A 57,671-nucleotide genomic window follows, 5' to 3' on the forward strand; every position below is an offset into this window, starting at 1 on the left:
CACAGTCGATCAGTCGATTTAAGTTTCAGAAGCGCTACTTCAGGATCGCCAAAGGCCTGGCTGGACATCACGTTGCACTACGTCCGAACACTGAAAGTGACGGGCTGTTTGATGTCTATTTCTGCCATCACTTTTTGCGAACGATCGACGTGAAGCAGCCTGATTACGGTTCATAATGTGTCAACCATGTCCCCGTACATGTGTCCACCATGTGTCCGGTCCGTACAGGCTTTTCCAAAGTGGCCCGCTGTAAGAGCGGAACCATACGAGGCCGTTACCTAAATAACGGATATGCCCCCTCCAAAAGCCTAAACCGAAAACCTAGCCACCATGGTGTTGAGATCCACCGCCAACCGCGACAACTCCTGACTCGCCGCACTGGTCTGATTCGCCCCCGCCGACGTCTGTTGCGCCAGATCACGGATATTCATCAAATTGCGATCCACCTCCCGCGCCACCGCCGCCTGCTCTTCCGAGGCGCTGGCAATCACCAGGTTGCGCTCATTGATCAAGGTAAACGCCGAAGCAATCTCCTCCAGCGCCGTACCCGCCGACTTGGCAATATCCAGCGTCGAACGCGCCCGCGTGTTGCTCTGCTGCATGGAACTCACAGCCTGATCAGTCCCCTGCTGAATCCCGCTGATCATCTGCTCGATCTCCTGGGTCGACTGCTGCGTACGATGCGCCAACGCCCGCACCTCATCCGCCACCACCGCAAACCCACGCCCCGCATCCCCGGCCCGCGCCGCTTCAATGGCAGCATTCAGCGCCAGCAAATTGGTCTGCTCGGCAATCGAGCGAATCACATCCAGCACCTTGCTGATGCCATACACCTTCTGCGCCAAATCCTCCACCTGCGTCGCGTTGGCCGTCACATCATCGGCCAGGGACTCAATCGACAACACCGTCTGATGCACCTGCTCACGACCATGCTGGGCGATCCGGTCAGACTCACGCGACGCCTGGGACGTGGCCACCGCATTGCTCGCCACCTCCTCCACCGCCGCCGTCATCTGATTCACCGCAGTGGCCGCCTGTTCGATTTCCTGACTCTGCTGATGCAGCCCACGGGTCGCGTCTTCCGTCACGCAACTAAGTTCTTCGGAAGCCGACGCCAATTGGCTGGACGAATCGGAAATACGCCGGATGGTTTCCCGCAGGCTCTCCTGCATGCTTTTCAGCGCCTGCTGCAAACGCGCCGGCTCGTCCTTGCCGCTGACCGTAATCACGCCGGTCAGGTCGCCGCTGGCCACGCCCTGTGCGACTTTCAGCGACTGGGATAACGGCAGCACGATGCTGCGGGTCAGCAGCAACGCCAGGCCAATGGTGATCAACGCCGTCACGGCAATCATGCCGACTACCCAGCTGCGCGATTGGGCGAACACGCTTTGGGCCTGACTCGCCGCCTGATTGGCACTGACTTTGTTCAGCGTCACCAGCTCCCGCAAGGTGCCAGCCAACTCGTCGGCCAACTGGTTCATCTCACCGTTAACCACCTTGATCGCGTCTTCCAGCTGATTGGCCCGGGAAAACCCCATGACCTGCTCCTGGCGTTGCAGGTAGCGAGCTTCCTCGGCTTTGAAGCGATCGAACAGCACCCGTTCTTCAGGCAGCACAATCAAGCCTTCATAGAGAGACTGAGCCTTGTGCAGGCCGCTTTTCAGCTCGGTGATTTTCTGTTCATTCTGCGTGATCGCCTGCGGGTCGCGGTTGAGCAACAAGCGTAAGGTCAGGGCCCGCACCCGCAGCAGGTCCTGATTCATTTCACCGACCGCCATCACGCTGGGCAGCCAGTTGTTTTCCACCTGGTCCGACTGCTGGCGCATATTGCCCATCTGCAACAGGGCAAACCCGCCCAGGGCAAACACCATCAGCGCCAGCAAACCAAACCCCAGGCCGGCGCGAGGGGCAATATTCAGACTTCTGATATTCATGTTCGGAATCCTTCCAAAAGCGCTGCATCCACCTGCAGCGGGCTCTTGAAAGGTATCGGCGAGGAACGGGGTTTGCGTAAGACGAAAACGCGATATCAAAACGCCTTATGATCGCCCCGCCCCGGCTGTAGCGATTCAGCGTACGGTAAAGCTCTTTTGCGTCAGCAGGCGGTCGCCCTGGAACACCATGAAACGCCACTCCCCAGGCACGACCTCGTGATGCTCGGTGAACTCGAACGCCATCACCTCCTGCGGCGCACCGGGAACCAGCTTCTGAGTCACTTCGAGTTTGTCATGACGCACACCGTCCGGCGTGCGAATACCCGGAGTGAAGTAGAGCAAGGTCAGCGGCGTGTCTTCGACAGCTTTGCCAAGCAATTGATAGCGCAGCCCGAACTTGGTGCCCAGCTTCGCCGGCACCACGGTGGTGGCCTGGATCTGTTCGTTGCTGCGGCGCAGCACGCGCTCCCCGGCTTGCAGATCGGCTTTCGGGCCATCAAACACGCCGAACTCCACTGGGCCTTCGATACGCACTTCGGCACTGGCCAGGCTGCTGATCATCATCAGCGCCGCCAGGGCGCCTGAACGGGTGAATTGCATGCTGCACTCCTTGTTTGAGAAGGCCGCAGCTTATGACGCAGGGATGACGACAGGATGACAAACCCCTCACTTGGGCTTGGGCAAAATCGCCAGGAAATTGTCCCGGGCGACCTTTCTGGCCACGTCTTCAGGCAGCGCATCGAGGAACGGGTCGAAGCTGCGCATTTCCTTACCGAGCTTGTTGAAGCGCCCTACCACGTCTGAACCGAGCATGAAGCGGTCCGGGAAGCGCGCCACCAGTTTTACCCACTCAGGACGTGGCGTTCCCGCCTCATCCAGCAAGTAAGGCGTGAGCACGCTCCAGGACAGGTCGACGTACAGGTTCGGGTAAGCCTCCAGCAGGCGCGCCAGGGTGGGCAGCAAGAAATCCATCTGCGTCTGGTGCCGGTGGATTTCCATGCTGCTGCCCGCATGGGCCCAGATAAACCGGGTGTGCGGGTGGTTGCGCAGCGGCTCTTCCATTTCCGCCAGATACAACGGATTTTTCTCACGCTTGGAGGTGATGTTGGAGTGCACCATCACCGGCAAATCGTTCTCCGCTGCCAGGTGATAGATGCGGGTCATCGCCTCGTTATTGGCCCTTGGCGTGTCGCCGGAGGTCAGTGCGGTCAGGTCATCGTGACGGGTGAAGACTTCGCCGATGCCTTGCCACAGCCCCGGATTGAGGTCGAGCATGCGCTGGATGTGGGACGCCGCGTTTTTGTCGTTGGGGTTGAAACCGCTGAGGAACGGATGAAAGCGCTGACGTTGCTCCGGACTCAGTTTATTGACCGCGTCGGCGACGAACACGTCGGTGGCGCTGTACCAATAGGCGTCGGCGTCATCCCCGGCGTAATAGCGCGGGCGCTTGGGTTCGTCTTCGTGCCACTTCTTGGCCACGGGAATCCCGGAAATCATCACATGCTCGATGCGATTATCGGCCATGGCCTTGAGCAACTTGTCCATGCCCGCCGACTCCTGGAAGAAGTCGACGTAATGCAGGTGCGCATCGCTGTAGGCATAGTCGCGGGCCTGTACCGCAAGGCTCGCGGCAGCCAGCAACAGGGCAATACTCAGGCGGGTCCGGCGCACAGGGGCATCTCAAACAAGGGCTAATGAAGGTAGACCTCAAGCCGCGCCTGCGGGTTCAGCGGTAAACAACAGGGAACACCAAGGTGCCAGCATGCTCTATAACTGCATGACCTTCTTCCTGCCACCCTGTGAGGTTTGCCATGCCTGTTACCGTGAATACGCTGAACGCCGAAAACTTCCGCCACAGCGTCAATATCAATAACCACGAGCTGTTTACCGACCTGCCCAAGAGCCTGGGCGGCGACGACTCGGCGCCCTCTCCCCACGATTACTTCGATGCCGCGCTGGCATCGTGCAAGGCACTGACCGTCAAGCTCTATGCCCAGAAAAAAGATATTCCGCTCACCGGTGTCACCGTGGAAGTCACCCATGACAGCACCGAAGAGCAAAAGGGCAAATACACGCTCAACGTCAAACTCACCCTCAAGGGCGTACTCACCGACGAGCAGCGTGATGAGCTGCACCGTGTGGCGGATCGCTGCCCGGTGCACAAGCTGATGACCACGGCCGAAGTCACCATCGAGACCAAGCTCTCGGAAGGCGCCTTCAGCCAGTAGCGGCAACCTCCCGTCGAGCGGGTTATGCTCAGAGGCATCTAACCCGCTCAGATTGGGACGCACCATGACCACAGTGACCGTGATCCGCCCCCGCGCCGAAGACGTTGAAGGGCAACCGATCCTGCGCCCGTTGCCCTCCCGGCAATGCCGCAGCGTCGGGCCGTTCGTGTTTTTCGACCATATGCTGCACACCCGCTATACCCCGGGTACCGGCATGAATATTCGCCAGCACCCGCATATCGGCCTCTCCACCCTGACCTACCTGTTTGAAGGCGAACTCCTGCACAAGGACAGCCTGGGTTCCGACCAGGTGGTAAAGGCCGGGGATGTCAGCTGGATGACCGCCGGCAGCGCCATTGCCCACGTTGAGCGCAGCCCCGAAGCACTCAAGGCCAGTGGTTTTGGCCTGCACGGGCTGCAAGTGTGGCTGGCCTCGCCCAAGGAACATGAGCAAGGGCCCGGGCATTACAGCCATCACCCCGCCGCCAGCTTGCCGGTGAGTGACAACCTCGGCGTGCAGATTCGCCTGATTGCCGGCAGCGGCTTTTGCCTGGAATCGCCGGTGCCAGTGCTGTCGCCCACCCTGTATGCCGAGGTTCGAATGCAGACGGCCACCACGCTGCTGATCCCGGATGAGCATGCGGAACGGGCGGTGTATGTGCTGGAGGGTGAGGCGCAGCTGGAGGGCGAGGTGCTGGAGGTCCACAGCCTGGTGGTGTTACCGGCGGGCGAAAGCCTGGCGCTGTTTGCCGAGACGGATTGCCATCTGGTGGTGTTCGGCGGCGCGGCGCTGGACGGGCCACGGCGGATCAACTGGAATTTTGTCGCGAGTGACCCGGTGTTGATCGAGCAGGCTCGCCAGCGTTGGGCGGCCGGGGATTGGCCGACGGTGCCGGGGGAAAGTGAGCGGATCGAGTTGCCTGGAGGCAAGGCTTAAGCGCTTTATTGCCCATTAGATAGCCTTCGCGAGCAAGCCCGCTCCCACATTCGACCGCGTTCCTTCAATGGGAATGCGCTCGAATGTGGGAGCGGGCTTGCTCGCGAAGGGGCCAGCTCAGGGAACCGCGCTATCAGCCCTTGAACACTTCATCCAGCAAGTTATGCATCGACTGGAAGGCCCGTGCGGCGGTCTTCGCGTCATACATCATCTTGCCCGGCACGTTCGCGTGCGGGTCGGTAAACGAGTGCACTGCACCGCCGTAGCTCAGCAATTGCCAATCCACACCGGCGGCGTTCATTTCGTCTTCAAACGCCGGCAGTTGCTCTTTCGGCACCAGCGGGTCGGAAGCGCCGTGCAACACCAGCACTGAACCCTTGATGTTTTTCGCATCGGCCGGGTTCGGTGTGTCGAGGCTGCCGTGGAACGAAACGGCGGCTTTCAACGGCGCACCGGTACGCGCCAGCTCCAGGGAACAGCAGCCGCCGAAGCAGAAACCGAAGGTTGCCAGCTTCGAGGTATCCACCGCCGCTTCGGTCTGGGTTTTCAGGTGATCAAGCGCGACTTGCATGCGCTTGTTCAGCAGCGGCCGGTCATTCTTCAACGGCATCATCGCCGCACCGGCTTCATCGCCATTCGAAGGGCGAACAGTTTGCCCGTAAAGGTCGGCAAGCAGCACCACGTAGCCCTTGCTGGCCACGCTCTTGGCGATCTCTTCAGCGCCGGCACTGACACCCATCCAGTTCGGCGCCATCAACAACCCTGGCAGCGGGCCCTTATGACTGGCATCAAATGCCAGGCGGCTTTCATAAGACTGGCCATCAATCTGATAGACCACGGAACGCACGGTGATTTGGCTCATCATTTACTCCAGGTGAAAGGCTCTAGAACGAAAAAACCCGCCGAAGCGGGTTTTTCTACAACGGTGTTAAACCGACAGTTCAACCAACAGCTTGTTCAGTCGGCGCACATAAGCGGCCGGGTCTTTCAGGCTGTCGCCGGCAGCCAGGGCTGCCTGGTCGAAGAGGATGTGCGACAGGTCGCCAAAGCGCTCTTCGCTCTGCTCGCCGTCGAGTTTCTCGATCAGCGGGTGAGCCGGGTTGAATTCGAAGATCGGCTTGGAATCCGGAACCTTCTGACCGCTGGCTTCCAGGATCTGACGCATCTGCATGCCCAGGTCCTGCTCGCCGATGGCCAGAATCGCCGGGGAATCGGTCAGACGGTGGGAAACCCGCACTTCGCTGACGGCATCGCCCAAGGCGGTCTTGATGCGCTCAACCAGGCCTTCTTTGGACTTGGCCACTTCTTCAGCGGCTTTCTTGTCTTCTTCGGAATCCAGGTTGCCCAGGTCCAGGTCGCCACGGGCGACGTCAACAAAGCTCTTGCCGTCGAAGTCGCTGAGGTAGCTCATCAGCCACTCGTCGATGCGGTCGGTCAGCAGCAGCACTTCGATGCCTTTCTTGCGGAAGACTTCCAGGTGCGGGCTGTTCTTGACCTGAGCGTAGGTTTCGCCGGTCAGGTAGTAGATCTTGTCCTGACCTTCCTTGGCGCGCGCCAGGTATTCGGCCAGCGAAACGTTCTGCTCGCCGTCGTCACCGTGGGTCGAGGCGAAACGCAGCAGACCGGCAATTTTTTCCTTGTTGGCGAAATCTTCTGCCGGGCCTTCTTTCATGACCTGGCCGAAGTTTTTCCAGAAGCCCTTGTATTGCTCAGGCTCGTTCTTCGCCAGTTTTTCCAGCATGTCGAGGACACGCTTGGTCAGCGCCGACTTCATCGAGTCGATGATCGGATCTTTCTGCAGGATTTCCCGCGATACGTTCAGCGACAGGTCGTTGGAGTCGACCACGCCCTTGATAAAGCGCAGGTACAACGGGAGGAACGATTCCGCCTGGTCCATCACGAACACACGCTGCACGTACAGCTTCAGGCCTTTCGGCGCTTCACGCTGGTACAGGTCGAACGGAGCACGGGCCGGTACGTAGAGCAGCGAGCTGTATTCCAGCTTGCCTTCGACCTTGTTGTGGCTCCAGCTCAGCGGGTTTTCGTAGTCGTGAGCGATGTGCTTGTAGAACTCCTGGTATTCCTCGTCCTTGACTTCGGTACGAGGGCGGGTCCACAGGGCGCTGGCGCGGTTGACGGTTTCCCATTCCAGCGCAGGCTTTTCTTCGCCTTCCGCAGCGGCTTGTTCTTTCGGCAACTCGATCGGCAACGCGATGTGGTCGGAGTACTTCTTGATGATATTGCGCAGGCGCCAGCCATCGGCGAATTCGTCTTCACCGGACTTCAGGTGCAGGACAATGCGCGTACCGCGGTCAGCCTTGTCGATAGTGGCGATTTCAAACTCGCCCTCGCCCTTGGAAGACCAGTGCACACCTTCGCTGGCGGCAAGGCCGGCGCGGCGGCTGAAGACTTCAACCTTGTCGGCAACGATAAAGGCCGAGTAGAAGCCCACGCCGAATTGGCCGATCAGGTGCGAATCTTTCTTCTGGTCGCCCGACAGGTTCTTCATGAAATCAGCAGTGCCGGATTTGGCGATGGTCCCCAGGTGGGTGATCGCATCGTCACGGCTCATGCCGATACCGTTGTCTTCGAGGGTGACGGTTTTCGCGTCTTTGTCGAAGCTCACACGGATTTTCAGTTCCGCGCCGCCTTCCAGCAATTCAGGCTTGGACAGGGCTTCGAAACGTAATTTGTCGACAGCGTCAGAGGCGTTCGAGATCAATTCGCGAAGGAAAATTTCCTTGTTGGAATACAGCGAATGGATCATGAGGTGCAGCAGTTGCTTCACCTCGGTCTGGAAGCCCAGGGTTTCCTTTTGAGTTTCCACACTCATGGTCATCAAACTCCAATTGGATGGCAGTGGCCGCGCCCTTGAGGGTTGGCGGCGGGTTGTCATCAAAGTTGGGGGCTAAGACCAGGATTTCAAGGGCGAGCCGGTTCCTCAATCTTGAAATGCGCACGGGCGGTGGCAATCGGTTCAGCCTGGGTGCTTTGCCACGCCGTAATCGCCACATTGGCCACCCGCCGCCCCTGGCGCCACACCTGGCATTTGGCGTAGGTGTCGCGAAACTGGCCGGCGCGCAGGTAATCCAGGGAGAAATCGATGATTTTCGGCACGCCCGGCGCACCGGTGAACACCAGCAGATGCAAGGCGGCGGACAGCTCCATGAAGCCTGCAATCACCCCGCCGTGGATCGCCGGCAATATCGGGTTACCAATGTTGTCCTTGTTGGCCGGCATGCGGAACAGCAATTCATCCCCCAGGCGCGTGCATTCGATGCCGATCAGCTTGGCGTAGGGAATCAGGTTGAGCAGCGCGTCGTAGTTGCCGCGCTCGTGGGCCTGCTGCAGTCGGGTCTTGAACTGATGCTTCATGGCTGCTGCTCTCCCTTGATCGTATTACCCAGGCCCTGGCTGCCCTTGAGGCGCTTGCCCATGCGCATGAACGTGCCCACCACATGGGCAATCGGCTGCTGCGGGTCATCCTGGTAGGCAAAGCCACGGGTGAAGATCACGTCGGTGGTGACCCGGTAGCACTGGGCGAAACCGAACACCGGCCTGTGGGGTTCGGCCGGGTGCATGTAGTCGACACGCAGGTCCAGGGTCGGGCAGACCTCGAACTCCGGCAATACACACAGGGTGGCCATGCCGCAGGCGGTGTCCATCAAGGACGTCAGCGCGCCGCCGTGGATCACCCCGGTCTGCGGATCTCCGACGATATGCGGACCATAGGGCAATACCAGCGTCATACCGTCTTCACTGGCGGCATGCACCTGGATACCCAGTACCTGGCAGTGACGCAAGGCCGAAACAAAACGCGTGGCACGGGATAAAAGAGGATTTTCGGTCATTCGTTAAAGACTCTTATTAGTGTGAATCCGGCGGTGTAGACAACCTTGGTGAAAGTTCCCTTGGGAAACGCCTTATATATCTGTGAGATTTAAGGAACTAAGCGTTGGGCATAGGCTCGAAAGGCCAGTAGATATCTTCAATAAGGAGAAACACCCCATGCGCAAGACTTTAGCTATTTCCTTGATGTTGGCCGCTGCCCTCGGCCTCGCTGCCTGCGATAAAAAATCCGAGGACAAAGCTCAGGACGCCAACCAACATGCTGAACAAGCTCAAGAAAAAATGAGTGAAGCTCAGGATAAAGTGAACGACGCTGCAAAAGAAAACGCTGAAGCTGCCAAAGCCCAGCAGGAATCGAACAACGCAGCCGCAAAAGAAGCAGCACCTGCAACCGGTTCTTGAGTCTGACGACTTGAACACCGTGGCTTGAAAAGTCATGTTGCAAAAGAAAGCCCGCCAAGTGCGGGCTTTACTTTGTCCGCTGCTTTTATCAGGGGAGCAAAGTGCGAAAAGTCGGACTAAGCCCCGCTCCTGACGCTGAATAACAGCCATAAAAAATGCCCCGAATCGTTTGATACGGGGCATTTTCGATTACAACGTTTGGCCAGAAGCTTTAAGCAATCGCTTCGCTGCGCTTGCCCAGCAGCCGGTCAATAACCACGGCGACCACCAGGGTCATCACCGAAGGCACCAACCACGCCAGGCCCTGCTCGCTCAACGGCAGGTGAGCCAGTTGCGATGGCATCCAGTCCGCCAGGCCTGCGCCCTTCAGCGCATCAATGCAGCCGAAGATGAACGACACCAGCATCACCGGGCCCACGATACGGCCCTGCTCCTGCCAGAAGTCCTTACAGAAGCTCAGGGCCACCAGCACGATGCACGGCGGATAGATCGCGGTGAGTACCGGGATCGAGAACGCAATCAGCTTGGTCAGGCCCAGGTTGGACACAAACAGCGAGAACACCGCCAGGATCACCACCAGGGTCTTGTAGGACAGCGGCAACACACGGCTGAAGTACTCGGCGCAGGCGCAGGTCAGGCCCACCGCCGTCACCAGGCACGCCAGGGAAATCAGCACGGCGAGGAAGCCGCTGCCCAGGGAGCCGAAGGTGTGCTGGACGTAAGCGTGCAGCACGGCGGCGCCGTTGGCAGCACCGGCGGCCACTTCATGGCTGCCCGAGCCGAGGCGGAACAGGCTGATGTACACCAGCGCCAGGCCCACGCCGGCAATCAGCCCGGCAATGATCGCGTACCGGGTGATCAGCTTCGGCGACTCGACGCCACGGGAGCGGATCGCATTGACGATCACGATGCCGAACACCAGGGCACCGAGGGTATCCATGGTCAGGTAACCATTGATAAAACCCTGGGAGAACGGAGCAGCCACGTACTCAGGGGTGGCGACACCCACATCACCGGCTGGCAGGGCGAAGGCAGCGATGCCCAGCACGGCCAGGGCGATGATCTTCAACGGCGCCAGGAAGCGACCGACGGTATCCAGCAGACGGCCCGGGTACAGGGAGATGAAGAACACCAACAGGAAATACACCGAGCTGTAGAGGAACAGCGCCAGCGGGCTTTCACCGGTCAGCGGCGCCAGGCCCACTTCAAAGGAAACGGTGGCGGTTCGCGGGGTGGCGAACAACGGGCCGACTGCGAGGTAAGCAGCCGCTGCCAGCAAGCCACCGGCGATCTTGCCGATCGGGCTGCTCAACGCGTCCATGCCACCACCGACCTTGGCCAGGGCGACGACAGTGATCACCGGCAAACCGACCGCGGTGATCAGGAAGCCCAGCGCCGCCATCCAGACATGAGGCCCGGACTGCAAACCGACGATAGGCGGGAAGATGATGTTGCCGGCGCCCACGAACAGGGCAAAAGTCATAAAGCCCAACGCCAGGATGTCCTGGCTTTTCAACACTTTCATTTGAGGAAATACCACACTACTGAATCGGAATTTAGAGAGGGCTTCCCTATGGATGAGGGAAATACTGCCGGTCCTGATGGGGACTGACGGGTCTAGCGCGGGGCTTCCTTTTGGGATGCGCACGCATAAAGAGGCGGCTAGCCTAACGAATTTGCGGGTCAAACGCACTGTTGCGGGGCGAACTGTCCGATAAGCGACATTTTTATGTCGCGTTTTCATATCTAAATTTTGAAATACGATCAAATGTGCGAGCAAGCCCGCTCCCACATTTTAATCTCCACCAACCTTCAGAATGCACAAAGGCCACCCGAAGGTGGCCTTTGTGGGGTGAAGCGTCAGTTAAGCGCGAGGCTTACTTGACAGCCCAACCGGTCAGCTCGGACAAAGCCTTGCCGATGTCTGCCAGCGAACGCACGGTTTTAACGCCTGCGTCTTCCAGGGCAGCAAACTTCTCGTCTGCAGTGCCCTTGCCGCCAGAGATGATTGCGCCAGCATGGCCCATGCGCTTGCCAGCAGGGGCAGTCACACCAGCGATGTAGGAAACAACCGGCTTGGTCACGTGTGCCTTGATGTAGGCAGCCGCTTCTTCTTCAGCCGAACCGCCGATCTCACCGATCATCACGATCGCTTCGGTCTTCGGGTCTTCCTGGAACAGTTTCAGGATGTCGATGAAGTTCGAGCCTGGGATCGGGTCACCGCCGATGCCGACGCAAGTCGACTGACCGAAACCGGCGTCAGTAGTCTGCTTGACAGCTTCGTAGGTCAGGGTGCCGGAACGGGAAACGATACCGACTTTGCCTGGCAAGTGAATGTGACCTGGCATGATGCCGATCTTGCATTCGCCTGGAGTGATCACGCCTGGGCAGTTAGGGCCGATCAGGGTAACACCCAGCTCGTCGCACTTAACTTTAGCGTCCAGCATGTCCAGGGTAGGAATGCCTTCGGTGATGCAAACGATCAGCTTGATGCCGCCGAATGCTGCTTCCAGGATGGAGTCCTTGCAGAAAGGAGCTGGAACGTAGATCACGCTGGCGGTGGCGCCAGTGGCAGCTACAGCATCTTTCACGGTGTTGAACACTGGGAGCCCCAGGTGCTCGGTGCCGCCTTTGCCCGGAGTAACGCCACCGACCATCTTGGTGCCGTATTCGATGGCTTGCTGGGTGTGGAAACTACCTTGCGAACCGGTAATACCCTGGCAAATAACCTTGGTGTCTTTATTGATCAGGACGCTCATTATTTGCCCTCCGCAGCTTTGACAACTTGTTGAGCAGCGTCGGTCAGGCTGGTAGCAGCGATGATGTTCAAACCGCTTTCTGCCAGTACTTTAGCGCCCAGTTCAGCGTTGTTACCTTCAAGGCGAACAACCACCGGGATTTTAACGCCGACTTCTTTCACTGCACCGATGATGCCTTCGGCAATCATGTCGCAACGAACGATGCCGCCGAAGATGTTGACCAGTACTGCTGCGACGTTGGAGTCGGACAGGATGATCTTGAACGCTTCGGTAACGCGTTCTTTGGTGGCACCGCCGCCTACGTCGAGGAAGTTGGCTGGTTTGCCGCCATGCAGGTTGACGATGTCCATGGTACCCATGGCCAGGCCAGCACCGTTGACCATGCAACCGATGTTACCTTCCAGGGCTACGTAGTTCAGTTCGAACTTGGCAGCGTGCGCTTCGCGCGGATCGTCTTGCGACGGATCGTGGAAAGTCTTCAGCTTAGGCTGACGGTACATGGCGTTGGCGTCGATGTTGATCTTGGCGTCGAGGCAATGCAGATCGCCGTCAGCCTTGATCACCAGCGGGTTCACTTCCAGCAGGGCCAGATCGTGATCCTGGAACAGTTTGGCCAGACCTACGAAGATCTTGGCGAACTGGGCAACTTGCTTGCCTTCCAGACCCAGCTGGAAAGCCAGCTCGCGACCCTGGAATGGCTGAGCGCCAACCAGTGGATCGATAGTGGCTTTCAGAATTTTTTCTGGGGTTTCTTCGGCGATCTTCTCAATGTCCACGCCACCTTCGGTGGAGGCCATGAACACGATGCGACGGCTCGAACGGTCAACGACAGCGCCCAGGTACAGCTCTTTAGCGATATCAGTGCACGATTCAACCAGGATCTTGGTGACTGGCTGGCCATTGGCATCAGTCTGGTAAGTCACCAGACGCTTGCCCAGCCACTGCTGAGCGAAGGCTTTGGCGTCTTCTTTGCTGCGAACCAGCTTGACGCCGCCCGCTTTACCGCGACCACCAGCGTGAACCTGGGCTTTGACAACCCACTCGGTGCCGCCGATTTTGTCGCAAGCTTCTGCTGCTGCTTCCGGGGTGTCTACTGCGTAACCCTTGGATACTGGCAGGCCGTATTCAGCGAACAGCTGCTTACCCTGATACTCGTGAAGATTCATGCTTATTACCGTCTTCGTTAGGTACTGCGCATTCGGCGCTGCGCTCTTTATTGAGTGCCGCGCCACCTGTGACTGCTGCTTGCACAGTCAAACCACCAAAGGCCTGAACCCTGGGTGGTGAAACTGCGCAAGACTGCGTCCAGCGGATATTCCGCGGTGAGTCTTGCGCACAAGGCTCACGACGGGCAACCGCCGTGGTTTCTTATTATCTCGCTTAGCGCTTCTTCTTGTTGGCGATGTGGATGGCATGGCCATTCACTGCCAACGCGGCTTCGTGCAGCGCTTCGGACAGGGTCGGATGGGAGAAAACCATCATGCCGATGTCTTCGGCGCTGGTGCCGAATTCCATACCGATTGCGCCTTGCTGAACCAGTTCTGCTGCGCCTGGGCCAATCACGTGGACGCCCAATACGCGGTCAGTCTTGGCATCAGCGATGACTTTGACAAAACCACCGGTGTCGTTGGCTGCCATGGCACGGCCAGAAGCGGCAAACGGGAAGGTGCCGACGTTAACTTCAACGCCTTCAGCTTTCAACTGCTGTTCGTTCTTGCCGACCCATGCAATTTCCGGGTGGGTGTAGATAACAGACGGGATCAGGTCATAGTTCATCTGGGTTTTGTGACCCTTGATGCGTTCGACAACCATGATGCCTTCTTCGGAAGCCTTGTGCGCCAGCATCATGCCGCGAACCACGTCGCCAATGGCGTAGACGCCCGGCACGGTGGTAGCGCAGTGATCGTCAACGTGGATGAAACCACGCTCGTCGATGTTCACGCCGCTGTCGGAAGCCAACAGATCAGTGGTCACTGGACGGCGCCCAACGGCTACGATCAGCTTGTCGAAAGTGATGGTCTGTTCGCCATCCTTGTCGGTGTAGGTCACGACTACTTCGTCGCCGTTAACCTTGGAACCGGTAACGCGAGCGCCCAGCTTGATGTCCAGACCTTGTTTGGTCAGGGTTTTCAGCGCTTCTTTGGACACTGCGGTGTCGGCAGCCAACAGGAACGTGTCCAGGGCTTCCAGCACGGTGACTTCGGAACCCAGACGGGACCAGACCGAACCCAGTTCCAGGCCGATCACGCCAGCGCCGATCACGCCCAGACGTTTTGGAACCGATTGGAATTCCAGGGCGCCGGTCGAATCAACGATTACGTTCTGGTCAACGGGAGCCGGTGGAATGTCGATTGGACGCGAACCTGGAGCCAGGATCACGTTCTCGGCTTCGATGACTTCTACCGAACCGTCAGGCTTGGTGATTTCAACTTTCTTGCCGGCCAGCAGTTTGCCGTGGCCTTGCAGGGAAGTAACGCCGTTGGCCTTGAACAGGGTAGCAACGCCGGAAGTCAGGCCTTTAACGATGTTGGCCTTGCGGCCGACCATTGCTGGCACGTCCATGGTCACGCCAGCGTGGTTGATGCCGTGGATGGCAAAACCGTCTTGCGCTTCGTGGAATTTCCAGGAGCTGTCCAGCAGCGCCTTGGAAGGAATGCAGCCAACGTTCAGGCAAGTACCGCCCAACGCCAGTTTGCCTTCCTTGTCGGTGTATTTTTCGATGCAAGCAGTCGAGAGGCCCAGTTGTGCGGCCTTGATGGCGGCAACGTAGCCGCCAGGGCCCGCACCAATCACTACAACGTCAAATTTCTGCGACATGAAAAAAAATCCTCTTTAGCTAAAAGCTTCAAGCCGTGAGCCGCACTCCGGCCTGCCTTGCGACAGGGTGGGTAGTGCGGCTCACCGCCGCTTTATCAGATATCCAGCAGCAGACGAGCCGGGTCTTCCAGCAGGTTCTTGATGGTCACCAGGAAAGTCACGGCTTCTTTACCATCGATCAGGCGGTGATCGTACGACAGCGCCAGGTACATCATCGGGCGGATAACCACTTGGCCGTTGATCGCCATAGGACGCTGCAGAATGTTGTGCATGCCCAGGATCGCAGCTTGTGGCGGGTTGACGATCGGGGTCGACATCATCGAACCGAAAGTACCACCGTTAGTGATGGTGAAGGTACCACCGGTCATCTCGTCGATGGTCAGTTTGCCGTCACGGGCTTTCTTGCCGAAGTTGGCGATGCCGCCTTCGATTTCAGCCAGGCTCATCAGTTCGGCGTTACGCAGAACCGGTACTACCAGGCCACGGTCGCTGGATACGGCAACGCCGACGTCAGCGTAGCCGTGGTAAACGATGTCGCCGCCGTCGATGGAAGCGTTGACTGCCGGGAAGCGTTTCAGCGCTTCGGTGGCCGCTTTCACGAAGAACGACATGAAGCCCAAACGTACGCCGTTGTGGCTCTTTTCGAAGAGATCCTTGTACTTCGAACGCAGGGCCATGACTTCGGTCATGTCGACTTCGTTGAAAGTGGTCAGCATCGCCATGTTCGACTGTGCTTCAACCAGGCGCTTGGCCACGGTGGCACGTACGCGGGTCATCGGTACGCGCTTCTCGGTGCGGTCGCCAGCGGCGAACACAGGCGCAGCGGCAGCCGGGGCAGCAGCCTTGGCAGGTGCGGCAGCCGGAGCGTTTTTCTTGGCTTCAACCGCGGCAACCACGTCTTCCTTGGTCACGCGGCCGTCTTTGCCGGTGCCTTTGATGGAAGCCAGGTTGATGCCGTTTTCGTCAGCCAGCTGACGCGCAGCCGGGGCAGCGATTGGATCTTCAGCGCCCGCAGCCGGTGCAGCAGCTGGAGCTGCGGCAGCAGCCGGTGCAGCAGCGGCAGGAGCAGGAGCAGCGGCAGCAGCACCGCCCTCTTCGATCGAGCCCAGTACCTGGTTCGACAGAACGGTAGCGCCTTCTTCGGCAACGATTGCGCCCAGCACACCGTCAGCTTCAGCCAACACTTCCAGAACGACTTTGTCGGTCTCGATGTCGACGATCAGGTCGTCACGCTTGACGGCCTCGCCTGGTTTCTTGTGCCAGGTGGCAACGGTGCCATCGGCAACCGATTCCGGGAATGACGGGGCTTTGATTTCGATAGCCATTATCTGTGGGTCCTTAAAATTCGGTTTCAGTCAGCGCGAAGGCGTTAAACAGTGAAAGCATCTTGCAGCAGTTTTTCCTGCTGCTCGGCGTGCATCGATGCATAACCACAAGCAGGTGCAGCAGAAGCATCACGACCGGCATACTCCAGGCCCAGTGCCTGTTTGTGGTTGCCGATGCTGCGACGCAGGTGATGCTGGCTGCTGTACCAAGCGCCCTGGTTCATCGGTTCTTCCTGACACCACACCACGTTGGTGAGGTTGGTGTAAGGCGCGATGGCCTCCATCAGGTCGTCTTCCGGGAACGGGTAAAGCTGCTCGATCCGCACGATGGCGATGTCTTCGCGGCCTTCGGCACGGCGTTTTTCCAGCAAGTCGTAATAGACCTTGCCGCTGCACAGGATCAGGCGAGTGACCTTGGCGGCGTCGAGGGTGTCGATTTCTGGAATAACGGTCTGGAACGAACCATCAGCCAGATCTTCCAGGGTCGAGATGGCCAATTTATGACGCAACAGCGATTTCGGCGTCAGCACTACCAGCGGCTTGCGCAGCGGGCGGATCACCTGGCGACGCAGCAAGTGGTAGATCTGGGCCGGGGTAGTCGGCACGCACACCTGGATGTTGTGCTCGGCGCACAATTGCAGGTAACGCTCCAGACGGGCCGAGGAGTGCTCCGGACCCTGACCTTCATAACCGTGTGGCAGCAGCATGGTCAGACCGCACAGACGGCCCCACTTGTGCTCGCCGCTGGTGATGAACTGGTCGATAACCACCTGGGCACCGTTGGCAAAGTCGCCGAACTGGGCTTCCCAGATCACCAATGCCTGAGGCGTGGTGGTCGAGTAGCCGTATTCGAACGCCAGTACGGCCTCTTCGGACAGGAACGAATCGTACAGGTCGAAACGTGGCTGGCCTTCGTACAGGTTCTGCAACGGGATGTAGGTGCCCGCGTCTTTCTGGTTGTGCAGCACAGCGTGACGGTGCGAGAACGTACCACGGCCGATGTCCTGGCCGGTCATGCGGATCGGGTGACCTTCGAACGCCAGGGTCGCGTACGCCATGGTTTCGGCGTAACCCCAGTTGATCGGCAGGCCGCCGGCTTGCATCTTCTGACGGTCTTCGTAGATCTTCGCAACCTGGCGCTGTACGACGAAGCCGTCTGGAATTTCCAGCAGCTTGGCAGACAGTTCCTGCAGGGTTTTCAGATCGAACGAGGTGTCGTGACGCGCCGTCCAGGCGTGGCCCAGGTACGGACGCCAGTCAACGAACAACTCTTTGTTCGGCTCTTTGACCAGGCTTTTTACCACGTGCAGACCATTGTCCAGCGCGTTGCGGTATTCATCGATCTTCGCCTGAACACGTGCATCGTCCACTACGCCGGCCTTGATCAGGCTGTCGGCGTACAGCTCACGGGTGGTGCGCTGCTTGGTGATTTGCTGGTACATCAACGGTTGGGTGCCGCTAGGCTCATCCGCTTCGTTGTGACCGCGACGGCGGTAGCAGACCAGGTCGATGACCACGTCACGCTTGAACTGCATGCGGTAATCAATGGCCAGTTGGGTCACGAACAACACGGCTTCCGGATCATCGCCATTCACATGGAGGATCGGCGCCTGGATCATCTTGGCCACGTCGGTCGCGTACTCGGTAGAGCGTGCGTCCAGCGGGTTGCTGATGGTGAAGCCCACCTGGTTGTTGATGACGATGTGAACGGTACCGCCAGTCTTGAAGCCGCGGGTCTGCGACATCTGGAACGTTTCCAGGACCACGCCTTGACCTGCGAATGCCGCGTCACCGTGGATGGAAATCGGCAGGACCTTCTCACCGGTGGAGTCGTTACGACGATCCTGGCGAGCACGTACAGACCCCTCGACCACTGGAGAAACGATTTCCAGGTGGGATGGGTTGAACGCCATGGCCAGGTGAACTTCACCGCCGGTGGTCATTACGTTGGACGAGAAGCCCTGGTGGTATTTAACGTCACCGGAACCCAGCTCAACCTTTTTCTTGCCTTCGAACTCGTCGAACAGCTCGCGCGGGTTCTTGCCGAAGGTGTTGACCAGCACGTTCAAACGGCCACGGTGGGCCATGCCGATCACGATTTCCTTGGTGCCGTAGGAGCCGGAACGCTGGATCAGCTCGTCGAGCATCGGAATCAGGCTTTCGCCGCCTTCCAGGCCGAAACGCTTGGTGCCCGGGTATTTGGTACCCAGGTATTTTTCCAGGCCTTCCGCTGCGGTGACGCGCTCGAGCAAGTGGCTCTTGACGTCCGCGGACAGCACTGGACGGCCACGCACGCCTTCAAGACGGTGCTGGAACCAGTGGCGCTGCTCGGAATCAGTGATGTGCGTAAATTCGGCACCGATGGTGCGGCAATATGTCTGCTGCAACGCTTCGTGAATTTCGCGTAGGCTCGCTTCCTCTTTGCCGATGAACAGGTCGCCGGCACGGAAGGTCGTATCAAGATCGGCATTGGTCAAGCCGTAATGATTGATCGACAGGTCTGCAGGTGCAGGACGCTGCCACAGCCCCAGCGGGTCAAGCTGGGCTGCCTGGTGGCCACGCATACGGTAGGCCTGGATCAGTCGCAGTACTTCAACTTGCTTCTTCTCGTGCTCACTGCTCACGCTTCCGGCGGAAACCGGCTGGGCGCGGCGCTGGTTCTTTGCCAGCAGCACGAACTGATCGCGAATTGTTGCATGCGATACATCGGTGGCAGCGTTGCCGTCTGAAGACAACGTCTGAAATTTGGTGCGCCATTCTTCTGGCACAGCGTTAGGGTCGTGCAGGTAGAGCTCATAAAGCTCTTCCACATAGGCAGCGTTACCACCTGAAAGATAGCCGCTGTTCCACATGCGCTGCATCACGCTTTCTTGCATGCTTGGTCACCCTCGATTTGGGGACACCACCGGCGAAAACACCGAGTTTGCTTGCAAAAGGCCAAGTGCAGCGACCAAAACAAGCCACTTAGGATCACGCTGATAGTTCGGGTACCAACCCGAATGCCCCTGCTTGTCTCATTTCTTCAAAATAAGAGCCGCGGCTTTGTAAGTCGCTGCTCAAGTTAAAACTACGGCGCCGGTTGAAGCCTGCGCCGTAGCATCTACGGGCACAACGGTCCTGCTTTTACTACAACGTCGGTTACACGCCGCTTTGCAGCAGCATGCTACGTACGTGACCAATGGCCTTAGTCGGGTTCAGGCCTTTGGGACATACGTTGACGCAGTTCATGATCCCGCGGCAGCGGAATACGCTGAACGGGTCATCCAGCGAAGCCAGACGCTCGGCAGTCTTGGTGTCACGGCTGTCTGCCAGGAAGCGGTACGCTTGCAGCAGGGCAGCCGGGCCCAGGAACTTGTCCGGGTTCCACCAGAAGGACGGGCAGGAAGTCGAGCAGCAAGCGCACAGGATGCACTCGTACAGACCGTCCAGCTTCTCGCGCTCTTCCGGGGTCTGCAGACGTTCGATGGCCGGAGCCGGCGTGTCGTTCTGCAGGAATGGCTTAACCTTTTCGTATTGCTTGTAGAAGATGCTCATATCGACGACCAGGTCACGGATAACCGGCAAACCTGGCAGTGGACGAACGATCAGCTTGTTGCCTTTAACCACGGCAGACAGCGGCGTGATGCACGCCAGGCCGTTTTTGCCGTTGATGTTCATGCCGTCGGAACCGCAGACACCTTCACGGCAAGAGCGACGATAGGAGAAACCTTCGTCCTGCTCTTTAACCAGGGCCAGTACGTCCAGCACCATCAGGTCTTTACCACCGGTATCGACCTGGAATTCCTGCATGAACGGCGCGGCGTCCTGATCAGGGTTGTAGCGATAAACACTGACTTTCAACATGGCAGCCACCCTTAGTAAGTCCGAATCTTCGGTTCAAACGTCGGAACCGTCTTCGGCGAGAAGTTCACGGCACGCTTGGTTACGCGCTTGTCACCCGGGAAGTACAGGGTGTGGCACAACCAGTTTTCGTCGTCGCGGTCTTCATAGTCTTCACGAGCGTGAGCACCACGGGATTCTTTACGAACCTCGGCAGCAATCGCGGTCGCTTCAGCCACTTCCAGCAGGTTTTGCAGCTCAAGGGCTTCGATGCGAGCGGTGTTGAACGCCTGGCTCTTGTCGTTGATCTTGACGTTGGCGATGCGCTTGCGCAGGTCGGCCAGCTGGGCAATACCCTTCTGCATGTATTCGCCGGTACGGAACACACCGAAGTAGTTCTGCATGCAGCTTTGCAGCTCTTTACGCAGGGAAGCGACGTCTTCGCCTTCGGTACGCGAGTTCAGGCCATCCAGACGTGCCAGGGCAGCGTCGATGTCGGACTGGCGTGGACGAGCGTAATCAACGCCTTCCTTCAGGGTCTGCTCCAGGAACAGGCCGGCAGCGCGACCGAATACCACCAGGTCGAGCAGCGAGTTACCGCCCAGGCGGTTGGCACCGTGAACCGATACGCAGGCCACTTCACCGACCGCGAACAGACCAGGGATGATCTGGTCAACGCCGTCGGCGTCCTGGGTGATCGCCTGGCCATGAATGTTGGTGGCAACGCCGCCCATCATATAGTGGCAAGTTGGAACAACCGGGATCGGCGCAACAGCCGGGTCAACGTGAGCAAAGGTCTTGGACAGCTCCATGATGCCTGGCAGACGGCTATGCAGAACTTCTTCACCGAGGTGATCGAGCTTCAGCATTACGTGGTCGCCATCAGGGCCACAGCCGTTACCGGCGATGATCTCTTTAACCATGGAACGGGCTACAACGTCACGACCGGCAAGGTCTTTGGCGTTCGGAGCATAACGCTCCATGAAACGCTCGCCGTTCTTGTTGATCAGGTAACCACCTTCACCACGGCAACCTTCTGTAACCAGTACACCGGCGCCGGCGATGCCGGTCGGGTGGAACTGCCACATTTCGATGTCCTGTACCGGGACGCCTGCACGCAGGGCCATGCCGATACCGTCACCGGTGTTGATCAGGGCGTTGGTAGTAGAAGAGTAGATACGGCCTGCACCGCCGGTCGCCAATACGGTGGCGTTAGCCCGCACGTAAGAGGTTTCGCCGGTTTCGATACAGATAACGATCATGCCTACAAAGGCACCGTCTTCGTTCTTCACCAGGTCGACGCCGTAGTATTCGTTGAGGAATACGGTGCCGGCCTTCAGGTTGGCCTGGTACAGGGTGTGCAACAGCGCGTGACCGGTACGGTCGGCTGCGGCGCAGGTACGGGCGGCCTGGCCACCTTTACCGAAGTCTTTCGACTGACCGCCGAACGGACGCTGGTAGATGCGGCCCTGTTCGGTACGGGAGAACGGCAGACCCATGTGTTCCAGCTCGAAGACCGCTTCCGGGCCGACGGAGCACATGTATTCGATAGCGTCCTGGTCACCGATATAGTCGGAACCCTTGACGGTATCGTACATGTGCCAGCGCCAGTCATCGTTTGGATCGGCAGAGGCGATGGCGCACGTGATGCCACCCTGGGCCGAAACGGTGTGGGAGCGGGTCGGGAACACCTTGGTGATTACGGCAGTCTTGTGACCGCCCTGGGCCAGCTGCAGCGCAGCGCGCATGCCGGCACCGCCGCCGCCAATGATAATGGCGTCGAATGAAAGCGTATTAACTGTGTTAGCCATGAATCAGATACCCCAAAGAATCTGCACACCCCAGACGAAGTAAGCGAACATCGCGACGCCGCATACTGCCTGGAAGAGAAACCGTACTGCTGTCGCGGACTTGCCCAGCGCCATTGGCGTCAGGTAGTCGGTCGCGATGGTCCACATGCCAACCCAGGCGTGAGCGCCCAGGGCTACAAGGGCCAGCAGACTGAAGATGCGCATCCCGTTGTGAGCGAACAGGCCGTGCCATTGGGCGTAGCCAATGCCAGGGTTCGCCGCGAGGTACCCGATCAGGAAAATGAAATAAGCCGCGAGAACAACCGCAGACACACGTTGCGCCATCCAGTCATAGAGGCCCGAACGCGACAGGTTCGTAACGCTGGTTACCATATCCAAACTCCCGCCAGAACGATCAGCACCACGGAAATGGCGATGACGATTTTCGAGCCCAGCTTGCCGCCTTCCAGCGTCTCACCGATACCCATGTCCATGATCAAGTGGCGAATACCGGCCACAAGGTGATAAAGCAGAGCGGACAGGAGGCCCCAGGCGACGAATTTGGCCAGCGGACTGGTCAAGCATGCCTTCACCTCGGCGTACCCTTCTTCCGAACCCAGGGATTTGCTCAATGCATAAAGCATGATGCCCAGGCCAAGAAACAGGATGATGCCGGATACACGGTGCAGGAACGACGTTACGCCGGTGATGGGGAGTTTGATGGTCCTTAGGTCTAGGTTTACAGGTCGTTGGCTATTCACGGCTTTTTTTCACACTGAAGAGCCCCTAACAATCAGGGCAAAGTTGTTGGGGAGTGCACTGGTCAGGTAACCACCACCCAGGGAGTGCGACCCCCATCAAAACGGGCCCAAAAGCCCCTGGCGGTCGGAGGCCGAGTATAGACAGTTAGGCAACTAATGACAACGCGCACTCCTCACCCTAATAGCGCATTGCGCTGGCGGCATAAAAGGCGTAAATGGCAGGTAATTTCGAGGAAAAAGTACGGTTAAAGCCTTCTGGCGCAAGACTTTAGGCAAATTGACATCTGGATTTATATCAATATAGTGGTGCGGGCCCTGCGTGGGGGGTCTGTCTGATGATTTGAAGCATAAATAGGAGGCCACATGGCTGACAAAAAAGCGCAGTTGATCATCGAGGGCGCAGCCCCCGTCGAGCTGCCCATTTTAACCGGCACCGTTGGTCCCGATGTTATCGACGTACGGGGCCTGACGGCCACGGGCCGTTTTACATTCGACCCAGGCTTCATGTCGACCGCCTCATGCGAGTCGAAGATCACCTATATCGACGGTGATAACGGTATCTTGCTGCACCGCGGCTACCCGATCGAACAGCTTGCTGAACAGTCGGACTACCTGGAAACCTGCTACCTGCTGCTTAATGGCGAACTGCCAACAGCTGAGCAAAAGGCCCAGTTTGTCAGCACCGTGAAGAACCACACCATGGTTCACGAGCAGTTGAAGACCTTCTTCAACGGCTTCCGTCGCGACGCCCACCCGATGGCCGTCATGTGCGGTGTAGTCGGCGCCCTGTCGGCCTTCTATCACGACTCCCTGGACATCAATAACCCGCAGCATCGCGAAATTTCCGCGATCCGCCTGGTTGCCAAGATGCCGACCCTGGCCGCAATGGTTTACAAGTACTCCATGGGTCAACCCATGATGTACCCGCGCAACGACCTGACGTACGCGGAAAACTTCCTGCACATGATGTTCAACACCCCGTGCGAGATCAAACCGATCAGCCCGGTGCTGGCCGCCGCGATGGACAAGATCTTCATCCTCCACGCCGACCACGAACAGAACGCCTCGACGTCCACCGTGCGCCTGGCAGGTTCCTCGGGTGCCAACCCGTTCGCCTGTATCGCCGCCGGTATCGCCGCACTGTGGGGCCCTGCCCACGGCGGTGCGAACGAAGCCGTATTGACCATGCTTGATGAAATCGGCGATGTCTCGAACATCGACAAGTTCATCGCCAAGGCCAAGGACAAGAACGATCCGTTCAAGCTGATGGGCTTCGGTCACCGGGTCTACAAGAACCGCGACCCGCGTGCCACCGTGATGAAGAAGACCTGCGACGAAGTACTGAAGGAACTGGGGATCAAGAACGATCCGCAACTCGAACTGGCCATGCGCCTGGAAGAGATCGCCCTGACCGACCCGTACTTCATCGAACGCTCGCTGTACCCGAACGTCGACTTCTACTCGGGGATCATCCTCAAGGCGATCGGCATTCCAACCAGCATGTTCACCGTGATCTTCGCCCTGGCGCGCACCGTAGGCTGGATCTCCCACTGGAAAGAAATGCTCTCCAGCCCGTACAAGATTGGCCGCCCGCGCCAGCTGTACACCGGCTACGAGTCGCGTGACATCACCAAGCTGGAAGACCGCAAGTAAGCTAACCGCTACTTGGCAACACCGAAAACGGCCTCCTTTGATAGGGAGGCCGTTTTTATTTGTGCCGGATTTGAGAAACAGTTTTGTCGTATCCGTTACCAATAAAGGCAAAAAAAAGCCCCGATCTCACGACCGGGGCTTTTTTTGTAACGGTTACAGCTTAATGGCTAACCGCCCCACTCGCCCCCAGGCCCGTCTGCGAACGGACAAACTGCGGGAAGTACAGCGCACGTTCCTTCTCTGCCGCCGCCGACTTGTCGGTGATGGAGAAGAACCAGATACCGATGAACGCAATGATCATCGAGAACAGCGCCGGGTACTCGTAAGGGAAGATCGCCTTCTCATGGTGCAGGATCGAGACCCAGATGGTTGGGCCGAGGATCATCAGGCCAACGGCACTGATCAAGCCCAGCCAGCCACCAATCATTGCACCGCGGGTGGTGAGGTTTTTCCAGTACATGGAAAGCAGCAGCACCGGGAAGTTACAGCTGGCGGCAATGGAGAACGCCAGGCCCACCATGAACGCGATGTTCTGGCTTTCAAACAGGATACCCAGACCAATGGCCAGCACTGCCAGGGCGATGGTGGTGATCTTCGATACACGAATCTCATCCTTCTCGTTGGCCTTGCCTTTCTTGATCACGCTGGCGTACAGGTCATGGGACACCGCCGAAGCACCCGCCAGGGTCAAACCGGCAACCACTGCCAGGATGGTGGCAAACGCCACGGCCGAGATGAAGCCCAGGAAGATACTGCCGCCCACCGCGTTGGCCAGGTGCACCGCCGCCATGTTGTTACCGCCGAGCAAGGCACCTGCAGCATCCTTGAACGCCGGGTTGGTGCTGACCAGCAGGATCGCGCCAAAGCCGATGATGAAGGTCAGGATATAGAAGTAGCCGATGAAGCCAGTGGCATACAGCACGCTCTTGCGAGCTTCCTTCGCGTCACTCACGGTGAAGAAGCGCATCAGGATGTGTGGCAGGCCGGCGGTACCGAACATCAGTGCCAGGCCAAGGGAGAACGCCGAAATCGGGTCTTTCACCAGGCCGCCCGGGCTCATGATCGCTTCACCTTTAGGGTGAACCTTGATCGCCTCGGCAAACAGCATGTTGAAGTCGAAGTTGACGTGTTTCATCACCATCAGCGCCATGAACGAGGCACCGGACAACAGCAGCACTGCCTTGATGATCTGCACCCAGGTGGTCGCCAGCATGCCGCCGAACAACACATAGAGGCACATGAGGATGCCCACCAGGATCACCGCTACATGGTAATCAAGGCCGAACAGCAGCTGGATCAGCTTGCCCGCGCCAACCATCTGCGCGATCAGGTAGAACGCTACCACCACCAGGGAGCCACAGGCCGACAGGCTGCGGATCTGGGTTTGCCCGAGGCGGTAGGACGCCACGTCGGCAAACGTGTATTTACCCAGGTTACGCAAGCGCTCGGCGATCAGGAACAGAATGATCGGCCAGCCCACCAGGAAGCCGATCGAGTAGATCAGGCCGTCGTAGCCGGAGGTGAACACCAGCGCGGAAATCCCCAGGAAGGACGCTGCCGACATATAGTCACCGGCAATCGCCAAACCGTTCTGGAACCCGGTGATCTTGCCGCCGGCCGCATAGTAGTCGGCCGCCGACTTGTTGCGCTTGGACGCCCAGTAGGTGATGCACAAGGTCGCGCCGACGAAGGCCACGAACATCAGGATCGCTGCGATATTCAGCGGTTGTTTATGCACTTCGCCGGTCAACGCATCTGCCGCCCAAACGGCAGGTGCAAAGGCCGAGGCGCCGAGTACAGCCAATAGACGACGGATCATTGCGCAGCCTCCTTGAGAATCGCATTGTTCAGGTCGTCGAATTCGCCGTTGGCGCGTCGTACATAGATGCCGGTGAGGATGAAGGCCGACACAATCAGCCCGACCCCGATCGGGATCCCCCACGTGATGGACGAACCGGGGCTGATCTTGGCCCCCAGTATTTGCGGCCCATAGGCAATCAGAAGAATGAAAGCGGAGTACAGCCCAAGCATGATTGCCGAGAGAATCCAGGCGAATCTTTCCCTTTTTCTTACCAGCTCCTTGAAGCGCGGGCTGTTTTGAATCGAGAGGTAAATGCTGTCGTTCATTGTTTTTATCCTCGCAGCACAGCTTTTTATTATTGGAACATATCCACTGTATGCGGCTGAGGAACAGGTTCCAGACGACCTTAGTAGTAGAAGGAGATGGGCGATCACGCCAGCTTTGCACTGATTAAAGTGACAGCCTTTGGCCCAGAAACGACAAAGCCCGCCTGACGAAAACGCCAGGCGGGCTTGCAAGGTACGACCTAGAGGCTTCGAGACTTATTTAGCGGTCCATTCGGCAACACGCTCAGGGTGCTTGGCCACCCAATCCTTGGCCGCGGCTTCAGGCTTGGCGCCCTCTTGAATGGCCAACATGACTTCGCCGATTTCATCCTTGGAGGCCCACTGGAATTTCTTCAGGAACGCCACGACTTCCGGGGCTTTCTTTTCCAGGCCTTTGCTGCCGATGCTGTTGACGGTTTCAGCAGCACCATAAATTCCTTTTGGGTCGTCCAGGAAACGCAGTTTCCACTTGGCGAACATCCAGTGTGGCACCCAACCGGTGACCGCAATGGATTCCTGTTTGTCTTCGGCGCGGGTCAGCTCGGCGATCATCGCCGCGCCCGAACTGGCTTGCAGCTTGTAGTCCAGGCCGTAGGCCTTGATCGCTTCGTCGGTCTTGAGCATTACGCCTGAACCGGCGTCGATGCCGACGATTTTGTTCTTGAAGGTGGTGTCGGTCTTGAGGTCTTCGATGGATTTGGCTTTCACGTACTCAGGCACGATCAGGCCAATCTTGGCGTCCTTGAAGTTGGGGCCGTAGTCGACCACCTTGTCCTTGTTCTTGGCCCAGTATTCACCGTGGGTCACGGGAAGCCAGGCGGAGAGCATGGCGTCGAGTTTGCCGGTGGCCACGCCTTGCCACATGATCCCGGTGGCGACCGCTTGCAGTTTCACGTCATAACCGAGCTTCTGCTTGATCACTTCTGCCGCCACGTGGGTGGTGGCGACACTGTCCGACCAGCCATCCACATAGCCGATGCTCAGGGTTTTGCTGTCGGCGCTGGCCAGTGTGGAGCTCATCGCAACTACCAGAGTGGCAGCTGCGCCCAAGAGTCGTCGCATCTTCATAGTGCTTCCCCGAAAGTGCTGCGCCCGGCGGATGCCGAGCGACGTCAACCTGTTGTTATGTGGTGCACCGCGCCCCCTTCACGCGCATCGATCACGTGGGTGCCTCATCAGTGGAGGGCTGACACTTCGATCATCAACCTGCTGCCACAACCGACCTGCTCTGACTGCGACCTCAGGTAAGCAAGAAACGACATCACATCGCCAGCAGGACGATTTGTAGGACATTCACCGACGATCCCGCCCGAACTTTGCATGTCAAAATTATGCTGCCCCACTGGGACGGCACAAATCCGGGTAAGATGCGCGCCTTTGCCCCCAGACGGCCTGATCATGCCCGCGACTGCACGCTTCCCGCTCCTGCCCTATTTATTTGCCCTGATCCTCGGTGTGCTGGCCCTCGGCGGCTACTGGTATGGCCTTGGCCAACCGGTGGTGCTGCCGGACGTGGCGAGTGCCAGCCACAAGCTGCAATGTGCGTCCTACACGCCCTTCGACAAAGACCAATCCCCATTCGACCAGCCGTTCACACTGCGCCCCGAGCGCATGGACGCCGACCTGGCGTTGCTGGCCACCCGCTTTGAGTGCATCCGCACCTACTCCCAGACCGGCCTTGAAGCCTTGCCGGAACTGGCGCGCAAACATGGCCTGAAGCTGATGAGCGGCGCGTGGGTCAGCAGTGATCCGGTGGCCACCGCCAAGGAAGTCGAGGCACTGATCGCCTCGGCCAACGCCAACCCCGACGTCATCACGTCAGTGATCGTGGGTAACGAAACCCTGCTGCGCAAGGAAGTCACCGCCAAGCAGTTGGTGACGCTGATCCATCACGTCAAAAGCCATATCAAGCAGCCGGTCACCTATGCCGATGTGTGGGAGTTCTGGCTGCAACACCCGGAAATCGCCCCGGCGGTGGATTTCCTGACCATCCACCTGTTGCCTTACTGGGAAGATGACCCGTCGGGCATCGACCAGGCGCTCAAGCATGTGGGCGATGTGCGCCAGACCTTCGGCAACAAGTTCGCGCCCAAGGACGTGATGATCGGCGAGACCGGCTGGCCGAGCGAAGGCCGGCAGCGGGAAACCGCGGTGCCGAGCCGGGTCAACGAAGCGAAATTCATGCGCGGGTTCGTGGCCATGGCTGAAGCCAACGGCTGGCATTACAACCTGATCGAAGCCTTTGACCAGCCGTGGAAACGCGCCAGCGAAGGTGCCGTAGGCGGTTACTGGGGTTTGTTTGATGCCGACCGCCAGGACAAGGGCGTGCTGGCCGGTCCGGTGACCAACGTGCCGTACTGGCCGCTGTGGCTGGGGGTTGGCGGGATTATCCTGCTGGGCACGCTGCTGCTGGGCGGTCGCGTGCGCACCACCCGTGCAGCCTTGTTGTTGCCGTTGCTGGGCTCGGTGGCGGCCTGCTCGATTGGTACCTGGGCCGAATTGAACCGGGTAACGGCGCGCTTCACGGATGAGTGGGTGTGGGCGGGATTGCTGGTGGCCTTGAACCTTGCCGTTCTGGCCCACGCGGCCCTGGCCTTGAGTGCACGTGAAGGTTGGCGCGAGCGCGCGTTCAACTGGATCGAGCAGCGCGCCAGCTGGCTGGTGGCAATCGCCGGGTTTGCCGGGGCTGTCATGATGCTGGCCCTGGTGTTCGACCCGCGTTATCGCAGCTTCCCGAGCGCCGCGCTGGTGCTGCCGGCGCTGGTGTACCTGGTGCGCCCGGTGAGCGGGCTGCGTCGGGAGATCGCGTTGCTGGCGTTCATCATCGGTGCCGGCATTGCGCCGCAGCTGTACCGCGAAGGATTGATGAACCAGCAGGCGTGGGGTTGGGCGGTGGTGAGCCTGCTCATGGTTGCAGCCTTGTGGCGTTGCTTGCGGGTGCGCAAGGCTTAAGACCGCTTTCGCGAGCAAGCCCGCTCCCACATTTGGATCTGTGAACACGGTCAAATGTGGGAGCTGGCTTGCCTGCGATGAGTCCCCCTCAGGCTGCCCGAGGCGCCCTGACCAACCGCAACCCCGCAATCACCACCGCAAACACCGCAAACGTCGTGTTGTACAACGCCAACGCCGGAAACCCGAACACCAGCGCCAACACCGCCAACCCCCACCCTGCCCGGCCCGGCACAAAAAACGCCAGCACTGCAGTGACCAACGCCGCCCAGCCCATCACCTTGAAGTGAATCATCAACCCCAGGCTGGAACGCACCTGGCATTCCCAGCGGCTGGCTTCGTCAGCACAAATGCCCACCCAACGGCCATCCTCCATGAATCCGTAACGCGCGCCATAACTGGCGGCCAGCCAAAGTGGCAGGGCAATAAGCAGCAGGATCAGCGGAAAACGGCGGGACATGGGGCACTCCGATAGGCGAAAACGGCGCCCAGCTTAATCCCCCGGCAGCCGTTGGCAAGGCTTGTAAACAGATAAGTGTTCGTCAATGCGTGCCAAAGTGTATCGTCTGGCTACTATTACCCCGATTCCCACGTTTTTTTCCGACTTTTCGTGCCGAAGGCTGGCACTTCGGAAGCAACGCGGTGGTCATAGCCTGCGAACTCCAACCCAGCACGTTTTCCTCTTAGGGATTTAGTCATGCTCCGTTCCTTGCGCTGTGCGGCCCTGTTGGGCAGCCTTTTTCTGAGTGCGTCAGCACTGGCGGTCGATATTGACCAGGCCAGCTATGGCTACCCTTTGACCAACCCGTTTGAAGCAACCATCGCGACCACCCCGCCCAACCTGCGGCCGGAGTTGCCGTCCGACGATGAAATCAATCAGTCCGACTACACCCTGACGATGCGCCCCGAGCGTGAGTTCAGCCTGCCCGACAACTTCTGGGCGGTGAAGAAACTCACCTACCGCATCGCCAAGCAAGACCGCGCCGCACCGCTGATCTTCCTGATCGCCGGCACCGGTGCACGCTTTGACAGCACCATCAACGAATACCTGAAAAAGCTCTACTACAAGGCCGGTTACCACGTCGTCCAACTGTCGTCCCCGACCAGCTTCGACTTCATCGCCGCCGCCTCGCGCTTCGCCACCCCCGGCATCAGCCAGGAAGACGCCGAAGACATGTACCGCGTGATGCAGGCCGTACGCGCGCAAAACCCGACGCTGCCGGTGACCGACTTCTACCTCACCGGCTACAGCCTGGGCGCCCTCGACGCAGCCTTCGTCAGCAAGCTGGACGAAACCCGTCGCAGCTTCAACTTCAAGAAAGTCCTGCTGCTGAACCCGCCGGTCAACCTCTACACCTCGATCACCAACCTCGACAAGCTGGTGCAAACCGAGGTCAAGGGCATCAACAACAGCACCACCTTCTATGAACTGGTGTTGAACAAACTGACCCGCTACTTCCAGCAAAAGGGCTACATCGACCTGAACGACGCCCTGCTCTACGACTTCCAGAACTCCAAGGAACACCTGACCAACGAACAGATGGCGATGCTGATCGGCACCTCGTTCCGCTTCTCGGCGGCCGACATTGCCTTCACCTCGGACCTGATCAACCGCCGCGGCCTGATCATCCCGCCCAAGTACCCGATCAGCGAAGGCACAAGCCTCACGCCATTCCTCAAGCGTGCGCTGCAGTGTGACTTCGACTGCTACCTCACCGAACAGGTGATCCCGATGTGGCGCGCCCGTTCCGACGGCGGCAGCCTGTTGCAACTGGTTGACCAGGTCAGCCTGTATGCGCTCAAGGACTACCTGCACGACAGCCCGAAAATCGCCGTCATGCACAACGCCGACGACGTGATCCTGGGCCCTGGCGACCTTGGCTTCCTGCGTAAAACCTTCGGCGATCGCTTGACCGTCTACCCCCTGGGCGGCCATTGCGGCAACCTCAACTACCGCGTCAACGCCGACGCCATGCTGGAGTTCTTCCGTGGCTAAATATCTTCTGCTGCTCGCCGCCCTGATGTGCGCGGGCGTGGCCAATGCCGACAACAGCAAGGCCCACACGCCGACCGTAGTGGACTCCGACGGTTTCAAGGAGCCCCTGAGCCATCTCAAATTCAACCCTGGCCTGGACCAGCGTGAGTTCGAGCGTTCGTCGGTCAACGCCCTGAATGTCTACGACCCGCTGGAGTCGTGGAACCGTCGGGTCTACCACTTCAACTACCGCTTCGACCAGTGGGTGTTCCTGCCGGTGGTGGACGGTTACCGCTACGTCACCCCAAGCTTCCTGCGTACCGGCGTCAGCAACTTCTTCAACAACCTGGGGGATGTGCCCAACCTGTTGAACAGCCTGCTGCAGCTCAAGGGCCATCGTTCCCTGGAAACGACCGGGCGCCTGCTGCTCAACACCACCATCGGCATCGCCGGCCTGTGGGACCCGGCCACCGCCATGGGCCTGCCGCGCCAGAGCGAAGACTTCGGCCAGACCCTGGGCTTCTACGGTGTACCGGGCGGTGCCTACCTGGTGCTGCCGCTGTTTGGTCCGTCGAACCTGCGGGACACCACCGGCCTGCTGGTGGACTACGGCGCCGAGACCGAGATCAACTTCCTGAACGTGTCCAAGGTCAGCGAAAACCACCCGGAAATCTGGGCCCTGCGCGCCGTCGACAAGCGCTACCAGACCAGCTTCCGCTACGGCCAGATGAATTCGCCGTTCGAGTACGAAAAGGTGCGCTACGTGTACACCGAGGCGCGCAAGTTGCAGATCGCCGAGTAACGTCCCGTGTAGGCGCTGGCTTGCCAGCGCCTACACCGCGGCCCCCCGCCTGCACCACCTGCGCCACGTAAACTGCAATTGCAGCACCGCCGCCCTGGCCATTTCCCGATCCTGCTCCGCCAATCCCGAAGGCTGCTCCAGCACTTCCAGCAATAGCGCACCCGGTGCATCCAGCAGCGACTCATTCGTCACGCTCGGGCCGCCCTCTTCCAGCGCCGCCTCCAACGCCCGCAAATAGCGATCCCGCTCACTCGCCAACGCACCCCGGCTGCCCGCCAGGCACGCGCGCAGCTCCAGCAACTCGTCCCCCAGATCCAGCCCGAGCAATCCGTTGTCCCAGTGGGCACGCCGATCAGCAGGCAAGGTTTCGCTGTAGCGCGACAGGCGAATCAGCCGGTCCGCCATGCGCCCGCCAAACCAGCTTTCGGCCTGCTCCAAAGGGCGGGAGGTCAGTTGCGCCAGGTCGAATAACGACGCCTTGAACATCCGCCGATAGTGATGCTCGCCAGGATTCAGCTGAATCAGCCGAAACACCACCACGGCAATGCCCACGCCCACCAGCGTCGCGATAGCCTTGTTGAGAAACGCGGCGAAGTCGTAGGTCATTACATTGCTGGGCCCGACGTTATTGACGAAAAAGATGCAGAACGCCGACGCCGTGGCCGCCAGTGTGGGGCGACTCATGCACAGCGACGCCACGAACAGCGGCACACCCAGCGCCAGGCATAACAGCGCAAAACCCTCGAACCCCGGCAGCAACGCAAAGCGCACAACCCCGGCCACGGGGATCGACAGCGCAATGCCCTTGAGGAAATTCAGGCTGGCGGCGGACGGGTTTTCCCGCGCCGCAAACAGGCTCAACACCACGCCACAAATAGACACCGCGCCCAGCCCCGAAGGCCATGCGGTAAAAATCCAGAACGCCGCAACCGCCAGAAATGCCAGTGCACTGCGCAACCCGCCGAGCACGCCTTGCTCGATGTCCCGGTGCCAGGACATCGCCCCCGGCGCGCCGGGCGGCACCCTGCCCTCTTCGACCGCGACCAGCGTCAATGCACTCAGGTCAATCAAGCGCAGCACCTGCGCCAGTTGCATCAGGCAAAAGTGCGCTTCCTGGCCAAGACGCGGATCCTGCAACGCCAGGCCAAGCCGCTGCGACAGTTCGGGCAGGTCTTCGAGGCGCTCTTGCTGCAACGCGCCCGCCACCGCTTCAATCAATGGCACCACGGCGGCCGTCTCATCAAGCATCATCCGCTGGCGCGCCACGCCCCGCGCTGCCCGCAGCAGGCCAAGCAGGTCACGGCTGAGCACCCGCAAGGCCTGGGAGCGGCGCCGGCCCTTGGGCCCTTCAAACCAGGCGTGGTCACGCTGGCTGTCCACGGCTACGAGGCGGCTCAACGCCTCGAGCAGGCCTTTACGCTGATCGTTACCCAACAGCTCCGACGCGGCGGCACGTATCCCGGCCTGCCACGCGGCGCGTGCCTGGACCGCCAGCACCTGCTCGACCCGGCGCGGCCACAAGATCGTGCTGGCGATAGAGGCGCAGAGGATCCCCAGGCTGATCTCCTGGCAGCGCGCCACCGCCTCATCGAACACCCCCAAAGGTGCGGCCGTAGCGGGCAACGCAATAATCGCGGTGGTGTAACCCGCCAGCACAAAACCATAGGACGCGTGATTACGCAGCAAGGATGCGCCCGTGGTGCAAAACGCCAGCCACAGCGCCATGCACAGCAGGAACAACAGCGGTGCCTGGCCCAACACGCCGATCATCGCGATAGAGACCATGGCCCCGACAAACGTGCCCACCAGCCGATAGGCGCCTTTGGCCAGGACCATGCCACTGGTGGACTGGCCCACGATAAACACCGTGGTCAACGCCCATTGTGGTTGCTGCAGGTCGAAACAAAAGGCCAGGTACAACGCGACCCCGCCGGCGATCATGTTGCGCAGGGCAAACAGCAGATCGTTGCGGGACGGGGTCAGCGTCGCTTGCCAGAGATCAGGGAGCTGAAAGGTGGAGGATTTCATGAAACCCGCATATAGATAGCAAGCTAATGATTAGCATCGTATCTATATTTGCCGGGAATGCCAATCTCCCGGCTATTTGACCAACCGCTTTTCCTTGGACGGCCTGTAGCCAAAGTACGCGCTGTAGCACTTGCTGAAATGGCTTGGCGAGACAAATCCGCAGGCCACCAGCACGTCCACCTGGGACAGCTCGGTGTGTTGCAGCAGCCGGCGGGCCTCGGTGATGCGCAGTTCCAGGTAGTAACGCTGAGGCGTGGTGCCCAGTTGCTCCTTGAACAAGCGCTCCAACTGGCGCCGGGAACGGCCCGCGTATACCGCCAATTGCTCAAGCTCCAGGGGCTCTTCAAGGTTGGCGTCCATCAGCTTCACCACCTCACGCAGCGGTGCGCTCAAGCAGATGTTTTCCGTCGGTTTCACCCGCCGGTAACGCGACTCCTCAAACGCCAGGATGTCCTCGATGCCTTCGACCAAGGCTTTGCCGTACAGACCCTTGATCCAGTCCAGCGCCATATGAAACGCGCCGGACGGACTGGAAGCCGTCAGCCGGTCGCGATCAATCACATACGGCTCGCTGCTGACCTGCGTCGCCTTGCAGAACTCGGCCAGGGCCGGGCGATGTTCCGGGTGCACGGCGCACCGGTAGCCGCCAAGCAAACCCGCACGCCCCAGGAACCACGCACCGTTCCACAACCCGGCCAGGCTCACGCCCTGCTCCGAGGCGCTTTTCAGCAGGTGGATGAATTCGTCCGTGGCCTTCAGTTCGGTACGGTAGCCACCGCAGATCACCAGCAGGTCCAGCGCTTTAAGCACTGAATGCTCAAGCCGCGCATCAGGCCGGATCACCAACCCCAGGTCGCTGATCACCTCGCCTTCCTGCAAGCCAAACGTTAACGTGGCAAACGACGCCGGCCGCAGCAGGTTCGCGGTGATCAGCGCATCCAGCGCCTGGGTAAACGCCGGCAGCGAAAAATGTTCGAGCAACACAAACCCCACGCGCACCGTCTGGCGGGCCTCGCCGGGGTTTTCATTCAGATAGCGCAGGTTCTTGCCTTTCATGCCCCCGCTGAATTGCCGTCGCTCGATCAATTGCCTATGCCCTCGCACGCGTCCAGAGCTTGCCCACCACGCTGACAACCGCCAACACCACGGCCCCGGCAATGATCCCCGCCACCGCATTGAGCAACGTCGGCACCAGCCACGCCAGGCCACCGGTGCTTTGGCTCACGGTCTCGATCCAGTGATGCACCACCGGTACGCCATGGGTCAGGATACCGCCGCCCACCATGAACATCGCTGCCGTGCCGATCACCGACAGGCTTTTCATCATGTACGGCGCCGCCCGCAGGATCGCCCCGCCAATGCTGCGCGCCGCCTGACCGGGCTTTTGGGTGAGCCACAGCCCCAGGTCATCGAGCTTGACGATGCCGGCCACCAGGCCGTAGACGCCGATGGTCATGACGATGGCGATGCCCGACAGCACGATCACTTGCTGCATCAGCGGCGCATCCGCCACGGTGCCGAGGGTGATGGCGATGATTTCGGCCGAGAGAATGAAGTCGGTACGGATCGCGCCCTTGATCTTGTCCTTCTCGAACGCCACCAGGTCAGTGGCCGGGTCCGCCACGGCTTCCACCAGGTGCGCCTGTTCTTCGGTGCGCTTGTGCAAGAAGGTATGGGCGAGCTTTTCGAAACCCTCGAAACACAGATACGCGCCGCCCAGCATCAGCAACGGCGTGACCGCCCACGGCGCAAATGCGCTGATCAGCAAGGCCGCGGGCACCAGGATCAGCTTGTTGACGAACGAGCCCTTGGCCACCGCCCACACCACCGGGATTTCCCGCTCGGCGCGCACCCCGGAGACTTGCTGGGCATTCAGCGCCAGATCATCCCCCAGCACGCCCGCGGTTTTCTTCGCGGCCATCTTGGTCATCAAGGCCACATCGTCGAGCACTGCTGCGATGTCGTCGATCAATACCAGCAAACTGCTTCCTGCCATGGCTCGGGCTTCCCGTGATTCAAAGTGCGCCGAGAATAACGCGGCGCACACCGGGTTAGCGAGCCGTTCAGTGCGCAGGGGTTTGCCAGCCGCCGCCCAGGCTCTGTATCAACGCCACACTGCCCTGGCTGAGCTGGCCCTGGGTGTCACGCAGGTTCTGCTCGGCTTGCAGCAACACCAGTTGCTGGGTCAGCACATTCTCCTGGCTGACAGTGCCGGCACGCAATTGCGCCTCCTGGCTGCCGAACAGTTGCCGGTTGCGCTGGTACACCTGCTGGAAGGCATCGGCCTGGGTTTGCAGGTGGTTGATCGCCGACAGGTTGTCTTCGACGTTCTGCAGGGCGCTGAGCACCGTGCCACGGTAGGTCGCGGCGATCTGGTCGTAGCTGGCCTCGGCCTGCCTGACCGCTGCCTCACGGGCGCCGCCGTCGAACAGGGTTTCCGCCAGCGCCGGGCCCAGGGTCCAGATCCGATTGGGCAGCGAGAACAACCCGCCCAGCGCGCTGCCGCGATAACCGGCCTCGGCGGTGAGGTCCAGGGTCGGGAAGAACGCGGCCTCAGCCACGCCGATTTTCGCGTTGGCCGCCGCGGCCGAGCGCTCCGCAGCCACCACGTCGGGACGCCGTTGCAGCAAGGTTGACGGCAAGGTCAGCGGCGGGCGCGGCAACACGAAGGTGTAGTCATCCCGCGCCGCCACGGCGAATTCGCTCGGCGCCACGCCCACCAGCACCGCCAGTGCGTGCTCGTATTGCTCGCGGTCGCGCAGGGAGGTTTGCAGGTCGGCAATCGAGGTGGTGAGCTGGTCCTGGGCCACCAGCAACTGGTCGTTGGTGGCGACGCCCTGGGTGAACTGCACCTGGATCATGTCCAGCAGTTGCTGGTTGATCTTCTGTTGCTGTTGCAGCAGGCGCACGTCGATATCCATCTGCCGCAGGGCGAGGTAGTTGCTCGCCACGCTGGAGCTGATGGACAACCGCACCCCGGCCAGCAACGCGTCGGATTGCTGGGCCGTGGCCTGGCTGGACTCTATCCCGCGCCGTACCAGGCCCCACAGGTCCGGCTCCCAGCTGGCGGTCAAGGTCGCGCTGACGCTGTTCTCGACACCGCCCGAGGTAGTGCTGGATGTACTGCTGCCGCTGCCGCCCACACCCCGCGAACCCGACAGGCCTACGCCGACAGTGGGCCACAACCCGGCCCGGCTGGACGCCACCTGCGCCTGGGCCAGACGGTAGGCCGCCTCCGCCGCGATGATCGACTGGTTGGCCTTGGCCGAGCGCGCCACCAGGTCGTTCAGCACCGGGTCCTGATAGGCCAGCCACCACTGACTGTCCATCGCCCCTTGGGGGTTGGCCGCCGCGCGCTGCCACTGGGCGCCTTCCTTGAAAGTCTGCGGCAGCTCCATGGCGGGCTTCTGGTAATCCGGCCCGACCATGCAGCCGCCGAGCAGCAGGCTGATGCAAAGCACGCTGTATTTCACGTTCATAACCTTGCTTCCTTACGCCGACCCAGGCGCTGTGACGCCCGGTCGAGCCACAGGTAGATCACCGGGGTGGTGTACAGCGTCAGCACCTGGCTGAACAGCAGGCCACCAATAATCGAAATCCCCAACGGCCGGCGCAGTTCCGAGCCGTAGCCGGTGCCCAGCACCAGCGGCAGCGCGCCAAGGATCGCCGCCAGGGTGGTCATCATGATCGGCCGGAAGCGGATCAGGCACGCCCGGCGAATCGCTTCCTTCGCCGTGAGGCCGAACTCCCGCCGCTCGGTGATCGCGAAGTCGATCATCATGATCGCGTTCTTCTTCACGATGCCAATCAACAGAATCACCCCTACCAGCGCAATGATCGACAGCTCGGTGCCGGTCAGCAGCAAAGCAATCAACGCGCCGACACCGGCCGAGGGCAAGGTCGAGAGAATGGTCAGCGGGTGCATCAGGTTTTCGTAGAGGATGCCCAGCACGATATACACCGACAGCAACGCGGCCACGATCAGCAACGGCTCGCTGGCCACCGACGACTGGAACACCTGGGCCGTACCGGCAAACTGGCCCACCACACTGGCGGGCATGCGCAGTTGCTTCACCGCATCGTCCACCAGCGCAGTCGCCTGGCCGATGGACGTGCCGGGCGCCAGGTTGAACGAGACCGTCACCGCCGGGAACGTGCCCTGGTGGCTGATGGAGATCGCCGTGCGCGCCACGGTGTTATCCGCCAGCGCCGACAGCGGCACCAGGGTCTGTTCGGTAGTCAGGCTGGGCGCCGCCGTGGTGCCTTTGGTGGTCGTGGCCTGGGTGCCTGTCGGTACGTAAATGCCCTTGAGCGCCGAAGGGTCGGTCCAGTATTCCGGGGCGATTTCCATCACCACGTGGTACTGGTTGGCCGCGCGATACAGGGTGGCCACCTGGCGCTGGCCAAAGGCGTCGTACAGCGTCTGGTCGACCGCCGAGACACTCACCCCGAGGCGCGCCGCCGTGTCGCGGTTGATCTGCACATTGGCCAGCAGGCTGTTGTCTTGCTGGTCGGTATTTAGGTCGGTGAGTTGCGGCAACTTACGCAGCACCGCCACCACTTTGGGCACCCATTCATCCAGGGATTCCTGGTCATCGGCGGTCAGGGTGTACTGGTACTGCGCGCCACTTTGCCGGCCACCCACGATGATGTCCTGGGCCGACTGCAAATACAGCTTGGTGCCGGGCATGGCGCCGAGGCTGCGGCGAATCTGCCCGATGATGTCGGTGGCATTGTCCTTGCGCTCGCCCAGGGGCTTGAGCAATACAAACATCTGCGCACTGTTGACCGCCCCGCCGCCGCCTCCGCCACCGCCGACAAACCCGGCGACGGTGTCGATATTCGGGTTTTTCATCACCTTGCGGTTGATCTCGGTGAAGTCCTTCTGCATCGCCCCGTAGGAAATGCTCTGGTTGGCCTGGATGCTGCCCTGCAAGCGCCCGGTGTCTTCCTGGGGAAAGAAGCCCTTGGGCACCAGCACGTACAACACACCGGCAAGCACGATCACCAGCACCGTGACGAAGCCCATCAGCACCGTATGGTCGATCACCCAACCCAGGGTGCGATCGTAGAAGCGGTGAAAGCGCGAATCCGGGTGTTCGTTGCCTGCGTGAATTTCTTTCGGCGCGCGCAACAGCACGCTGGCAAGCATCGGCGTGACCGTCAGGGAGATCAGCATCGAGATCACGATGGCCACCGACAGCGATACCGAAAACTCGCGGAACAGCCGCCCGACAATCCCGCCCATCAGCAGCAGCGGAATAAACACCGCCACCAGCGACACGCTGATGGTCAGGACCGTGAAACCCACCTCCTGGGCGCCGGCCAGCGCGGCTTCCACCCGGGTCTTGCCGCGCTCCAGGTGACGCATGATGTTTTCCACCACCACGATCGCATCGTCCACCACAAACCCGGTGGAAATGGTCAGCGCCATGAGGGACAAGTTGTTCAGGCTGTAGCCGAGGAAATACATCGCGCCGAAGGTGCCCAGCAGCGAAAGCGGCACCACGATCGCCGGCACCAGGGTGCTGCGCCAGTCGCGGAAGAAGCCGAACGTCACCAGCGTCACCAACAGGATCGACACCAGCAACGTCACTTCCACGTCGTGCAACGACGCGCGAATGGTGGTGGTGCGGTCCATCAGCAGGTCGAGCTTGATCGTCGCCGGTATCGAGCTTTGCAAAAACGGCAGCGAGGCTTTCACCGCGTCCACCGTTTCGATCACGTTGGCGCCGGGCTGTTTGAACACCACCAGCAACACCGCCGGCTTGCCGTTGGACAGGCCGAAGTTGCGCAGGTCCTGCACATCTTCACGGACGTAGCCGAGGTCGGCGATATGGATCAAGTCGCCGTTGCGCGCCTTGACCACCAGCGGCCCGTAGTCCTTTTCATCGAGCAACTGGTCGTTGGCGGCAATGCCGTAGTTGCGATCGCCGATGGCCACGTTGCCCTTGGGCAGGTTGACGTTGGACGCGTTGATCACCTGGCGCACCTGCTCCAGGCTGACGCCGTACTGGTTGAGCCGGTCGGGGTTCAATTCCACCCGCACCGCCGGCAGCGCGCCGCCACCCACGGTCACGTCACCGACGCCGGTGGTCTGCAACAGCCGCTGCTCCAGCAGGGTCGAAGCCACGTCATACATCTGCCCCGGCGTGGCACTGTCGGAGGTCAGGCTGATGATCAAGATTGGCGAGTCGGCCGGGTTGACCTTGCGGTACGTCGGGTTGCCGGACAGGTCGCTGGGCAGGTTGCTGCGGGCGGCGTTGATCGCGGCCTGAACGTCCCGGGCAGCACCGTCGATGTCGCGGTTCAGGTCGAACTGCAGGATGATCCGCGCCGAGCCAAGGCTGCTGGACGAGGTCATCTGCGTGACCCCGGCAATCTGGCCGAACTGCCGTTCCAACGGCGTGGCCACCGAACTGGCGACGGTGGTCGGGTCGGCGCCGGGCAACGAGGCGCTGACGCTGATGGTCGGGAAATCCACCTCCGGCAGCGGCGCCACCGGCAGCAGCATAAAAGCCAGTGCGCCAAACAACGCGAGGCCGGCTGCCATCAAGGTGGTTGCAATGGGACGGCGAACAAACGGCGCGCTGAGGTTCATCGTCATCAGACCGCTTCAGCCGGGCGGCGGCTGAAACGCTGCCCCAGCCCGTGCATGGCGAGGAAGATCACCGGCGTGGAAAACAGCGTCAGCAACTGGCTGAGCAACAGCCCGCCGATAATCGCGATACCCAGCGGATGGCGCAGCTCCGAGCCGATCCCCGTGCCCAGCGCCAGCGGCACCGCGCCGAACAGCGAGGCCATGCTGGTCATCAGGATCGGCCGGAACCGCAACTCCGCCGCCTGGCGGATCGCCGCCACAGGGCTCAAGCCACCCTCACGCAAGAGTTCCAGGGCGAAGTCGACCATCATGATGCCGTTTTTCATCACGATGCCGATCAGCAGCACAATGCCGATCAGGCCGATAATGTCGAACTGTGTACCAGTCACCAGCAGCGCCAGCAAGGCCCCGAGCGCCGCCGAGAGCAGCGTCGAAAGGATCGTCACCGGGTGCACGAAGCTCTCGTACAGAATCCCCAGCATCAGGTACACCACCACGATCGCCGCCACCACCAGGAACACCTGGTTCGACAGCGACTGCTCGAACGTCGCCGCCGCGCCTTCAAGGTTGGCCTGCACCGACAGCGGCAGACCGACCTTGGCCTCGATGTCCTTGAGCCGCGTGACGGCCGCGCCAAGGGTCTGGCCGGGGGCGAGGTTGAAGGACACGTCGGCATACGGAAACTGACCCAGCCGGTTGATGGTCACGGGGGCACGCACCACCTGCATGGTGGCCATGCTCGACAGCGGCGCGACACCGCCACCGGGAATATCCACGTACAACCCCGTGAGCAAATCCGACAAGTTGCGCGGCGGATGGTCGGTGGCGATCACCACGTGGTACTGGTTGAGCTGGGTATAAATCGTCGAGACCTGGCGCTGGCCGAAGGCGTCGTACAGCACATCGTCGATGGCCTGTGGCGTGATGCCCAGGCGCGAGGCGGTGGCGCGGTCAAACGTCAGCTGGATCTGGTTGCCGAACTGCATCGCCTGGCTTTGCACGTCGGTGAACATCGGGTCTTGCTTGATCGCCGCCAGCAGCCTGGTGGTCCACTGCTCCAGCTCGTCCGGGTCGGTGGCTTGCAGGCCCAGGCGGTAGCTGGTGGTAGACACCGTGGCGTCGAGGGTCAGGTCCTGCACCGAGTGCAGGTACAGGCGGATGCCGGCGTCGTCGGCGTTGGCATCGGAGAGCCGGCGGATCACGTCGGTGGCGCTGTCACGTTCGCCCCGGGGCTTGAGGTTGATCAACAGGTTGCCCTGGTTGATGGTCGGGTTGGTCTGGTCGATCCCGACAAACGACGACAGGCTTTGCACCGCCGGGTCCTTGAGGATCCGGGCGGCGAGGCGCTGTTGTTCGGTCTGCATCTGCTGGAACGAAACCGTCGGCGCCGCCTGGGAAATGCCCTGGATCAGGCCGGTGTCCTGGTCCGGGAAAAAGCCCTTGGGCATGATCACCAGCGTCACCAGGGTCAACGCAGCAGTGAGCACCACCGAAATCAGCGTGAGCGTGCGGTGCGCCAGCACCCAGTCCAGGCCGCGTACGTAGTGGGTGTTGATGCGGTCGAAGAAATCCGCACGGCGTTCTTCATGCTTATTCTTGAGCATCCGCGCGCACATCATCGGCGTCAGGGTCAGGGAGATGAACGCCGAGATCACGATGGTCACGGCCACGGTCATGGCGAATTCGCGGAACAAGCGGCCGACCACATCGCCCATGAACAGCAGCGGGATCATCACTGCGATCAGCGCAATCGACAGCGAAATAATCGTGAAGCCGATTTGCTCCGAACCCTTGAGTGCAGCCTCCAGCGGTGAGTCGCCGGCCTCGATATAGCGCGTGATGTTTTCGATCATCACGATGGCGTCATCCACCACAAACCCGATGGCAATCGTCAGCGCCATCAGCGTCAGGTTGTTCAGGGAGAAGCCCAATGCATAGGCCACCGCCAGGGTGCCCACCAGCGTCAGCGGAATGGTGACGGCGGGAATGATCGTGGCCGGCACGTTGCGCAGGAACGCGAAAATCACGATCACTACCAGCGCGATGGCCATGGCCAGTTCGTACTGCACATCGGTGACCGAGGCGCGGATGGTTTGGGTGCGGTCAGTCAGCACCGCGACCTTCAAGGTACCCGGCAAACTCGCCCGCAGCTTGGGCAGCAATTGCTGCACGCGGTCGACCACTTCAATCACGTTGGCGCCGGGCTGGCGCTGGATATTCAGCACAATCGACGGCGTGCTGTTGGTCCACGCGGCCTGACGCGGGTTCTCCGGGCCCTGGGTGGAACTGGCGATCTGTGACAGGCGAATCGGCGCGCCGTTTTTATAGGCGATTACCAGGTCGCGGTATTCCTCGGCCGATTGCAGCTGGTCGTTGGCACCAATGGAATAGGCCTGGAACTTGCCATCGATATTGCCCTTGGCCTGATTGACGTTGGCGGTGCCGAGGGAGCTGCGCAGGTCATCGATGGACAGGCCCAGGCTATTGAGCGCCGAAGTGTTCGCCTCGACCCGCACCGCCGGGCGTTGGCCACCGCTGATGGTTACCAGGCCGACGCCGGTGATCTGCGAGATTTTCTGCGCCAGGCGTGTGTCCGCCAGGTCTTCGACCTTGGTCAGCGGCAGCACATCGGAGGTCAGGGACAGGGTCAGCACCGGCGCATCCGCCGGGTTGACCTTGCTGTACACCGGCGGGTACGGCAGGTTGGCCGGCAAGAAGGTCCCGGCAGCGTTGATCGCGGCCTGTACTTCCTGTTCGGCGACGTCCAGGGATAGCGACAGGTCGAATTGCAGGGTCACCACCGAAGCGCCGTCGGAGCTGGTGGAATTCATGGATTTAAGGCCCGGCATCTCGCCGAGTTGGCGCTCCAGCGGTGCGGTGATGGAAGAACTGACCACGTCCGGGCTGGCGCCGGGGTATTGGGTGAAGACCTGGATAGTCGGGTAATCGACTTCGGGCAATGCCGACACCGACAGCAAGTGATACCCCAGCATCCCCAGCAACAGCACCGCGACCATCATCAAGGTGGTGGCGACGGGACGTTCGATAAAGGGCCGCGAAATGTTCATGCTCGGCAGCTCCTCACTGGGCGACGACCTTCACGGCCGAACCGTCATCCAGCTTGTCGGCGCCTTCGGTGATCACCTGTTCGCCGGGCTTGACCCCGCTTTCGAGCACCGCCGAGATGTCGCCCATGGACGGGCCGGTCTTGATGTTGCGCAGGCTGGCCTTGTCGCCGTTCACCACGAACACGAAATCACCCTTGCTGCCATGCTGGATCGCCCGCGTGGGTACCACGGCAACCTGGGTCAGGGTGTCGGCTTTCAGGCGCGCATTGACGAACTGGTTGGGGAACAGCGCATTGCCCGAATCGTCGAACTGCGCCTTGACCTTGATGGTGCCGGTGGTGGTATCCACCTGGTTGTCCAGGGCCAACAGGCTGCCGGTGGCCAGCAAGGCTTTTTTATTGCGGTCGTAGGCCAGCACCGTCACGGCGCCACGGCCCAGGGCTTGATTGATTGCACCCAAGTCGTCCTCGGGGACCGCGAACACTACCGTGGCCGGGTTCATCTGGGTGATCACCACAATGCCGGTGGTGCTGGTGGTAGTGACATAGTTGCCCGGGTCTACCAGGCGCAGGCCCACCACGCCGTCGACGGGCGAGGTGATGGTGCAGTAGCCGACCTGCACTTCAAGGTTCTGCACATTGCCCTGGTCGGCGGCCACGGTGCCCAGTTGTTGCTGGACCAGCGAGGCCTGGGTATCGACGGTTTGCTGGCTGGTGGAGCCGGCCTTGACCAGTTCGCGGTAGCGCACCAGATCGCGCTGGGCGTTGCTCAACACCGCCTGGTCGTGGGCCAGGGTGCCCTTGGCCACGGCCAACTGGGCCTTGAGGGCACGGTCATCGATGCGCGCGATCACCTGGCCCTTGGTGACATGCTGGCCTTCCTTGAACGCCACGCTGCTGAGGATGCCATCGACCTGGGTGACCACCGTCACACTGCGGGTCGGGGTGACGGTGCCGAGTGCATCGATGTACACCGGCACGTCCTGCAACACCACCGGCACCACGGCCACCGGTTCGCCGGTGGCGGGCGGCCTGCCTTTGTGCCCACCTGCAAAGAAGTGCAAACCCAGGGCAATCAACACCGCTACCAGTAACAACGTGCCAACTACCCAGGCGAACGTACGTCGTCTGCTTTTCTCCACGGGTTTCTCTCTCGAACGCCGAAATCAGGAAGGGGCGGCCCGGCTAAATGGCCGCTCGCTGCCTGAACTCTAGCAGCGCGCTCGGGCCGTGCCTGTACGACCGTGAATGCGTTCAGCATCAAGACAGACAAAGTCAGCTGGGCGCCCCACCGTGCAAGGGCTGCAGCACGATTCTTGAGCCCTGCGCAAAGCCGGTGCTACCATGCCCGACCGCCTGTCTTGGCAAGGAACGACCTGGTCTATGAGCACCATTCGCGAGCGCAACAAAGAACTGATCCTGCGGGCTGCCAGTGAGGAGTTTGCCGACAAGGGCTTCGCCGCGACCAAAACCAGCGACATCGCCGCCAAGGCGGGGCTGCCCAAGCCCAACGTCTACTACTACTTCAAGTCCAAGGACAACCTCTACCGCGAGGTGCTCGAAAGCATTATCGAGCCGATCCTGGCCGCCTCCACGCCGTTCAATCCCGAGGGCGACCCTTCGGCCGTACTGAGCGGCTACATCCGCTCGAAAATCTGCATCTCCCGGGATCTGCCGTTTGCCTCGAAAGTGTTCGCCAGCGAAATCATGCACGGCGCCCCGCATTTGAGCGCGGAGCAGGTGGACCAGTTGAATGCCCAGGCCAAACACAACATCGACTGCATCCAGAGCTGGGTGGACCGGGGGCTGATTGCGCCGATTGACCCGCATCATCTGATGTTCAGCATCTGGGCGGCGACGCAGACCTACGCGGATTTTGACTGGCAGATTTCAGCGGTGACCGGGAAAGCCAAGCTGGATGAAGCGGATTATGAGGCGGCGGCGCAGACGATTATTCGGTTGGTGCTTAAAGGGTGTGAGCCGGACTGAAGAGCATCGCAGGCAAGCCAGCTCCCACAGTGGATTTGTGCCAGACACAGAATGTATGAACGACAGAGATCCACTGTGGGAGCGGGCTTGCCCGCGATAGCTATCTCCAGGACACATCCTGCCAAAACCTGGAACACCCCTTAAAACATTCCCATCTAGCCTTTCAGAACTCACTTCTGCAAAGGGGCAACGGAATGCCTGATCTACCCGCATCATGTCGTCTGCGCACAGGGCGCTATAACGAATCCAACCGCATTTATCTTCTGACCAGCAACACACTGCATCGCGAGCCCATATTCAGCGACTTCAAGCTGGGAAGACTGGTGGTGCAGCAGTTCAGAATTGCGCAGAACCAACGTCTGGCAACCTCATTGGCCTGGGTGGTAATGCCTGATCATTTCCACTGGTTGATTTCACTGGAAAACGGTTCTCTGGCTGACCTGATGCGCCAGGTCAAATCCAAAAGTACTCGAATCGTAAATGCTGTTGCCGGGCGTCAAGGGCGCCTTTGGCAACCGGGCTTCCATAACCATGCCGTGCGGCGTGAAGAAAGCCTTGAGGGCATAGCCCGGTACATCGTGGCCAATCCCCTGAGAGCGGGTCTCGTGAAGAAATATGGCGACTACCCTCTGTGGGATGCGATCTGGCTTTGACTGTAGACCGGGTCGCCGCCATCGCGGGCTTGCTCGCGAAGAGGCCCGCACAGTCACCTCAAATCAAGCAGTAACCCCCGCATCCGCCCACAACCCCTGCCCCTCGATCGCACTGATCGCACACTGTTCATCAATATCCGACGTATCCCCGCTGATCCCGATCGCGCCCAGCACCACACCCTCCTGATCCCGAATCAACACCCCGCCCGGCGCCGGCACCACGCTGCCTTGCCCCAGGCTGTTCAACGCCGCAATAAACGCCGGCCGCTGCTGCGCATCCAGCGCCAGCAAGCGCGAGCCCTTGCCCAGGGCAATTGCGCCCCAGGCCTTGCCGATCGCGATCTGCGGGCGCAGCAGGCTCGCACCATCTTCGCGCTGCAACGTAATCAAATGCCCGCCGCTGTCGAGTACCGCAACGGTCAGCGGCGCTGCCGAAATGGTGCGGCCTGCCGCGATGGCGTGGCTGGCCAGGTTGACTGCGACTTTCAAGGTTAAAGCGCTCATGGGTGCCGTCCTTATCTTGTTATGGGAAAGCCGTGGGGCTCTGTCTGATCAGAAGCTCGATCAAACAAATAGAACACAATAGATTTATTTTTTGTATACAATATTTTGAAACATGCGCACCACACGTCGAAATATTCCTGTCCAGAAGGCTTCCGACGAACGTAAAGGCCACCCAAGAAAATGGATTGACCTGCCCCGCTCGCCGTGAATACACTTCGGACAAACACCACTTGTATACAATTACAAAACGCAAGAGGCACCAAAACCATGAGCAAAATGAGAGCAATCGAAGCCGCTGTCCTGGTGATGCGCCGTGAAGGGGTCGACACCGCCTTCGGTATCCCGGGCGCCGCGATCAACCCGCTGTATTCGGCCTTGCAGAAGGTCGGTGGCATCGATCACGTCCTTGCTCGCCACGTTGAAGGCGCCTCGCACATGGCCGAGGGCTACACCCGCACCAAGGCCGGCAATATCGGCGTGTGCATCGGCACTTCGGGCCCGGCGGGCACCGACATGGTCACCGGCCTGTACAGCGCCTCGGCCGACTCGATCCCGATCCTGTGCATCACCGGCCAGGCGCCGCGGGCACGGATGCACAAGGAAGACTTCCAGGCCGTCGACATCACCAGCATCGTCAAGCCGGTGACCAAGTGGGCGACCACCGTCCTGGAACCCGGCCAGGTGCCGTATGCCTTTCAGAAAGCCTTCTATGAAATGCGCTCCGGCCGCCCGGGCCCGGTGCTGATCGACCTGCCGTTCGACGTACAAATGGCCGAGATCGAATTCGACATCGACGCCTACCAGCCGCTGCCCCTGGCCAAGCCACTGGCCACCCGCATCCAGGTGGAAAAAGCCCTGGCCCTGCTGGACCAGGCCGAACGCCCCTTGCTGGTGAGCGGTGGCGGCGTGATCAACGCCGACGCCAGCGAGCTGCTGGTGGAGTTCGCCGAGCTGACCGGCATCCCGGTGATCCCGACGCTGATGGGCTGGGGCACGATCCCCGACGATCACCCGCAGATGGTGGGCATGGTAGGCCTGCAAACGTCCCACCGTTACGGCAACGCGACGATGTTGAAATCGGACGTGGTGCTGGGCATCGGTAACCGCTGGGCCAACCGCCACACCGGTTCGGTGGAGGTGTACACCGAGGGCCGCAAATTCATTCACGTGGACATCGAGCCGACGCAAATCGGCCGCGTGTTCACCCCGGACCTGGGCATCGTGTCCGACGCCGGTTCCGCCCTGACCCTGTTCATAGAAGTAGCCCGCGAGTGGAAAGCCGCCGGCAAGCTCAAGGACCGCAGCGCCTGGCTCCACGATTGCCAGCAGCGCAAGGCCACCCTGCACCGCAAGACCCACTTCGACAACGTGCCGGTCAAGCCGCAGCGGGTGTACGAAGAGATGAACCAGGTGTTCGGCAAAGACACCTGCTACGTCAGCACCATCGGCCTGTCGCAGATTGCCGGCGCACAGTTCCTGCACGTCTATAAGCCACGCCACTGGATCAACTGCGGCCAGGCCGGCCCGCTCGGCTGGACCATTCCGGCCGCGCTGGGTGTGGTCAAGGCTGATCCGACCCGCAAGGTTGTCGCGCTGTCGGGCGACTATGACTTCCAGTTCATGATCGAAGAGCTGGCCGTGGGCGCGCAGTTCAAGCTGCCGTACATCCACGTGGTGGTGAACAACTCCTACCTGGGGCTGATCCGCCAGGCCCAGCGCGGGTTTGAGATGGACTACTGCGTGCAGCTGTCCTTCGACAACCTCAACGCGCCGGAACTCAACGGTTATGGCGTCGACCACGTGGCCGTCGCCGAAGGCCTGGGTTGCAAGGCCCTGCGCGTGTTCGAGCCGGGTCAGATCCAGCCTGCACTGCGCAAGGCTCAGGAGATGATCGAAGAGTTCAAGGTGCCGGTGATCGTTGAAATCATTCTGGAGCGGGTGACCAATATTTCCATGGGCACCGAGATCAACGCCGTCAACGAATTCGAAGATCTGGCACTGGTGGGCAACGACGCGCCGACCGCCATTTCACTGCTCGATTAAGGAGAACCCCATGCCGCGTTTCGCCGCCAACCTGTCCATGCTGTTTACCGAACAGGACTTTCTTGCCCGTTTCAAAGCCGCCGCCGACGCGGGGTTCAGTGGTGTGGAATACCTGTTTCCCTATGAGTTCAGCTCGGCTGAAATCAAGGCGCAACTCGATGCCCACGGCCTGACCCAAGTGCTGTTCAACCTGCCGGCCGGTGACTGGGCCAAGGGCGAGCGCGGCCTGGCGTGCCACCCGGACCGGGTCGAGGAGTTCCGCGCCGGGGTCAACCTGGCCATCGCCTACGCCCAGGTGCTGGGCAATACCCAGATCAACTGCCTGGCGGGGATTCGCCCGGCCGGCGTGGATGACGCGACGCTGGAAAAAACCTTCGTCGCCAACCTCAAGTACGCCGCCGACAAGCTGCAAGCAGTGGGCATCAAGCTGGTGATGGAAGCCATCAACACCCGCGACATCCCGGGTTTCTACCTGAACAACACGGCGCAGGCCCTGTCGATTCGCGAGCAGGTGGGCAGTGCCAACCTGTTCCTGCAGTACGACATCTATCACATGCAAATCATGGAAGGCGACCTCGCCCGCACCATGGCGAACCACTTGGATGAGATCAACCACATCCAGCTGGCGGACAACCCGGGGCGCAACGAGCCGGGCACCGGTGAGATCAACTACCGCTTCCTGTTCGAACATTTGGACCGCATTGGTTATCAGGGCTGGGTCGGCTGTGAGTACAAGCCGTTGACCACCACCGAAGCGGGTTTGGGTTGGCTCAAAAGCCACAATGCGATCTAACCCACAAAAACAATAAGAGGATTTTAATCATGGCTAAAATCGGATTTATCGGCACCGGCATCATGGGCCAACCCATGGCCGCCAACCTGCAAAAGGCCGGGCACCAACTGTTCCTGTCCGAGCATCACGGCAAGGCCCCGGCTGAACTGATCACCGCTGGCGCGGTGGCCCTGGCCAACCCGCAGCAAGTGGCCCAGGAAGCCGAATTCATCATCGTCATGGTGCCCGACACCCCGCAGGTCGACGACGTGCTGTTCCGTGCCGACGGTGTGGCCGCAGGCCTGGGGCCGAACAAAGTGGTGATCGACATGAGCTCGATCTCGCCCACCGCCACCAAGGCCTTCGCCGCGAAGATCAACGAGACCGGCGCACGCTACCTCGACGCCCCGGTGTCCGGTGGTGAAGTCGGCGCCAAGGCCGGCACCCTGAGCATCATGATCGGCGGCGACCCGCACACCTTCGAACGCGCCCTGCCGCTGTTCCAGGCCATGGGCAAGAACATCACCCTGGTGGGCGGCAATGGCGATGGCCAGACCGCCAAGGTGGCCAACCAGATCATCGTCGCCCTGAACATCCAGGCGGTGGCCGAAGCGCTGCTGTTCGCCTCGAAGAACGGTGCCGACCCGGCCAAGGTACGGGAAGCCCTGATGGGAGGTTTTGCTTCGTCGAAGATCCTCGAAGTGCATGGCGAGCGCATGATCAAGGGCACCTTCGATCCGGGCTTCCGCATCAACCTGCACCAGAAGGATTTGAACCTGGCGTTGGCCGGTGCCAAGGAGTTGGGGATCAACCTGCCCAACACCGCCGGCACCCAACAGGTGTTCAGCACCTGCACGGCCATCGGTGGCGGCAACTGGGACCACTCGGCGCTGATCAAAGGCCTGGAACATATGGCGAATTTTTCGATTCGCGATAAGTAACGCCCGCCCTTCCCTGTAGGAGCCGGCTTGCCGGCGATGAGGCCACCCGCTTCACCGCCAGCCTTCAGGCCGCCATCGCCGGCAAGCCGGCTCCTACAGTTTTTGCATTGCCTCTAATAACAAGAATCCCCGGGAGCCCGCTTATGTCGGTCGATCCGCAACACCTGCTTCGCGAGCTGTTTGCCACAGCCATCGACGCTGCCCACCCCCGGCAAGTCCTCGAACCCTATCTGCCCGCCGACCGCAGCGGCCGTGTCATCGTGATCGGTGCCGGCAAAGCCGCCGCCGCCATGGCGCTGGTGGTGGAAAACTGCTGGCAAGGAGAAGTCTCGGGCCTGGTGGTCACCCGCTATGGCCACGGTGCACCCTGCAAGAAAATCGAAGTGGTCGAAGCCGCACACCCGGTCCCGGATGCCGCCGGCCAAGCCGTGGCCAAGCGCGTGCTGGAGTTGATCAGCAACCTCAGCGAAGACGACCGCGTGATTTTCCTGCTCTCCGGCGGTGGCTCTGCGCTGCTCGCCCTGCCCGCCGCTGGCATCACGCTGGCGGACAAGCAAGCGATCAACAAAGCCTTGCTCAAATCCGGCGCCACCATTGGCGAGATGAACTGCGTGCGCAAGCACCTCTCGACAATCAAGGGTGGCCGCCTCGCCCGGGCAAGCTGGCCGGCCACGGTCTACACCTACGCGATTTCCGATGTGCCGGGCGACCAGGCCACGGTCATCGCGTCGGGCCCTACCGTCGGCGACCCGAGCACTTCGCAACAGGCGCTGGCGATCCTCAAGCGCTACCAGATTGAAATCCCGGCGTCGGTGCGCACCTGGCTGCAAAGCCCGGAGTCGGAAACGGTCAAGCCCGGCGACCCGGTCCTCGCCCGCAGCCATTTCCAGTTGATCGCCCGCCCCCAACAATCCCTGGAAGCGGTGGCGGTGAAAGTCCGCCAGGCCGGCTTCAGCCCGCTGATCCTCGGCGACCTGGAAGGCGAGGCGCGGGACGTGGCCAAGGTGCACGCCGGCATCGCCCGGCAGATCATCCAGCACGGCCAGCCGCTGGCGGCGCCTTGCGTGATCCTTTCCGGCGGCGAAACCACCGTCACCGTGCGCGGCAATGGCCGTGGCGGGCGCAATGCCGAATTCCTGCTGAGCCTCACCGACAGCCTCAAGGGCCTGCCCGGCGTCTACGCCCTGGCGGGTGACACCGACGGCATCGACGGCTCCGAAGACAACGCCGGGGCGATCATGACGCCCACCAGCTACGCCCGCGCCGAAGCCCTGGGCCTGAGCGCCAGCGATGAGCTGGACAACAACAATGGCTACGGCTATTTCGCGGCCCTCGACGGCTTGATCATCACCGAGCCGACCCGCACCAACGTCAACGATTTTCGCGCCATTCTGATTCTTGAAAGCCCTGAAAGAGAGTCCCCCGAACATGACGCCTGACAAGAAGGTCAAAATCCTCGCCACGCTGGGCCCGGCCACCGACAGCATTGACGACATCCGTGAGCTGGTGGAAGCCGGGGTGAACATCTTCCGCCTGAATTTCAGCCACGGCGATCACGCCGATCATGCCCAGCGCTACCAGTGGATTCGCCAGGTGGAGCGCCAGCTCAACTATCCCCTTGGCATCCTCATGGACCTGCAAGGGCCGAAGCTGCGGGTCGGGCGCTTTGCCGAAGGCAAGGTACAACTGATTCGCGGCCAGGCCCTGCGCCTGGACCTGGACCCGACACCCGGTGACCAGCGGCGGGTAAACCTGCCGCACCCGGAAATCATCGCGGCCCTGCAGCCCGGCATGGACCTGCTGCTGGACGACGGCAAGCTGCGCCTGCGGGTGATCACCAAGCATTCCGAGGCCATCGACACCACCGTGCTCAATGGCGGCGAACTGTCAGACCGTAAAGGCGTGAACGTGCCCCAGGCATTGCTGGAACTCAGCCCGCTGACCGCCAAGGACCGCCGCGACCTGAGTTTCGGCCTGGAACTGGGTGTGGACTGGGTGGCGCTGTCGTTTGTGCAACGCCCGGAAGACATCCGCGAAGCCCGTGAATTGATCGGCGACAAAGCCTTCCTGATGGCCAAGATCGAAAAGCCATCGGCGGTGCAGCGCCTGCAGGAAATCGCCGAGTTGAGCGACGCAATCATGGTCGCCAGAGGGGACCTGGGGGTGGAAGTGCCGGCGGAAAGCGTGCCGCAAATCCAGAAAGACATCATTGGTGTCTGCCGCCAGTTGGGTAAACCGGTGGTGGTGGCGACGCAGATGCTTGAGTCGATGCGCTTCTCCCCGGCGCCGACCCGCGCCGAAGTCACCGACGTGGCCAACGCAGTGGCTGAAGGGGCGGATGCGGTGATGCTGTCGGCGGAAACCGCTTCCGGCGAATACCCGCTGGAAGCCGTACTGATGATGAGCAAGATCATTCGCCAGGTGGAAAACGGCCCGGATTACCAGGCCCAGCTGGACGTCAGCCGGCCCAAGGCTGAGGCCACGGTGTCGGACGCCATCAGCTGCGCGATTCGCCGCATCAGCAGCATCCTGCCGGTGGCGGTGCTGGTGAACTACAGCGAGTCCGGCACCTCCAGCCTGCGGGCGGCGCGGGAACGGCCAACGGTGCCGATCCTGAACCTGACGCCGAACCTGTCCACGGCGCGACGCTTGAGCGTGGCGTGGGGCGTGCACTCAGTGGTGAATGACCGGCTGCGGCAGGTGGACGAGGTGTGTTCCACGGCGCTGGAAATTGCCCAGGCACAAGGTATGGCGCAGCGCGGGGACACGTTGGTGATTACCGCGGGGGTGCCGTTTGGGCAGCCGGGCTCGACCAACTCGCTACGGATAGAGACGTTGATCTAGCGCCTGTAAGGGCCTCATCGCGGGCAAGCCCGGCTCCCACATTTTGATTTGTGAACCCGTTCAAATGTGGGAGCTGGCTTGCCTGCGATGGGGGCAACTCGGTCCCTCAGACTCACCCACCATGCCCAACCAACCCTGCCCCGACTGGGCCGAAGCCCTGCTCAACGGCTTCAGCCAGATTTTCCTGCAGCGCCACCCGCTGTGTGGCCTGCTCTGCCTGCTGGCGATCCTTGTCGGCGCCCCGGCCCTGCTCGGCGGCGCGCTGCTGGGTGGTGTCGCCGGGCTGCTGACCGCCCAACGCCGCGCCTATCCCAAGGCCGAGCGCCAGGCTGGCTTATATAGCTACAACGGCGTGCTGCTCGGCTTGCTGATCAGCCAGCACTTCACCTGGTCGGCACTGCTACCGCCGTTGATTCTCGCCTGCGGCGGCCTCAGCGCGATCCTTACTCGCCAATGGCTCAAACGCGCTGCCAACCCCGACGACCTGCCCGCCTACACCGCACCGTTTGTGGTACTCGGCTGGCTGCTGCTCGGCCCCGCTTCGCCCACCGCCTTCACCGCCAGCGAACCCGGCACCTGGGCACTGCTCTGCGCGCCATTTAATGGGCTGGCCCAAGTGATCCTGCTGGACCAGCCCCTGGCCGGCCTGTTGATCGCCCTCGGCCTGCTGCTCGCCAGCCGCCGCGCCGCGTTGTGGGCGCTGGCCGGCGCCAGCCTCGGCGTACTGATCGCCCTGTTGATGAACGAACCCGCGAGCGCCCTGCTCGGGCTGCACAGCTATAACCCGGCGCTGGCCGCCCTGGCCCTCAGCCAGCATCGCCGCCAACCCTGGCTGCCGCTGATCGGCATTCTACTGGCGATCATCCTCACACCCGGCTTCACCGGCCTCAACCTGCCCGCGCTGACCGCACCGTTTATCCTCGCCACCTGGCTGGTGCGCGCCAGTCATCGGGTGATGCAGAAAGCCCGCATGGACAGCCCGTTCGAATCACCCTAGGCTTCGCTGATCTTCAATTCAGGCGGGCTTTATGGACAGCAACAACGACTGGCGTCAGCGGCTCTACGTCATGGTATTCCAAAGCGACACCGTCGCCGGACGGCGCTTCGATGGCATCCTGCTGCTGATCATACTTGCCAGCCTGGTCATCGTGATGCTCGACAGCATCGACCAGATCCACCAGAACTACGCCGATGTGCTGGCCTACATCGAGTGGGGCTTCACCATCATTTTCGCCATCGAGTACGGGCTGCGGCTGTACTGTTCGCCCAAGCCGTTGCGCTATGCCTTCAGCTTTTATGGGCTGGTGGATTTGCTGGCCATCGTGCCCGGGATCCTGGCGCTGTATTACAGCGACGCGCAGTACCTGCTGATTATCCGGATCATCCGGATGCTGCGGATCTTCCGCGTGCTCAAGCTCGGGCCGTACCTCAAACAGGCCAACTACCTGATGTCGGCGCTGCGGGGCAGCAAGCAGAAGATCGTGGTGTTCCTGGTCAGCGTCTGCACCCTGGTGACGGTGTTCGGCACCTTGATGTACGTAATCGAAGGTCCGGAACACGGCTTTACCAGTATTCCCAAGGGCATCTATTGGGCGATCGTAACGCTGACCACCGTGGGCTTTGGCGACATCGTGCCGAAGACCCCGCTGGGCCAGGTGATTTCGTCGCTGGTGATGATCACCGGTTATTCGATCATCGCGGTGCCCACCGGGATCTTCACCGCCGAACTGGCCAACGCCATGCGCGGTGAGCAATTGGAAACGGATTGCCCGGTGTGCAAGAAAAACAGCCATGAGCCCAATGCGGCGTTTTGCTCACGGTGTGGCAGCGCGCTTTTCAAGAAACTGGAATAAGCAAAGTTCTTTTTAATCTTTAAGCGACTATGCGCCCCCCGTTATAGTCGCTGGCATATTGCCCCCATGCGTTTCAAAACCTTCTCGAACAACAAGGAATGAGCAGTGAAAAAACTCGTTAGTGCCTCTCTCCTGGCCGCCGGCCTCGCACTGGCTGGCGTCGTCCAGGCCGCCCCGGTCACCCTGCTCAACGTCTCCTATGACGTGATGCGCGACTTCTACAAGGACTACAACGCCGCCTTCCAGAAACACTGGGCGGCCGAGCATCCAGACGACAAGCTGACCCTGCAGATGTCCTTCGGTGGTTCGAGCAAACAAGCGCGCTCGGTGATCGACGGCCTGCCGGCTGACGTGATCACCATGAACATGGCCACCGACATCAATGCCCTGGCAGACAACGGCAAACTGGTGCCGGACAACTGGGTTACCCGCCTGCCGAACAACAGTGCGCCGTTCACCTCGGCCACGGTGTTCATCGTGCGCAAAGGCAACCCGAAAGCCCTGAAAGACTGGCCGGACTTGCTCAAGGATGGCGTGCAAGTCATCGTGCCAAACCCGAAAACCTCCGGTAATGGCCGCTACACCTACCTGTCGGCCTGGGGTTATGTACTGAAGAACGGCGGTGACGAGAACAAGGCCAAGAAGTTTGTCGGCGACCTGTTCAAACACGCGCCTGTGCTGGACACCGGTGGCCGTGCCGCTACCACCACGTTCATGACCAACCAGATCGGCGACGTGCTGGTGACGTTTGAGAACGAAGCCGAAATGATCGCCCGTGAATTCGGCCGTGATCAGTTCGAAGTGATCTACCCGAGCGTCTCCGCTGAAGCCGAGCCGCCGGTGTCGATCGTCGACAAAGTGGTCGAGAAAAAAGGCACCAAAGTGGCTGCCGAGGAATACCTGAAGTACCTGTGGTCGCCGGAAGGCCAGGAAATCGCTGCCAACAACTACCTGCGTCCACGTGACCCGAAAGTGCTGGCCAAGTACACCGACCGCTTCCCGAAAGTTGACTTCCTCTCGGTCGAGAAGACCTTTGGTGACTGGCGTACGGTGCAGAAGACCCACTTCAATGATGGTGGGATTTTTGATCAGATCTACAGCGGGCAGTAATCCGCTCTAACTGAAGAAATGCAGTCCAGTTTGGGAGCTGGCTTTTGTGAGAGCTGGGCTTGCCCGCGACAGCCTCACCTCGGTTTGTCTGATAGACCGAGGTGCCTGCATCGCGGGCAAGCCCGGCTCCCACACAAGCCCGCTCCCACATTTGTTTCCGTGTTCAGCCGTTACATCGGCGGCGTCACGCCATCCTTGCCCGCCGAAATCGCCTGGGCCGTCACACTCCCATCCGCGCCCTTCGCCGCAAACATCACCACCTTCACCCCAGGTTTCAGCAAGCTGCGATCACCCGGCTCAAGGTTGACGATCGGCACGTCATCCGGCACCACGATCTTCTGCTCGCCGCCCTTGTACTTCACGGTCAATGTCCGGCCATTGCTCACCACCAGGTCACCCACGGTGCCGTTGGTCATGCTGCTGCCTTCCTTCAGGTCGAACGCACGGTGCCCGTCACCTGTGCCTGCCATGGCCGGCGGGAATACGTGGACTTCCAGCGCCGTCAGGGTGCCATCCGCGTTGGGCATGGCCGCCGACCCGATGTAACTGCCAGGCTTGATGTCTTCGATTTTGGCCAGGGTGACGGCGCGCACCAGGGTGTCCTTGGTCAGGTTCACGGTGACGTCCTCACCGCTGTTGACCTTGACGTGCATCGCATCGCCGTCGATCGCGGTAATCGCACCCCGCACGCCCACACGCGGGGCATCCTGGGCCTGGGCGACGCCCACGGTCATCAGCGCGGCCAGGCTTGAGGCCAAGAGCATCTTGTTGAAAGTCATCTTCATGGCAGTCGATTTCCTGTTTATGCAGTTGTGACTGAATGTATCATCGACCTTCAGCCCGAAAGTTAACGTTTCAGTCATTAATGCCCGGCATGAGTGTTATCACCACAAACGGGCTACTCCCGCCCGGGGCCAGTCTTTATGCTCGCTCGCCTCTTTCCTTCGCTTTTATGAGAACACCATGAACGCTACGCCCCACGCTACAAGCACCATGACCCGAGGCATGGTGATGCTGTTTGCGTTCTGTTGCGGCGCCATCGTCGCCAACATCTACTACGCCCAACCGATCATCGAACTGATTGCCCCGGACATCGGCCTCACGCCGGCCATGGCCAGCCTCATCGTGTCCCTGACCCA

Annotated in this window: 48 protein-coding genes (1 of these 48 running past the window's edge); 18 read left to right on the forward strand and 30 right to left on the reverse strand. The window is 60.7% G+C overall.

The genetic code is table 11. The annotated features are described in order from the left end of the window. Positions 1-308 precede the first annotated feature (308 nt). The 3 genes from P3C29_RS19600 to P3C29_RS19610 form a co-directional block, all read right to left on the reverse strand. Entirely contained in the window at positions 309-1,934 is a 1,626-nt protein-coding gene (locus tag P3C29_RS19600) for a methyl-accepting chemotaxis protein (RefSeq protein WP_010166285.1), read from the reverse strand. 135 nt (positions 1,935-2,069) lie between these two features. Next, positions 2,070-2,534 carry a DUF3859 domain-containing protein gene (locus tag P3C29_RS19605; protein WP_275965250.1) on the reverse strand — a complete coding sequence of 155 codons (465 nt, stop codon included), beginning with the start codon at positions 2,532-2,534 and terminating at the stop codon, positions 2,070-2,072. Between the two features lie 66 nt (positions 2,535-2,600). Next, positions 2,601-3,605 carry an amidohydrolase family protein gene (locus P3C29_RS19610; RefSeq protein WP_275965251.1) on the reverse strand — a complete coding sequence of 335 codons (1,005 nt, stop codon included), beginning with the start codon at positions 3,603-3,605 and terminating at the stop codon, positions 2,601-2,603. 140 nt (positions 3,606-3,745) lie between these two features. Here P3C29_RS19610 and P3C29_RS19615 point away from each other — a divergent pair, with 140 nt between their 5' ends. After that, positions 3,746-4,162 carry an OsmC family protein gene (locus tag P3C29_RS19615; RefSeq protein ID WP_177087538.1) on the forward strand — a complete coding sequence of 139 codons (417 nt, stop codon included), beginning with the start codon at positions 3,746-3,748 and terminating at the stop codon, positions 4,160-4,162. 64 nt (positions 4,163-4,226) lie between these two features. Continuing rightward, on the forward strand, positions 4,227-5,099 hold the full coding sequence (locus P3C29_RS19620) for a pirin family protein (protein WP_275965252.1): 873 nt from the start codon (positions 4,227-4,229) through the stop codon (positions 5,097-5,099). A 133-nt stretch (positions 5,100-5,232) separates the two neighbouring features. Here P3C29_RS19620 and P3C29_RS19625 read toward each other — a convergent pair whose 3' ends face one another. From P3C29_RS19625 to P3C29_RS19640, 4 genes are all read right to left on the reverse strand, one after another. Beyond that, complete coding sequence (locus tag P3C29_RS19625; RefSeq protein WP_008434010.1) at positions 5,233-5,961, reverse strand: dienelactone hydrolase family protein; 729 nt, start codon at positions 5,959-5,961, stop codon at positions 5,233-5,235. A gap of 66 nt (positions 5,962-6,027) precedes the next feature. Beyond that, positions 6,028-7,932, reverse strand: coding sequence for a molecular chaperone HtpG (gene htpG, locus P3C29_RS19630; RefSeq protein ID WP_010166275.1), 1,905 nt, complete (start codon positions 7,930-7,932; stop codon positions 6,028-6,030). A gap of 89 nt (positions 7,933-8,021) precedes the next feature. Next, positions 8,022-8,474: a PaaI family thioesterase gene (locus P3C29_RS19635; RefSeq protein WP_169385912.1), complete on the reverse strand. Its 453-nt coding sequence runs from the start codon at positions 8,472-8,474 to the stop codon at positions 8,022-8,024. Continuing rightward, positions 8,471-8,950: a PaaI family thioesterase gene (locus P3C29_RS19640; protein ID WP_010166271.1), complete on the reverse strand. Its 480-nt coding sequence runs from the start codon at positions 8,948-8,950 to the stop codon at positions 8,471-8,473. The genes P3C29_RS19635 and P3C29_RS19640 overlap by 4 nt, the downstream gene beginning before the upstream one ends. 157 nt (positions 8,951-9,107) lie before the next feature. On the opposite strand from P3C29_RS19640, the gene P3C29_RS19645 reads away from it, so the two are divergent. Continuing rightward, complete coding sequence (locus tag P3C29_RS19645) at positions 9,108-9,350, forward strand: hypothetical protein (RefSeq protein WP_010166269.1); 243 nt, start codon at positions 9,108-9,110, stop codon at positions 9,348-9,350. A gap of 211 nt (positions 9,351-9,561) precedes the next feature. Here P3C29_RS19645 and brnQ read toward each other — a convergent pair whose 3' ends face one another. From brnQ to sdhC, 10 genes are all read right to left on the reverse strand, one after another. Next, entirely contained in the window at positions 9,562-10,875 is a 1,314-nt protein-coding gene (brnQ, locus tag P3C29_RS19650; protein WP_010166267.1) for a branched-chain amino acid transport system II carrier protein, read from the reverse strand. A gap of 352 nt (positions 10,876-11,227) precedes the next feature. Continuing rightward, positions 11,228-12,109: a succinate--CoA ligase subunit alpha gene (gene sucD / locus P3C29_RS19655; RefSeq protein WP_010166265.1), complete on the reverse strand. Its 882-nt coding sequence runs from the start codon at positions 12,107-12,109 to the stop codon at positions 11,228-11,230. Then, a complete protein-coding gene (sucC, locus tag P3C29_RS19660; protein WP_003210567.1) occupies positions 12,109-13,275 on the reverse strand; it encodes an ADP-forming succinate--CoA ligase subunit beta in 1,167 nt (388 codons plus the stop codon). Before sucC ends, sucD begins: the two co-directional genes overlap by 1 nt. A 214-nt stretch (positions 13,276-13,489) precedes the next feature. Further along, positions 13,490-14,926: a dihydrolipoyl dehydrogenase gene (gene lpdA, locus P3C29_RS19665; protein ID WP_010166256.1), complete on the reverse strand. Its 1,437-nt coding sequence runs from the start codon at positions 14,924-14,926 to the stop codon at positions 13,490-13,492. 95 nt (positions 14,927-15,021) lie between these two features. Beyond that, on the reverse strand, positions 15,022-16,251 hold the full coding sequence (odhB, locus tag P3C29_RS19670; RefSeq protein WP_010166254.1) for a 2-oxoglutarate dehydrogenase complex dihydrolipoyllysine-residue succinyltransferase: 1,230 nt from the start codon (positions 16,249-16,251) through the stop codon (positions 15,022-15,024). Positions 16,252-16,295: 44 nt separating this feature from the next. Further along, positions 16,296-19,127 (reverse strand): 2-oxoglutarate dehydrogenase E1 component, encoded by a 2,832-nt coding sequence (locus P3C29_RS19675; RefSeq protein ID WP_010166252.1) that lies wholly within the window; start codon positions 19,125-19,127, stop codon positions 16,296-16,298. A gap of 262 nt (positions 19,128-19,389) precedes the next feature. After that, positions 19,390-20,094 (reverse strand): succinate dehydrogenase iron-sulfur subunit, encoded by a 705-nt coding sequence (locus P3C29_RS19680; RefSeq protein ID WP_010166250.1) that lies wholly within the window; start codon positions 20,092-20,094, stop codon positions 19,390-19,392. A gap of 11 nt (positions 20,095-20,105) precedes the next feature. Continuing rightward, entirely contained in the window at positions 20,106-21,881 is a 1,776-nt protein-coding gene (gene sdhA / locus P3C29_RS19685) for a succinate dehydrogenase flavoprotein subunit (protein ID WP_010166248.1), read from the reverse strand. Positions 21,882-21,884: 3 nt separating this feature from the next. Further along, positions 21,885-22,253 carry a succinate dehydrogenase, hydrophobic membrane anchor protein gene (sdhD, locus tag P3C29_RS19690; protein ID WP_003210573.1) on the reverse strand — a complete coding sequence of 123 codons (369 nt, stop codon included), beginning with the start codon at positions 22,251-22,253 and terminating at the stop codon, positions 21,885-21,887. Then, positions 22,247-22,621 carry a succinate dehydrogenase, cytochrome b556 subunit gene (sdhC, locus tag P3C29_RS19695; protein WP_008433998.1) on the reverse strand — a complete coding sequence of 125 codons (375 nt, stop codon included), beginning with the start codon at positions 22,619-22,621 and terminating at the stop codon, positions 22,247-22,249. The genes sdhD and sdhC overlap by 7 nt, the downstream gene beginning before the upstream one ends. A 363-nt stretch (positions 22,622-22,984) precedes the next feature. Between sdhC and gltA the strand changes: the two genes are divergently transcribed. After that, positions 22,985-24,274 carry a citrate synthase gene (gltA, locus tag P3C29_RS19700; protein WP_003210575.1) on the forward strand — a complete coding sequence of 430 codons (1,290 nt, stop codon included), beginning with the start codon at positions 22,985-22,987 and terminating at the stop codon, positions 24,272-24,274. A 160-nt stretch (positions 24,275-24,434) separates the two neighbouring features. Here the strand turns inward: gltA and P3C29_RS19705 are convergent, their stop codons facing one another. From P3C29_RS19705 to P3C29_RS19715, 3 genes are all read right to left on the reverse strand, one after another. Beyond that, positions 24,435-26,093, reverse strand: coding sequence for a cation acetate symporter (locus tag P3C29_RS19705; RefSeq protein WP_003210576.1), 1,659 nt, complete (start codon positions 26,091-26,093; stop codon positions 24,435-24,437). Further along, entirely contained in the window at positions 26,090-26,401 is a 312-nt protein-coding gene (locus tag P3C29_RS19710) for a DUF485 domain-containing protein (RefSeq protein ID WP_010166239.1), read from the reverse strand. Before P3C29_RS19710 ends, P3C29_RS19705 begins: the two co-directional genes overlap by 4 nt. A gap of 216 nt (positions 26,402-26,617) precedes the next feature. Then, entirely contained in the window at positions 26,618-27,469 is an 852-nt protein-coding gene (locus P3C29_RS19715) for a glycine betaine ABC transporter substrate-binding protein (protein WP_008433997.1), read from the reverse strand. 330 nt (positions 27,470-27,799) lie between these two features. Between P3C29_RS19715 and P3C29_RS19720 the strand changes: the two genes are divergently transcribed. Then, positions 27,800-29,353 (forward strand): glycosyl hydrolase family 17 protein, encoded by a 1,554-nt coding sequence (locus P3C29_RS19720; protein ID WP_275965253.1) that lies wholly within the window; start codon positions 27,800-27,802, stop codon positions 29,351-29,353. 88 nt (positions 29,354-29,441) lie between these two features. Here P3C29_RS19720 and P3C29_RS19725 read toward each other — a convergent pair whose 3' ends face one another. Next, entirely contained in the window at positions 29,442-29,810 is a 369-nt protein-coding gene (locus P3C29_RS19725) for a hypothetical protein (RefSeq protein WP_169385917.1), read from the reverse strand. 237 nt (positions 29,811-30,047) lie between these two features. Here P3C29_RS19725 and P3C29_RS19730 point away from each other — a divergent pair, with 237 nt between their 5' ends. Together P3C29_RS19730 and P3C29_RS19735 are read left to right on the forward strand one after the other, a co-directional pair. After that, positions 30,048-31,346 carry a serine protein kinase PrkA gene (locus P3C29_RS19730; RefSeq protein ID WP_010166231.1) on the forward strand — a complete coding sequence of 433 codons (1,299 nt, stop codon included), beginning with the start codon at positions 30,048-30,050 and terminating at the stop codon, positions 31,344-31,346. Beyond that, positions 31,339-32,127 carry a VacJ family lipoprotein gene (locus P3C29_RS19735; RefSeq protein WP_003210582.1) on the forward strand — a complete coding sequence of 263 codons (789 nt, stop codon included), beginning with the start codon at positions 31,339-31,341 and terminating at the stop codon, positions 32,125-32,127. The genes P3C29_RS19730 and P3C29_RS19735 overlap by 8 nt, the downstream gene beginning before the upstream one ends. Before the next feature lie 30 nt (positions 32,128-32,157). Here the strand turns inward: P3C29_RS19735 and P3C29_RS19740 are convergent, their stop codons facing one another. The 7 genes from P3C29_RS19740 to P3C29_RS19770 all read right to left on the reverse strand — a co-directional run bounded on the left by P3C29_RS19740 (position 32,158) and on the right by P3C29_RS19770 (position 44,965). Then, positions 32,158-34,155: an FUSC family protein gene (locus tag P3C29_RS19740; RefSeq protein WP_275965254.1), complete on the reverse strand. Its 1,998-nt coding sequence runs from the start codon at positions 34,153-34,155 to the stop codon at positions 32,158-32,160. 72 nt (positions 34,156-34,227) lie between these two features. Further along, complete coding sequence (locus tag P3C29_RS19745; RefSeq protein ID WP_275965255.1) at positions 34,228-35,211, reverse strand: GlxA family transcriptional regulator; 984 nt, start codon at positions 35,209-35,211, stop codon at positions 34,228-34,230. Between the two features lie 34 nt (positions 35,212-35,245). Then, complete coding sequence (locus tag P3C29_RS19750) at positions 35,246-36,151, reverse strand: DUF808 domain-containing protein (protein ID WP_010166227.1); 906 nt, start codon at positions 36,149-36,151, stop codon at positions 35,246-35,248. Between the two features lie 67 nt (positions 36,152-36,218). After that, entirely contained in the window at positions 36,219-37,634 is a 1,416-nt protein-coding gene (locus P3C29_RS19755) for an efflux transporter outer membrane subunit (RefSeq protein WP_169385921.1), read from the reverse strand. Continuing rightward, the gene (locus P3C29_RS19760; protein WP_275965256.1) at positions 37,631-40,762 is read right to left on the reverse strand and encodes an efflux RND transporter permease subunit; all 3,132 of its coding nucleotides are present in this window, start codon (positions 40,760-40,762) and stop codon (positions 37,631-37,633) included. The genes P3C29_RS19755 and P3C29_RS19760 overlap by 4 nt, the downstream gene beginning before the upstream one ends. Further along, positions 40,762-43,824, reverse strand: a complete 3,063-nt coding sequence (locus P3C29_RS19765; RefSeq protein WP_275965257.1) for an efflux RND transporter permease subunit — start codon at positions 43,822-43,824, stop codon at positions 40,762-40,764. The genes P3C29_RS19760 and P3C29_RS19765 overlap by 1 nt, the downstream gene beginning before the upstream one ends. A 13-nt stretch (positions 43,825-43,837) precedes the next feature. Further along, a complete protein-coding gene (locus tag P3C29_RS19770; protein WP_029615731.1) occupies positions 43,838-44,965 on the reverse strand; it encodes an efflux RND transporter periplasmic adaptor subunit in 1,128 nt (375 codons plus the stop codon). 241 nt (positions 44,966-45,206) lie between these two features. On the opposite strand from P3C29_RS19770, the gene P3C29_RS19775 reads away from it, so the two are divergent. Both P3C29_RS19775 and P3C29_RS19780 read left to right on the forward strand, forming a co-directional pair. After that, a complete protein-coding gene (locus P3C29_RS19775; protein WP_275965258.1) occupies positions 45,207-45,812 on the forward strand; it encodes a TetR/AcrR family transcriptional regulator in 606 nt (201 codons plus the stop codon). 194 nt (positions 45,813-46,006) lie between these two features. Next, the gene (locus tag P3C29_RS19780) at positions 46,007-46,465 is read left to right on the forward strand and encodes a transposase (RefSeq protein WP_275965259.1); all 459 of its coding nucleotides are present in this window, start codon (positions 46,007-46,009) and stop codon (positions 46,463-46,465) included. Between the two features lie 63 nt (positions 46,466-46,528). Here P3C29_RS19780 and P3C29_RS19785 read toward each other — a convergent pair whose 3' ends face one another. Further along, the gene (locus tag P3C29_RS19785; RefSeq protein WP_169385925.1) at positions 46,529-46,969 is read right to left on the reverse strand and encodes a heme-binding protein; all 441 of its coding nucleotides are present in this window, start codon (positions 46,967-46,969) and stop codon (positions 46,529-46,531) included. 267 nt (positions 46,970-47,236) lie between these two features. On the opposite strand from P3C29_RS19785, the gene gcl reads away from it, so the two are divergent. From gcl to P3C29_RS19825, 8 genes are all read left to right on the forward strand, one after another. Continuing rightward, positions 47,237-49,012, forward strand: coding sequence for a glyoxylate carboligase (gene gcl, locus P3C29_RS19790; RefSeq protein WP_010166214.1), 1,776 nt, complete (start codon positions 47,237-47,239; stop codon positions 49,010-49,012). A gap of 10 nt (positions 49,013-49,022) precedes the next feature. Further along, complete coding sequence (gene hyi, locus P3C29_RS19795; protein ID WP_010166213.1) at positions 49,023-49,805, forward strand: hydroxypyruvate isomerase; 783 nt, start codon at positions 49,023-49,025, stop codon at positions 49,803-49,805. 29 nt (positions 49,806-49,834) lie between these two features. Beyond that, positions 49,835-50,725, forward strand: a complete 891-nt coding sequence (locus tag P3C29_RS19800) for a 2-hydroxy-3-oxopropionate reductase (protein WP_275965260.1) — start codon at positions 49,835-49,837, stop codon at positions 50,723-50,725. A 143-nt stretch (positions 50,726-50,868) separates the two neighbouring features. Further along, entirely contained in the window at positions 50,869-52,164 is a 1,296-nt protein-coding gene (locus P3C29_RS19805) for a glycerate kinase (RefSeq protein WP_275965261.1), read from the forward strand. After that, positions 52,154-53,569 carry a pyruvate kinase gene (gene pyk / locus P3C29_RS19810; RefSeq protein WP_010166207.1) on the forward strand — a complete coding sequence of 472 codons (1,416 nt, stop codon included), beginning with the start codon at positions 52,154-52,156 and terminating at the stop codon, positions 53,567-53,569. The genes P3C29_RS19805 and pyk overlap by 11 nt, the downstream gene beginning before the upstream one ends. Before the next feature lie 121 nt (positions 53,570-53,690). Beyond that, positions 53,691-54,566: an urea transporter gene (locus P3C29_RS19815; RefSeq protein WP_275965262.1), complete on the forward strand. Its 876-nt coding sequence runs from the start codon at positions 53,691-53,693 to the stop codon at positions 54,564-54,566. A 31-nt stretch (positions 54,567-54,597) separates the two neighbouring features. Then, a complete protein-coding gene (locus tag P3C29_RS19820) occupies positions 54,598-55,422 on the forward strand; it encodes an ion transporter (protein ID WP_275965263.1) in 825 nt (274 codons plus the stop codon). Positions 55,423-55,527: 105 nt separating this feature from the next. After that, positions 55,528-56,532: a sulfate ABC transporter substrate-binding protein gene (locus P3C29_RS19825; protein WP_010166202.1), complete on the forward strand. Its 1,005-nt coding sequence runs from the start codon at positions 55,528-55,530 to the stop codon at positions 56,530-56,532. Positions 56,533-56,702: 170 nt separating this feature from the next. Here the strand turns inward: P3C29_RS19825 and P3C29_RS19830 are convergent, their stop codons facing one another. Continuing rightward, positions 56,703-57,317, reverse strand: coding sequence for a DUF5666 domain-containing protein (locus P3C29_RS19830; protein WP_201125000.1), 615 nt, complete (start codon positions 57,315-57,317; stop codon positions 56,703-56,705). Positions 57,318-57,495: 178 nt separating this feature from the next. Between P3C29_RS19830 and P3C29_RS19835 the strand changes: the two genes are divergently transcribed. Beyond that, positions 57,496-57,671, forward strand: partial view of an MFS transporter gene (locus P3C29_RS19835; protein WP_169385930.1) — the 5' portion only. Its footprint extends 1,021 nt past the window's final position; only the first 176 of its 1,197 coding nucleotides appear in the window; its start codon is at positions 57,496-57,498; its stop codon lies off the right edge, out of view.

This window comes from Pseudomonas sp. 1912-s, assembly GCF_029269205.1.
Classification (GTDB): domain Bacteria; phylum Pseudomonadota; class Gammaproteobacteria; order Pseudomonadales; family Pseudomonadaceae; genus Aquipseudomonas.

What these genes read in the sequence shown, in the direction of transcription:
- P3C29_RS19600 (WP_010166285.1), bottom strand. Translation starts at nt 1,934, where the DNA reads ATGAATATCAGAAGTCTGAATATTGCCCCTCGCGCCGGCCTGGGGTTT.
- P3C29_RS19605 (WP_275965250.1), bottom strand. Translation starts at nt 2,534, where the DNA reads ATGCAATTCACCCGTTCAGGCGCCCTGGCGGCGCTGATGATGATCAGC.
- P3C29_RS19615 (WP_177087538.1), top strand. Translation starts at nt 3,746, where the DNA reads ATGCCTGTTACCGTGAATACGCTGAACGCCGAAAACTTCCGCCACAGC.
- P3C29_RS19620 (WP_275965252.1), top strand. Translation starts at nt 4,227, where the DNA reads ATGACCACAGTGACCGTGATCCGCCCCCGCGCCGAAGACGTTGAAGGG.
- P3C29_RS19625 (WP_008434010.1), bottom strand. Translation starts at nt 5,961, where the DNA reads ATGAGCCAAATCACCGTGCGTTCCGTGGTCTATCAGATTGATGGCCAG.
- htpG (WP_010166275.1), bottom strand. Translation starts at nt 7,932, where the DNA reads ATGAGTGTGGAAACTCAAAAGGAAACCCTGGGCTTCCAGACCGAGGTG.
- P3C29_RS19635 (WP_169385912.1), bottom strand. Translation starts at nt 8,474, where the DNA reads ATGAAGCATCAGTTCAAGACCCGACTGCAGCAGGCCCACGAGCGCGGC.
- P3C29_RS19640 (WP_010166271.1), bottom strand. Translation starts at nt 8,950, where the DNA reads ATGACCGAAAATCCTCTTTTATCCCGTGCCACGCGTTTTGTTTCGGCC.
- P3C29_RS19645 (WP_010166269.1), top strand. Translation starts at nt 9,108, where the DNA reads ATGCGCAAGACTTTAGCTATTTCCTTGATGTTGGCCGCTGCCCTCGGC.
- brnQ (WP_010166267.1), bottom strand. Translation starts at nt 10,875, where the DNA reads ATGAAAGTGTTGAAAAGCCAGGACATCCTGGCGTTGGGCTTTATGACT.
- sucD (WP_010166265.1), bottom strand. Translation starts at nt 12,109, where the DNA reads ATGAGCGTCCTGATCAATAAAGACACCAAGGTTATTTGCCAGGGTATT.
- sucC (WP_003210567.1), bottom strand. Translation starts at nt 13,275, where the DNA reads ATGAATCTTCACGAGTATCAGGGTAAGCAGCTGTTCGCTGAATACGGC.
- lpdA (WP_010166256.1), bottom strand. Translation starts at nt 14,926, where the DNA reads ATGTCGCAGAAATTTGACGTTGTAGTGATTGGTGCGGGCCCTGGCGGC.
- odhB (WP_010166254.1), bottom strand. Translation starts at nt 16,251, where the DNA reads ATGGCTATCGAAATCAAAGCCCCGTCATTCCCGGAATCGGTTGCCGAT.
- P3C29_RS19675 (WP_010166252.1), bottom strand. Translation starts at nt 19,127, where the DNA reads ATGCAAGAAAGCGTGATGCAGCGCATGTGGAACAGCGGCTATCTTTCA.
- P3C29_RS19680 (WP_010166250.1), bottom strand. Translation starts at nt 20,094, where the DNA reads ATGTTGAAAGTCAGTGTTTATCGCTACAACCCTGATCAGGACGCCGCG.
- sdhA (WP_010166248.1), bottom strand. Translation starts at nt 21,881, where the DNA reads ATGGCTAACACAGTTAATACGCTTTCATTCGACGCCATTATCATTGGC.
- sdhD (WP_003210573.1), bottom strand. Translation starts at nt 22,253, where the DNA reads ATGGTAACCAGCGTTACGAACCTGTCGCGTTCGGGCCTCTATGACTGG.
- gltA (WP_003210575.1), top strand. Translation starts at nt 22,985, where the DNA reads ATGGCTGACAAAAAAGCGCAGTTGATCATCGAGGGCGCAGCCCCCGTC.
- P3C29_RS19705 (WP_003210576.1), bottom strand. Translation starts at nt 26,093, where the DNA reads ATGATCCGTCGTCTATTGGCTGTACTCGGCGCCTCGGCCTTTGCACCT.
- P3C29_RS19710 (WP_010166239.1), bottom strand. Translation starts at nt 26,401, where the DNA reads ATGAACGACAGCATTTACCTCTCGATTCAAAACAGCCCGCGCTTCAAG.
- P3C29_RS19715 (WP_008433997.1), bottom strand. Translation starts at nt 27,469, where the DNA reads ATGAAGATGCGACGACTCTTGGGCGCAGCTGCCACTCTGGTAGTTGCG.
- P3C29_RS19720 (WP_275965253.1), top strand. Translation starts at nt 27,800, where the DNA reads ATGCCCGCGACTGCACGCTTCCCGCTCCTGCCCTATTTATTTGCCCTG.
- P3C29_RS19725 (WP_169385917.1), bottom strand. Translation starts at nt 29,810, where the DNA reads ATGTCCCGCCGTTTTCCGCTGATCCTGCTGCTTATTGCCCTGCCACTT.
- P3C29_RS19730 (WP_010166231.1), top strand. Translation starts at nt 30,048, where the DNA reads ATGCTCCGTTCCTTGCGCTGTGCGGCCCTGTTGGGCAGCCTTTTTCTG.
- P3C29_RS19740 (WP_275965254.1), bottom strand. Translation starts at nt 34,155, where the DNA reads ATGAAATCCTCCACCTTTCAGCTCCCTGATCTCTGGCAAGCGACGCTG.
- P3C29_RS19745 (WP_275965255.1), bottom strand. Translation starts at nt 35,211, where the DNA reads ATGAAAGGCAAGAACCTGCGCTATCTGAATGAAAACCCCGGCGAGGCC.
- P3C29_RS19750 (WP_010166227.1), bottom strand. Translation starts at nt 36,151, where the DNA reads ATGGCAGGAAGCAGTTTGCTGGTATTGATCGACGACATCGCAGCAGTG.
- P3C29_RS19755 (WP_169385921.1), bottom strand. Translation starts at nt 37,634, where the DNA reads ATGAACGTGAAATACAGCGTGCTTTGCATCAGCCTGCTGCTCGGCGGC.
- P3C29_RS19760 (WP_275965256.1), bottom strand. Translation starts at nt 40,762, where the DNA reads ATGACGATGAACCTCAGCGCGCCGTTTGTTCGCCGTCCCATTGCAACC.
- P3C29_RS19765 (WP_275965257.1), bottom strand. Translation starts at nt 43,824, where the DNA reads ATGAACATTTCGCGGCCCTTTATCGAACGTCCCGTCGCCACCACCTTG.
- P3C29_RS19775 (WP_275965258.1), top strand. Translation starts at nt 45,207, where the DNA reads ATGAGCACCATTCGCGAGCGCAACAAAGAACTGATCCTGCGGGCTGCC.
- P3C29_RS19780 (WP_275965259.1), top strand. Translation starts at nt 46,007, where the DNA reads ATGCCTGATCTACCCGCATCATGTCGTCTGCGCACAGGGCGCTATAAC.
- P3C29_RS19785 (WP_169385925.1), bottom strand. Translation starts at nt 46,969, where the DNA reads ATGAGCGCTTTAACCTTGAAAGTCGCAGTCAACCTGGCCAGCCACGCC.
- gcl (WP_010166214.1), top strand. Translation starts at nt 47,237, where the DNA reads ATGAGCAAAATGAGAGCAATCGAAGCCGCTGTCCTGGTGATGCGCCGT.
- hyi (WP_010166213.1), top strand. Translation starts at nt 49,023, where the DNA reads ATGCCGCGTTTCGCCGCCAACCTGTCCATGCTGTTTACCGAACAGGAC.
- P3C29_RS19800 (WP_275965260.1), top strand. Translation starts at nt 49,835, where the DNA reads ATGGCTAAAATCGGATTTATCGGCACCGGCATCATGGGCCAACCCATG.
- P3C29_RS19805 (WP_275965261.1), top strand. Translation starts at nt 50,869, where the DNA reads ATGTCGGTCGATCCGCAACACCTGCTTCGCGAGCTGTTTGCCACAGCC.
- pyk (WP_010166207.1), top strand. Translation starts at nt 52,154, where the DNA reads ATGACGCCTGACAAGAAGGTCAAAATCCTCGCCACGCTGGGCCCGGCC.
- P3C29_RS19815 (WP_275965262.1), top strand. Translation starts at nt 53,691, where the DNA reads ATGCCCAACCAACCCTGCCCCGACTGGGCCGAAGCCCTGCTCAACGGC.
- P3C29_RS19820 (WP_275965263.1), top strand. Translation starts at nt 54,598, where the DNA reads ATGGACAGCAACAACGACTGGCGTCAGCGGCTCTACGTCATGGTATTC.
- P3C29_RS19830 (WP_201125000.1), bottom strand. Translation starts at nt 57,317, where the DNA reads ATGAAGATGACTTTCAACAAGATGCTCTTGGCCTCAAGCCTGGCCGCG.